The organism is Enterobacter cloacae complex sp. I2 (genome assembly GCF_014896205.1).
GTDB classification, from domain to species: domain Bacteria; phylum Pseudomonadota; class Gammaproteobacteria; order Enterobacterales; family Enterobacteriaceae; genus Enterobacter; species Enterobacter quasihormaechei.
Map to the genome: position 1 here is coordinate 1 of NZ_JADBRA010000022.1, position 57,671 is coordinate 57,671.

Below are 57,671 nucleotides of genomic sequence, written 5' to 3' on the forward strand. Positions count from 1 at the left end.
GCATGGTAGTGCCATTTTTTATTACGGATAAAAATAAGCTTCAGATAGCTTCTGCGGCAGAGAAATTTGACGTAAACATTGATGTAACCAATAAAACGTATTCGCTCTTTTATGAGATATGTGAAGGAGATGAAATTTATTATAATTTCACTCTCGTTCCGGAAAAAGACACTATCACTGCTAAATTTTTATTAGACGATCCATGGGGAGGGGTAAAAGGCTACCCTCTCAAAGAAGGTGTTTTTTAAAGTGAAAACAACTAAATAAAAAAAATCCACGCCAAAGCGTGGATTTTTTCCGTTCAAAACAAATCAAACGTTAAACAAGAAGTTCATCACGTCGCCATCTTTAACGATGTAGTCTTTCCCTTCCGCACGCATCTTGCCTGCTTCTTTCGCGCCTTGCTCACCCTTGTAGGTGATAAAGTCTTCAAACGCGATGGTCTGGGCACGAATGAAGCCCTTCTCGAAGTCTGTGTGGATCTTACCGGCCGCCTGTGGCGCAGTCGCACCCACTGGAATCGTCCACGCACGCACTTCTTTCACGCCCGCGGTAAAGTAGGTTTGCAGGTTCAGCAGCTCATAACCCGCGCGGATCACGCGGTTCAGGCCCGGCTCTTCCAGACCCAGCTCGGCCATGAACTCTTCACGGTCGGCGTCGTCCAGCTCGGCGATATCGGATTCAACGGCAGCGCAAACCGCTACAACCACAGAACCTTCAGCCGCGGCAATTTCACGCACTTTGTCCAGGTACGGGTTGTTTTCAAAGCCGTCTTCGTTAACGTTGGCGATGTACATGGTTGGCTTCAGCGTCAGGAAGCTCAGGTATTTGATCGCCGCCTTGTCTTCTTCAGTCAGGTTTTTCAGCGCGCGGAGCATGCCCGCGTTTTCCAGCTGTGGCAGACATTTTTCCAGTGCAGCCAGTTCCGCTTTCGCGTCCTTGTCGCCGCCTTTGGCTTTCTTCTGCACGCGGTGAATTGCGCGCTCGCAGGTGTCGAGGTCAGAGAGCGCCAGCTCGGTGTTGATGACGTCGATGTCGTCAGCCGGATCCACTTTATTGTTAACGTGGATGATGTTGTCGTTCTCGAAGCAGCGCACAACGTGGCCGATCGCTTCGGTTTCACGGATGTTGGTCAGGAACTGGTTGCCCAGACCTTCACCTTTGGATGCGCCTTTTACCAGACCCGCGATGTCCACGAACTCCATGGTGGTGGGCAGAATACGCTGCGGCTTCACGATTTCCGCGAGCTGGTCCAGACGCGGATCGGGCATAGGCACAACGCCGGTGTTCGGCTCGATGGTACAGAACGGGAAGTTCGCCGCTTCAATACCTGCTTTGGTGAGCGCGTTGAACAGGGTGGATTTGCCCACGTTTGGCAGACCGACGATACCGCATTTGAATCCCATTTCTAAATCACCTTAATCTCTTGATAATCAATCCGTTAACGATAACCGATTGAAGAAAAGTAAATAACTACGCCTATTATACACGTAACCCGCGCGCCGCGCGGTAAAAATGCCGCAGGGCCTTGTTTATTGCGCTTTGAAAGCGTGCAGTCGATTGGTGGCTTTCGTTAAGCCGTCCTGAAGCCAAATCTCGGTGCAGCGGGCCGCTTCGTCTACCGCTTCGTCAATCAGCTTTTGCTCAGAAACCGGTGGTTTACCGAGTACGAAACCGACAACTTTGTTTTTATCGCCCGGATGACCGATTCCCACGCGCAAACGGTGGAAATTGGGGTTATTGCCCAGTTTGCTGATGATATCTTTCAGACCGTTGTGGCCACCATGACCGCCACCCAGTTTGAACTTCGCCACGCCTGGCGGCAGATCCAGTTCGTCGTGGGCCACCAGAATTTCATCCGGATTGATGCGGTAGAACGTTGCCATGGCCGCCACGGCTTTCCCGCTCAGGTTCATAAAGGTGGTTGGCACCAGCAACCGCACGTCGGCACCCGCAAGATTGATGCGTGAGGTATACCCGTAAAACTTTGGTTCTTCACGCAGAGGCGCGCGCAGACGCTCCGCCAGCAGATCAACATACCAGGCGCCGGCATTATGGCGGGTAGCGGCATACTCTGCGCCCGGATTGGCGAGGCCGACAATCAGTTTAATCGTCACGATTTACTTCCTAATGGGTTCCAGATCTGGTGCGTAGTTTACTGTCTGGCGCGCCGCTTGACAAAGTTCCGCCTGCTGTACATCGAATTGCGAATAATTTCTTATTTGAACAATTAGAATTTCAAGCTGTTCAATGTCTTATTTGTAAATTTTTGTCTGGGAGTTATCTGTAAATGTGATCGCTCGCGCAACTCATATAAGAGGCGTTGTCTATACTTTACACACAAGGAGAAGGGGCTTTTCCCTGACAACCCAAAGTTCCGGAGGTGACATATGAAACGCAAAAACGCTTCGATGCTCGGTAACGTGCTAATGGGGTTGGGACTGTTCGTGATGGTCGCCGGTGTCGGTTATTCAATTTTAAACCAATTACCGCAGCTTGACCTCCCACAATACTTTGCGCATGGCGCGGTGCTGAGCATCTTCCTCGGTGCGGTATTGTGGCTCGCCGGGGCGCGCGTAAGCGGACATGAGGAAGTCTGCGATAAATACTGGTGGGTGCGCCATTACGATAAACGATGCCGCCGCGACCAGCATAAACCCAGCTAGTGTGCCAGCTTTACAAAAGAACGACTCCCTCTGGAGTCGTTCTTTTTTCAGGCTATTTATTCCAGGTCGGTGAGCGCCGCTTCGCGATTTGGGTAAAAGGCCAGTCGGCCAGGGATCGGCTGTACGCCAGCGCGCGCCATCGTGCGTAGTGGCTGAAACTCCAGGTTACTCACCCGCAGCTCGCAGCCTTCCGGCAGACGTTTCACAAAACGCTGGAAGGCATCGAGACCGCCGGCATCCAGCACAGGAACGGCATCCCACTTCAGTACCACAATCCGTTTACCCGCCACACGAGACTCCAGATCGCTGAACAACCCCTCTGCGGCAGCAAAGAACAGGGGGCCAATCACGCGCAGCACCAGCACATCGTCAGGCACCTCAACGTTAACCGGAGAGAGACGCGTCATTTGCGCGATGCGGCGCATAAACAGCAGCGAGGCCAGCACAATGCCGACGCTGATGGCGATAACCATGTCGAACAGCACGGTCAGCGACATACAGATCAGCATCACGATGATGTCGTCTTTCGGCGCACGGCGCAGCAGATTTACCACCTTATGCGCCTCACTCATGTTCCAGGCTACCATCAGCAGCAGGGCAGCCATGGCTGAGAGGGGAAGCCACGAAAGCAGCGGGGCCAGGATCAGCAGCGCCATGATCACCAGCAAAGAGTGGATGACCGCCGACACCGGCGATGTCGCCCCTGCGCGAACGTTCGCGGCGGAACGGGCGATCGCAGCCGTAGCCGTAATGCCGCCGAAGAACGGCGCAACGATGTTCCCTAAGCCCTGGCCGACCAGCTCGCTGTTAGCTTTATGCTTTGTCCCGGTCATGCCGTCGAGCACCACGGCGCAGAGCAGGGATTCAATCGCTCCCAGCATCGCCATGGAGAACGCGGCGGGCAGCAGGGCGCGAAGGGAATCCCAGCTCAGGGTGAAACTCGAACCTGGCATGTCCCACGGCAGAACCAGCTGCGGCAGCAGCTGCGGAATACCGTTACCCTGTGAACCGTCCGCCAGAATATAGTGGAACTGCGAGCCGATAGTGGCGACCTGTCCACCGAGCAGGTTGACGACGCCCATTACCGCGCAGCCCAGCAGCAGGGCGGGCAGATGCCCCGGGAGACGAATGCCAAGGCGAGGCCAGACGACAAGCGTCCCGAGGGTAACGATGCCAATGGCCGCATCGCCCAGGTTGGCCGTCGGCAGCGCCATAAACAGCGCGCCCACTTTCTGTAAATAGTGCTCCGGAACATGGGTCATTTGCAGACCAAGGAAATCCTTAATCTGCATGGTCCCGATGGTGATCCCAATCCCTGAGGTGAACCCCAGCGTCACGGAAAGAGGAATATATTCAATCAGGCGACCGAAACGGGCCAGACCGAACAGAATTAAAAAGACGCCGGACATCAGGGTGGCGACCAGCAGGCCTGCCAGACCAAACTGTTGGGAAACCGGATAAAGGATCACCACGAAGGCGGCGGTTGGGCCGGAAACGCTGAAGCGGGACCCGCCCGTCAGCGCAATCACAATCCCGGCGACCGCCGATGTGTAAAGACCGTACTGTGGCGCGACGCCGCTACCAATCGCCAGCGCCATCGCCAGCGGAATGGCAATAATACCGACGGTGATCCCGGCTATCAGGTCACGGATAAAGCGTGACGAGGTGTACTTTTCTTTCCAGCAGGCGTCGATGAGGGCGCTAAAGGGCAGAACATGTGAGGAGGTTACGTTTTTCACAATTATCTATCATCCGTGTGCGCATCATCTGTCATGTGAATGGCAGGTGAAGGAGGCATAAATCATACAAATGAAAATTATAAATAAAAAAACCCGCCGTAGCGGGTTTTTTGGCCGTGCTCGATCAGTGTTCGAACATTGCAGAGATGGATTCTTCGTTGCTGATACGACGAATCGCTTCGGCCAGCATCCCGGACAGGGTCAACGTACGCACGTTTGGCAGTGCCTTGATCTCGTCGCTCAGTGGGATGGTATCGCACACCACAACTTCATCAATGACGGAGTTACGGAGGTTGTTCACCGCATTGCCGGAGAAGATCGGGTGAGTTGCGTAAGCGAATACGCGTTTCGCACCGCGCTCTTTCAGCGCTTCTGCGGCTTTACACAGCGTACCGCCGGTATCGATCATGTCGTCTACCAACACGCAGTCGCGGCCAGCTACGTCACCGATGATGTGCATCACCTGAGAAACGTTGGCGCGCGGACGGCGTTTGTCGATGATCGCCATGTCGGTATCGTTCAGCAGCTTCGCGATAGCACGAGCACGTACCACGCCGCCGATGTCCGGAGAAACCACGATCGGGTTGTCCAGATTCAGTTGCAGCATATCTTCCAGCAGGATTGGGCTGCCGAATACGTTATCAACCGGAACGTCGAAGAAGCCCTGGATCTGCTCTGCGTGCAGGTCGACCGTCAGTACGCGGTCAACGCCGACGCTGGACAGGAAGTCCGCGACAACTTTAGCGGTGATTGGCACACGCGCGGAACGGACGCGACGGTCCTGGCGGGCATAGCCAAAGTAAGGAATAACAGCAGTGATACGGCCAGCAGAAGCGCGACGCAGCGCGTCGACCATAACAACCAATTCCATCAGGTTGTCGTTCGTTGGAGCACAGGTGGACTGGATGATGAAAATATCACCACCGCGTACATTTTCGTTAATTTGTACGCTGACTTCGCCGTCGCTAAAGCGACCTACAGCGGCGTCGCCGAGGGAAGTGTACAGGCGGTTGGCAATACGTTGTGCTAGTTCCGGGGTGGCGTTACCAGCAAAAAGCTTCATATCAGGCACGAGAAGAACCTCAGGCATGCGTCCAGTGGTGGATAGCGTTCGCCGCAAACTGCGGGGCCTAAGCAAACGCTATCCAGGCGGTGTATTAAAGAGCGTGATGCAACGTCTGGAACAGGGTGACGTTGTCACCGAAACTCAGTCTGCGCCAGAATGGCCTGCTGTAGGGGGGAGGTGTTCATCCCGCGTGCTACAAAACCATGCAGCCAATCCGGCGCTTGCTCAAGCACCTGACGGGCGGCGGATTCGGTGTCAAATTCAGCAAAGACACAGGCCCCTGTACCGGTCAGGCGCGACGGCGCGTATTCTAACAGCCAGGAAAGCACCGCATCAACCTCGCGAAAACGTTTTCTTGCGATATCCTCGCAATCGTTGCTGAATTCACAATTTAATAACGTATCTATTGACCGTACCGGGGTATTTCTTTTCAGGTCAGGATCTTTAAAGATGACCGGGGTAGGAATGCTCACCCCGGGATGAACAATCAGATACCATTTTTCCGGCGGATTAACCGGCGTGAGAATTTCACCCACGCCCTCGGCGAAGGCCGCGTGGCCGCTCACAAATACCGGTACATCTGCGCCCAACGTTAACCCTAACGCTGCCAGCTCGTCCGTTGTCAGACCGCAGCCCCACAGATGGTTAAGCGCCACCAAAACGGTCGCGGCATTTGACGAACCGCCACCAAGACCGCCGCCCATCGGCAGGCGTTTGTCGATACGGATATCCGCACCGCTTCCCGCAGGCAGGCGACCCGACGCCGACGCCGCTTTCATCAACAGGCGCGCGGCACGCACGATCAGGTTATCGTCGTGCGCCACGCCGTCGACCGGCGTCAGCAGGCAAATTTGCCCGTCCTGACGCGGTTCAATGAAAATCGTGTCGCCGTAATCAACAAACTGAAACAGCGTTTGCAGAGTATGATAGCCGTCAGCGCGCTGCCCGGTAATGTAGAGAAACAGGTTCAGTTTTGCAGGAGAGGGCCACTGGGTCATCATTTAACGATCCAGTTGTCCATTTTCAGCTTGATACGCTGGCTGCCCTGCGTCAGCTCCATGTTGGACGGCAGCGACGGTTGCGTCTTACTGTCATACGCGCTGTAGACCACTTTCCAGGTTTTACCGCCCTGGGTGTAGTTCACCTGGCTCAGACGGTATTGATCGTCGAGCGTATAGTCGGTCGCATCACCCGGCAGGCCAAGGATCCACTGGCGCAGGCTATTGAGCGGAATCGGCATCCCGGTTAATTTGCCAATCATCTCTTCGGCGTCGGTGGCCGTGTAGTGCTGGCCTTTATTGTCGGTGATCTGCGCCTCGCCAGGCTTCGCGTTAAGCTCCAGTTCGGTGCTGCCCAGCGGGTTCAGCAACAGCAGGCGATAGTTGTCCTGACCCGTTTGCTGCCAGAAGAAACGGGCGTAAACCTTTTGTTCGTCAGAGAGATAGGCAAACGCACCGCGGGTCTGGTACTGGCTTAACTTCAGCACGTCCTGCTGGTGCTGGCGCCACTGCGGTGAGTCGGGGCTTTTGCCGGGGCCTTTCGGCTGATGAACGGAACAGGCGGTCAGAACCAGGGCCGCCAGAGGCAGCAGGCGAATCATTCGGGTCATAATGATGACAAATCCTTGAGATACGTTGCAGTTATAAGTGTTAATGCTAGCGTTGAAGGGTGTCACCGTCTACGTTCAAATTATCTCAAAGCGTTGAGTAACCTATTACTCCGAAAGGGTGCGGTCTCTTTTATTGATCTCGCGCATCCTGTATGATGCGTCCTGCTAACCTTATTAACGCTGGTACTACTCCCGCTCAACATGACCCTATTAGCACTCGGTATTAACCACAAAACAGCCCCGGTTTCACTGCGAGAACGCGTTACGTTTTCGCCGGATACGCTCGACCTGGCGCTGGACAGCCTGCTTGCACAGCCGATGGTGCAGGGCGGCGTGGTGCTGTCGACGTGCAACCGTACCGAGCTGTATTTGAGCGTAGAAGAGCAGGACAACCTGCACGAGGCGCTGATCCGCTGGCTATGTGACTACCACAATCTCAACGAAGAAGAGCTGCGCAACAGCCTGTACTGGCATCAGGATAACGATGCGGTCAGCCATCTGATGCGCGTTGCCAGCGGTCTGGATTCGCTGGTGCTGGGCGAGCCGCAGATCCTCGGCCAGGTGAAAAAAGCCTTCGCGGATTCCCAGAAAGGGCATCTGAAAGCCAGCGAGCTGGAGCGTATGTTCCAGAAGTCATTCTCTGTGGCGAAGCGTGTGCGAACCGAAACCGACATTGGTGCCAGTGCGGTTTCGGTTGCTTTCGCGGCCTGTACCCTTGCCCGTCAAATCTTTGAATCGCTGTCGACCGTCACCGTACTGCTGGTGGGGGCGGGCGAAACCATCGAGCTGGTGGCGCGCCATCTGCGCGAACACAAAGTGAAAAAGATGATCATCGCCAACCGCACCCGCGAACGTGCGCAGGTGCTGGCAGATGAAGTGGGCGCTGAGGTGATTGCGCTGAGCGACATCGATGAACGTCTGAAAGAGGCGGACATTATTATCAGCTCGACCGCCAGTCCGCTGCCGATCATCGGGAAAGGGATGGTCGAGCGTGCGCTGAAATCCCGCCGCAATCAGCCTATGCTGCTGGTGGACATCGCCGTTCCGCGCGATGTCGAACCGGAAGTGGGCAAACTGGCCAATGCCTACCTCTACAGCGTGGACGACCTGCAAACCATCATTTCGCACAACCTTGCCCAGCGTAAAGCGGCGGCAGTGCAGGCGGAAACTATCGTTGAGCAGGAAACCAGTGAATTTATGGCCTGGCTGCGCGCCCAAAGCGTCAGCGAGACTATCCGCGAGTACCGCGGTCAGGCGGAGCAGGTGCGTGATGACCTGACGGCCAAAGCGCTGGCGGCCCTTGAACAGGGCGGCGACGCGCAGGCGATTATGCAGGATCTGGCCTGGAAACTGACCAACCGCCTGATCCATGCGCCAACCAAATCTCTTCAGCAGGCTGCCCGTGACGGGGACGATGAACGCCTGACTATTCTGCGCAACAGCCTCGGGCTGGAATAGCGCCCTATACCCATTTTCTATGACAAGGTGCATTTACGCCTATGAAGCCTTCTATCGTCGCTAAACTGGAAACTCTGCACGAGCGCCATGAAGAAGTCCAGGCGCTGCTCGGCGATGCCGGGACCATTGCCGACCAGGAACGTTTTCGCGCGCTGTCGCGTGAATACGCGCAGTTAAGTGATGTTTCAAAATGCTTTACCGACTGGCGACAGGTCCAGGAAGATATCGAAACCGCGCAGATGATGCTCGACGATCCTGAAATGCGCGAGATGGCGCAGGAAGAGTTACAGGACGCCAAAGCGCGTTCAGAAGAGATGGAGCAGCAGCTTCAGGTACTTCTCCTGCCGAAAGATCCGGACGATGAGCGTAACGCCTTTGTGGAAGTGCGCGCCGGTACCGGCGGCGACGAAGCGGCGCTGTTTGCCGGGGATCTGTTCCGTATGTACAGCCGTTATGCGGAATCACGCCGCTGGCGCGTGGAGATCATGAGCGCCAACGAAGGCGAGCATGGCGGCTACAAAGAGGTTATCGCCAAAATCAGCGGCGACGGCGTCTATGGTCGGCTGAAGTTTGAATCCGGCGGTCACCGCGTGCAGCGCGTGCCGGCGACCGAATCGCAGGGACGTATTCACACCTCAGCCTGCACGGTGGCGGTCATGCCCGAGCTGCCGGAAGCGGAACTGCCGGACATCAACCCGGCGGATCTGCGTATCGACACCTTCCGCTCGTCAGGGGCGGGCGGTCAGCACGTTAACACCACCGACTCCGCCATCCGTATTACTCACCTGCCGACCGGGATTGTGGTGGAGTGTCAGGACGAACGTTCCCAGCACAAAAACAAAGCCAAGGCGTTGTCCGTGCTGGGCGCGCGCATTCACGCGGCGGAAATGGCGAAACGCCAGCAGGCGGAAGCGTCAACCCGTCGTAACCTGCTGGGCAGCGGCGATCGCAGCGACCGTAACCGCACCTATAACTTCCCGCAGGGCCGCGTCACCGATCACCGCATTAACCTGACGCTCTACCGTCTGGATGAGGCGATGGAAGGGAAGCTCGATATGCTGATTGAGCCTATCGTGCAGGAATACCAGGCCGACCAGCTGGCGGCGCTGTCCGAGCAGGATTAATGGATTTTCAACGCTGGCTACGCCATGCCGCCAGCGCGCTTTCCGCGAGCGAAAGCCCGAAGCGCGACGCTGAAATCCTGCTGGAACACGTGACGGGCAAAGCCCGGACGTATTTGCTGGCCTTCGGTGAAACCGAACTGACCGCTGAACAGCTGGCGCAGCTGGAAGTGCTCCTTGACCGCCGTAAAACCGGCGAGCCGGTGGCGCATCTGGTGGGCGAACGTGAGTTCTGGTCGCTGCCGCTGTACGTCTCGGCGGCCACGCTGATCCCGCGCCCGGACACCGAGTGTCTGGTGGAGCAGGCGCTGGCGCGGCTGCCGGCGCAGGGCTGCCCTGTTCTCGACCTCGGTACCGGCACCGGCGCGATTGCGCTGGCGCTGGCCAGCGAGCGACCGGACTGCACCGTCACGGCGGTGGACGTGATGCCTGATGCGGTCACGCTGGCGCAGCGTAACGTTGCGCGCCTGGGGCTGAGCAATGTTTCCGTTCTGCAAAGCAGCTGGTTCGCCGCGCTTGAAGGCCGCATGTTTGACATGATTGTCAGTAATCCACCCTACATTGACGAAGACGATCCGCATCTCGCGCAGGGCGACGTTCGCTTTGAACCGCTGACGGCGCTGGTCGCTGCGAATCACGGACTTGCGGATCTCGATCACATTGTGACAACGTCACGGCAACATTTGCTTCCCGGTGGCTGGCTGCTGGTGGAACATGGGTGGACGCAGGGGGAGGCGGTGCGAGCGCTGTTTACGCGTGCCGGATACGCCGCGGTGGAAACCTGCCGGGATTACGGCGGCAACGAACGCCTCACGCTGGGGCAGTGGGCATGAAAGCAGTCGATACGCCATTTACTGATAAAGGCGCATGGCTGACTGAGACGCTGTTTGGCGTTATCATCTACATCGTTTTGGGTTTTATCGCGCGTAGGCGTTACCGTCCGCGCAGCCAGCACGCTTTTTGCTGGGTCTGGTGGTGCTGTACATCATCATTAAACTCGCCACCACAAGAATACCGTTACTGGGGTAAGTCATGAGGTCCTTAGCCGATTTCGAATTTAACAAAGTGCCGCTCTGCGATGGCATGATCCTGATTTCAGAGATGATCCGCGACGATTTCACGTCGCAGTACGTTTACGCTGAACTGGAAAATCTGGTCAGCCTGGCGCGCGAAGAGATCAATCAGGCACGTCCGCAGGACTGGCAATTAGAGAAGCTGATAGAGCTTTTCTACGGCGAATGGGGTTTCTGCGACACGCGAGGCGTATATCGCCTGTCTGACGCACTGTGGCTGGACCAGGTGTTGAAAAATCGTCAGGGCAGCGCCGTCGCGTTGGGCGCCATTTTACTGTGGGTTGCGCACCGGCTGGATATTCCGCTGGTGCCGGTCATTTTCCCGACGCAGATGATTTTGCGGGCGGAGTGGCTGGACGGGGAGATGTGGTTAATCAATCCGTTTAACGGCGACACGCTGGATGAACATACGCTGGACGTCTGGCTGAAGGGCAATATTAGCCCTATTGCTGAGCTCTTCAATGAAGATCTCGATGAAGCCGACAACGCTGAGGTGATCCGCAAGCTGCTGGATACGCTGAAGTCTGCGCTGATGGAAGAGCGTCAGATGGAGCTGGCCCTGCGCGCAAGCGAAGTGCTGTTGCAGTTCAATCCGGAAGATCCGTACGAAATCCGCGATCGCGGCCTGATTTATGCGCAGCTCGACTGTGAGCACGTGGCGCTGAATGATTTGAATTATTTCGTCGAGCAATGTCCGGAAGATCCGATCAGCGAAATGATTCGCGCGCAGATCAACGCGATCGCGCATAAACACATTACACTGCATTAATCTTAATTCCGATTCACACCTGAATAAGGCGATCCTATGAAACAAAAAGTGGTTAGCATTGGTGATATCAACGTGGCAAACGACCTGCCGTTCGTGCTGTTTGGCGGTATGAACGTGCTGGAATCCCGCGATCTCGCTATGCGCATCTGCGAACACTACGTGACCGTGACCCAAAAGCTGGGCATCCCGTACGTGTTTAAAGCCTCTTTTGACAAAGCCAACCGCTCCTCCATTCACTCCTACCGTGGCCCGGGCCTGGAAGAGGGGATGAAGATTTTCCAGGAGCTGAAACAGACGTTTGGCGTGAAAGTGATCACCGACGTGCACGAAGCCTCTCAGGCGCAGCCCGTGGCTGACGTAGTAGACGTGATTCAGCTTCCGGCGTTCCTGGCTCGCCAGACTGACCTGGTTGAAGCGATGGCGAAAACCGGTGCCGTGATTAACGTGAAGAAACCGCAGTTTGTGAGCCCAGGCCAGATGGGTAACATCGTCGACAAGTTTATCGAAGGCGGTAACGACCAGGTGATCCTGTGCGACCGTGGTTCAAACTTCGGTTACGACAACCTGGTTGTGGATATGCTGGGCTTCAGCGTGATGAAGAACGTCTCTAACCAGTCTCCGGTGATTTTCGACGTAACCCACTCTCTGCAATGCCGCGACCCGTTTGGTGCAGCGTCCGGCGGCCGTCGTGCGCAGGTGACCGAACTGGCACGCGCCGGGATGGCAACCGGCCTGGCGGGCCTGTTCATTGAAGCGCACCCGGATCCGGCTAACGCGAAATGCGACGGTCCATCCGCGCTGCCGCTGGATAAGCTGGAGCCGTTCCTGAAGCAGATCAAGGCGATTGACGATCTGGTGAAGAGCTTCGACGAGCTGGATACCAGCAACTAATAAAAAAACCCGCTTCGGCGGGTTTTTTTATAGGGCATATTGCCGGGTGGCGCTGCGCTTACCCGGCCTACAAAACCGTAGGCCCTGCAAGCGAAGCGCCGCTGGGCAAAAACACTACGCAAATATCGTCATCAGATACGCAATAAACAGCGCCATATGTGCCGCGCCGTTAAGCACATTGGTGCGACCGGTAGAGAAGGAGATCTGGCACAGCAGCAGCGACGCCACCATCACAATCATCTCTGGCGCCCCCAGCGCAAACTGCAATTCATTCCCCGTCATAAAGGCAATCAACGTTACCACCGGAACGGTAAGGGAGATGGTCGCCAGTACGGAGCCGAAGAACAGGTTCATCGCACGCTGCACCTGATTGTTCAGCACCGCTTTCAGCGCTCCCAGGCCTTCTGGCGACAGGATCAGCAGTGCTACCAGGAAACCGGTAAAGGCGACCGGCGCGTTCAGTTCGGTTAACAGCGTTTCCAGCGGGTTGGCGTTCATCTTGGTGACAGCGATAACCGCAATCAGATGCACGATCAGCCAAACCGTGTGCCACGCGCTGCTGTGGGCCGACGGCTTGCCGTGGTGCGGGTCATCGTCGTCGCTGTCATCTTCATGTTCGTAAACAAACAGGCTCTGGTGCGTTTTGGTCTGAATGAGCAGGAACACGCCATACATCGCCGCGGAAATCAGCGCGACCAGCAGCGCCTGGCCAGTGGAGAAGTTTGCACCCGGCAGCGCCATCGGGAATACCAGCACAATAATCGCCAGCGGGAACAGGGCAATCAGATACTGTTTAATGCCAAAAAGGTTCATGTACTGGGTGGCAAATTTACGGCCACCGAGTAAAAGCGAGAAACCGACCAGGCCGCCGGTGACAATCATGATGATGGAATAGAGCGTATCGCGCATTAACGTTGGCGCGGCGTCGCCGGTCGCCATCAATGCGGAAATTAAGCTGACTTCAAGAATAACAACCGAAAGACTTAATATTAATGAGCCGTACGGCTCTCCCAGACGGTGTGCTAAGACATCCGCATGGCGGACGACGCTAAATGCGCTGGTTAAAATACCTACCAGCGCCAGAATATTGATCCCGACCACCACTGGCAGTGACTGACTGCTTCCCCAGAAGAGCAGCACAGCCAGTGCCAGAACCGGGAAAATGAGAGACGTCTCCTTGTGGCGGGTCTTTACCGCCTCGTGTGTTGCTGTCATGTGCTTCTCCGTCAATGCAGGTGCTTGTAATTATAGATAGATTTTGAGGACATTAAACTAACAGAAATCTGTTAAATACCCTTTGTTTTTTACTTAATTTTACCCTTTGCTATGTTTTTTATGCTTGAGGGTTATAATACCTCATCTTCATAAAATAATAATTAAATAACAACACGTTGTGATTTTAAGTCGTTCATTTCTTCCTGTCGGCTGGCACCCTGGCGTATCCTCGTCCACACTTATCTTTTAGCCAAAAAGAGAGGTTAACGATGCCATACAAATCGAAAAGCGAATTACCGGATAACGTGCAACACGTATTGCCTGCCCACGCGCAGGATATCTACAAAGAAGCCTTTAACAGCGCCTGGGATCAGTACAAAGATAAAGAGGACCGCCGGGATGATGCCAGCCGTGAAGAGACGGCGCATAAGGTAGCCTGGGCCGCCGTAAAAAATGACTATGAAAAGGGAGACGATGATAAATGGCACAAAAAGAAATAGCCGCCAGCTAATACGCTGCCTTCGCTTTGACTTTTCAGGCGGTTGACCTGCCGTTGTATTGCATCTGGCCCGCGAATTGCTTATCGTTGCTCGGCTGCTGTTAAAATGAACAGCGCAGAATGCCGGGAAGGCGAACTACAGATGTCGCAAGGAAGCATGCAGTGGCGGAGGTGTAATGTGTTAACGCGTGATTTCTTGATGAAGGCAGATTGTAAAACGGCATTTGGTGCTATTGAGGAATCGCTTCTGTGGTCGGCTGAACAACGTGCGGCGTCGCTTGCGGCAACGCTGGCCTGCCGCCCGGATGATGGCCCGGTCTGGATTTTTGGCTATGGCTCGCTGATGTGGAACCCGGCGCTGGAGTATGTCGAATCGGCAACCGGCACGCTGCCGGGCTGGCATCGTGCGTTCTGTTTGCGCCTGACGGCCGGACGCGGCAGCGCCTGTCAGCCTGGCCGCATGCTTGCACTAAAAGAGGGCGGGCGCACCACGGGCGTGGCATACCGCCTGCCGGATGCTACCCTGGAAGACGAGCTGACGCTGCTGTGGAAGCGCGAGATGATTACCGGCTGCTATATGCCCAGCTGGTGCAGGCTGGAACTGGACGATGGCCGTACCGTAAACGCACTGGTGTTTATTATGGATCCGCGCCATCCACTCTATGAAGCCGACACCCGAACCCAGGTGATTGCCCCGCTGATTGCCGCCGCCAGCGGACCGCTGGGCACGAACGCCCAGTATCTTTTTTCGCTCGATCAGGAGCTGAAGCGTCTCGGTATGCAGGACGACTGTCTGAGCGAGCTGGTGGTGAAGGTGAAAACGCTATTGGAGGGCAACCCGCTCAGCAACACGCTGCGCCCCGGTTTTGCCTGAACACGACGCCCGGCTGAACGGGCGTCCACTGCTCGCCTTAAAAAGTTAACACCTTGTCCGCAGCCAGCGTCCACTCGGCAAGCTCAGGCAGCGTGCCGATCTCAACCCCATCAATCAGCGGTAGCCCGGTAATGCCGCGCCCGTCCGTGCAGGTTTTACACAGTTTGACTGGCACATCTTGCGCCGTGAGGATCTCCAGCATCTGCTGAATGTTGTAGCCTTCAGCCGGTTTCTGTCCTTTCAGCCCCGCAGTGACCGCATCCGACATCAAAAACAGCCGCAAATCGGTTTCGCTCTCTTTTTCGCGCAGGGCGATCGCCAGACGCAAGCTGTTGAAGAGGGATTCGCTGCCGTAGGCCGCCCCGTTGGCGACGATAACGATTTTTTGCATGTTGACTCCTGTTCTTTTAAAGGCACGAATATTGCTTGTCTCAGCGGAGATGACCGATCCGGGAGAGAGAAGATGACGACAATCACTGGCCGTTTGCCCGGCGCAACCGAATGGTTCCAGCGCGCAACATATCAGCGCAGGGAACAGCTCAGCAGACTTGCGCAGCTGGGAGAGCTGGTGAACAGCATTAGCCAGCTGGTGCATATGCTACAGTGTGAGCGCGGCGCGTCAAACGTCTGGCTTTGCTCGCAGGGCAAACTGTATGCCCCGGAATGCAAAGCCAGCCGGGGGCTGGTGGATGAAAACCTGGCGGTATTGCTTACCCTGCTGAATGGCCAGGCGTCGATGCCGGGAAGTGCCGTCTGTGAACGCATCGCCGTTGCGCTGCAATGTCTGGAGACGCTGCCGGCCCTTCGCGAGGGCGTGACGCAGCAAAGTATTACCGCTCCTCAGGCGATGGAGCACTATAGCCGGATGCTTCGCCATCTGCTCAGTATCGTCCCGCAGCTCAATGACAGCATTGACGATCCGCACATTGCGGGCCGTTTCGTCGCGCTTTTTAGCCTGATGCAGGGCAAAGAGCTGGTGGGGCAGGAGCGCGCGCTGGGGGCAATTGGTTTTACCCTGGGGTTTTTTGATGATGAAACCCGCCAGAGGCTGGTGGACCGGATCGACGGGCAGCAGGCCTGCTTCGATATCTTTCTTTCTCACAGCCGCGCCGGGGTGCAGGAGGCGTTTGCCCAGAACTGCCTGCCGGGCCTGGAAACCGAGCAGCTGAGACGCGTGGCCTGTACCCGCCAGCCCGGTGCTAACGGTGGTAACGTCGCGCTGACGTGGTTTACCTTACAGACAAGCCGCCTTGAGCATCTGCGCACGCTCGAGGAGGGGATGATCGCCGATCTCATGCTGACGGTGGAGGAACGTCTTCGCAGCGAGGACGGCCGCGGCCTGTTAAGCGATCCCGATGAACCTCTCGCGCCTTACCCGGATAAACCTCTGCTTACGCTGGTGCGCCAGCAGGCGCGCGAGATAGAACAGCTTTCCCGCCAGCTTGCCTCGCTGCGCGATACGCTGGAAGAGCGGAAGACCATCGACAAAGCCAAAAGCGTACTGATTGCCCACCAGAATATGAGCGAAGAGCAGGCGTGGACTGCCCTGCGAAAAATGGCGATGGATAAAAACCAGCGCATGGTGGATATCGCCCGTGCGCTGCTCACCGTCAAGAACCTCTGGCCAGTCATCCCTAAGGAGTAGTTGCACGATAGGTGGGCATTTTCTGCCTGTTTAGAGTGCGCCAAATCACCTTCAGGCGAAGTAAGGCCTGAAAAACAAGGGATTAAAAGCTGGCATTATCTTTGCATTAACAGATTAACCATTTCTGACGATGCGCCAACGGCGGTGCATGCGTCTTCGGGATAAAGGCGTCCAGCGGTGCTTCAGCACCGTCGGGCGCTTTTTTTTTGCTTTTTTTCAGGAGCGATTATGGCGGATTTGTCGAGACGGCGGCTATTGCAGGCCAGCCTACTGGCGAGTGGCGCGATGCTGTTGCCGGGTGTCATGCAGGCCGCGAGGGCGGCGGGGTCAGATAAGCCAGAGCAGGATACCGTGCGTATCGGGTTTATTCCCCTGACCGACTGCGCGCCAGTGGTTATCGCGGCCCTGAAGGGGTTCGATAAAAAGCATGGCATTACCATTGTGCCGACCAAAGAGGCGAGCTGGGCGGCGGTGCGCGACAAGCTGGTGGCGGGCGAACTGGACGCCGCGCACATTCTTTACGGTCTGCTGTACGGGCTGGAGCTGGGGATCGCGGGCAAGCCACAGCAGATGGCGAACCTGATGACCCTCAATCAGAACGGCCAGGCCATCACGCTTTCAGGCGATCTGGCGGAGAAGGGCGTTCGTGACCTCGACGAGCTGAAAAAGCTGATCGGCCAGCAGGCGCCGGGAACCTACACCTTCGCGCATACCTTCCCGACGGGGACCCACGCCATGTGGCTCTACTACTGGCTGGCCAGCGCGGGCATCAATCCCTTTGACGACGTCCGCACCGTGGTGGTGCCGCCACCGCAGATGGTAATGAACATGCGCATCGGCAACATGGTCGGGTTTTGCGTCGGCGAGCCGTGGAACGCGCGGGCGATTAACGACCGCATCGGCTTTACCGCCGCCACGTCGCAGTCCATCTGGGCCGATCACCCGGAAAAAATCCTCGGCACCCGCCGCGACTGGGTGGCGAAAAATCCGCACACCGCGCGGGCGCTGGTGAGCGCCGTAATGGAAGCCGCGCGCTGGATCGACGCGTCGGCGGAAAACAAACGTGAAACCGCGCAGATCCTCTCTCGCCGCGCCTGGCTGAACTGCAAGGAACAGTACCTCACCGGACGCATGCTCGGCGAGTACGACAACGGCCTGGGCCAGCGCTGGCAGGATGCGCACCCGATCCGCTTCTTCAACGAAGGGGCCGTGAGCTACCCGTACCTCTCCGACGGGATGTGGTTCTTAACCCAGTTCCGCCGCTGGGGCTTGCTTAACGCCGCGCCGGACTATGCGGGTATCGCACAGCGCATTAACCAGACCGCGGTCTGGCAGGATGCCGCTACCGCCGTGGGCGGCATGTCCACACCGTCATCACCGTATCGCAGCAGCACCCTGATGGACGGCACCGTCTGGAACGGCACCGATCCGGAAGGATACGCCAACCGCTTCGCCATTCACCGTAAAGGGGCCTGAGTATGCCGCATCTGCAAAACAGGAAACCACAAGAGACGTCAGAGAGCGGGGAAGTGATTGTCCTGCCTCCGTTACAGGTTCGCCGCCGCACGCCCGCCTTTGCGCGCCGGATGAACGATTTTTTACAGCGCGTCATCCCGGCGCTGCTCGGTCTCGGGCTGCTGGTGATGCTCTGGCAGCTGGCAGCGATAAGCAGTAAAGGCTTTCCGACGCCGCTCAGCACGCTTGATTCGGCCATAACCCTGTTCGCCGATCCGTTTTATCGTGACGGGCCAAACGATATGGGCATCGGCTGGAACGTGCTTGCGTCGTTGCAGCGCGTCGCCATCGGTTTTGGCCTGGCGGCGCTGGCGGGCATTCCGCTGGGCTTTTTGATTGGCCGCTTCACCTTTTTCTCACGCATGTTTAACCCGCTGATCGCGCTCCTGCGCCCGGTCAGCCCGCTGGCCTGGCTGCCCATCGGCCTGCTGCTGTTCCAGAAGGCGGAGCCGGCATCGAGCTGGACCATTTTTATCTGCTCCATCTGGCCAATGGTCATAAACACCGCCGAAGGGGTGCGCCGCATTCCGCAGGACTACCTGAACGTGGCCCGCGTGCTGCAACTCTCCGAGTGGACCATCCTGCGCCGCATTCTTTTTCCTGCCGTGCTGCCTGCGGTGCTGACCGGGGTACGCCTCTCCATCGGCATTGCCTGGCTGGTGATTGTCGCCGCCGAGATGCTCACCGGGGGCCTGGGCATTGGCTTCTGGATCTGGAATGAGTGGAACAACCTCAACGTTGAAAACATTCTCATCGCCATCGTCATCATTGGCGTGGTCGGGTTGCTGCTGGAGCAAGGGCTGATGCTGATCGCCCGTCGCTTTAGCTGGCAGGAAAAATAAGGAGCAAAGATGAAACCGTTAATTCAGGTCCAGGCCGTGAGCCAGCGTTTTTCCACTGCCAGCGGCGAGTTTCTGGCGCTGCAAAACGTCTCTTTCGATATCCACGAGGGCGAAACCGTCAGTCTGATTGGTCACTCCGGCTGCGGCAAGTCGACGCTGTTAAACCTGATCGCCGGGATCGCGCTGCCTACGGAAGGCGGACTGATTTGCGACAACCGCGAAATCGCCGGGCCGGGGCCCGAGCGCGCGGTGGTGTTCCAGAACCATTCGCTGCTGCCGTGGTTAACCTGCTTCGACAACGTGGCGCTGGCGGTGGATCAGGTGTTCCGTCACACCATGAGTAAGGGCGAGCGCAAAGAGTGGATTGAGCACAACCTCGACCGCGTGCAGATGGGCCATGCGCTGCATAAGCGCCCCGGAGAGATCTCCGGCGGCATGAAGCAGCGCGTGGGGATTGCCCGGGCGCTGGCGATGAAACCCAAAGTGCTGCTGATGGATGAGCCGTTTGGCGCGCTGGATGCCCTGACGCGAGCCCATTTGCAGGACTCGGTAATGCAGATCCAGCAGGCGCTGAACACCACCATTGTGCTCATCACCCACGACGTGGACGAGGCGGTACTGCTTTCTGACCGGGTGCTGATGATGACCAACGGCCCGGCGGCCACCGTGGGCGAGATCCTGCGCGTCGATCTGCCGCGCCCACGTAACCGGGTGCAGCTGGCGGACGACGGCCGCTATCACCACATGCGTCAGCAAATTCTCCATTTCCTCTACGAAAAACAGCCGAAAGCGGCATAACGAGGAGGCACGATGCGACTGGTCATTATCGGTAATGGTATGGCGGCAACCCGGCTGATTGCTTCGCTGACCGAGCGTGCTCCCGGTCGCGTTGCGATTACGGTAATCGGTGACGAGCCGCAGCACGCCTATAACCGCATCCAGCTCTCACCGGTTCTCGGCGGAGAAAAGCAGGCGGAGCACCTCTGTCTGCACGATGAAGGCTGGTATACGGCACGAGGCGTGACGGTGCTGCGAGGAGAAACGGCGCTCGGCGTTGACCTGAACGCGCATGAAGTGCGTACCACCGCCCGCACGCTGAGCTGGGATGCGCTGGTGTTTGCCACCGGGTCGACACCTGTTGTGCCGCCGATCCCCGGCGGCGACGCACCGCACGTGTTTACCTTTCGCACCCTGGCAGAGACCTGCGCCATTCAGAACATCTCCGGACCGGCAGTCGTGTTGGGCGGCGGGGTGCTCGGCGTGGAGGCGGCGGCCGCGCTGGCCCTTTCAGGTGACAACGTCACGCTCGTGCATCGCGGCCCGTGGCTGATGGAGCAGCAGCTTGACCAGCAGGCGAGCGTGCTGCTGGAAGAGGCGCTGGCGGAGCGGGGCGTGCGCTGTGAACTCGCCTCCGGCATCGCGGCGATCAACGCGAATAGCGTGACGCTGCTCAGCGGACGCCGTGTCGACGCCGCGCGCGTGGTGCTGGCGACCGGCGTGCAGCCCAACGTCGCGCTGGCGCGGGCCAGCGGCATCCGCTGCGTGCGCGGCATTGTGGTGGATCAGCAGATGCAAACCTCCGTGCCGAATATCTACGCCATTGGCGAGTGCTGCGAAATTGACGGCCAGACGTTTGGCCTGGTCGCCCCCTGTCTGGCGCAGGCGGACATCCTCGCCGCGCGCCTCGCCGGTGACGTAACCGCGCCCTTTACCCTGACTGACAACGGCGTGCGTCTTAAGGTGACCGGCGTGGAGCTGTTTAGCCTCGGTCGCGCCACGGCGCGCGCGGACGATGTGGTCTGGAGCTCATGGGATCCGCTGACCCGCCACTATCGTCGTTTACTGATCCATCGCGGGGCGCTGGCTGGCGTGCTGCTGATGGGCGACTGCCGCAGCTCGGCGACATTTACCGATTTACTGGCAACGGCTGCGCCCGCACACGCGGACTGGCTGTTCGATCGTTTCACAACGCAACCGCAGGTTGCAGGACAGAACGCTATGACAAAACCTACTCTGGTGGTGGTTGGGCACGGTATGGTCGGCCATCATTTCCTCGAAGACTGCGTTAACCGCAATCTGCATCAGCAGTATCAGATCGTTGTCTTTGGCGAAGAGCGCTATGCCGCCTACGACCGCGTGCATCTGTCGGAGTATTTTGGTGGACGCAGCGCGGACTCGCTCTCGCTGGTGGAGGGAGATTTCTTTGCCGACAACGGCATTGAGCTGCGCCTGTCGCAGCAGATCGTCGCTGTCGATCGTGAAGCGCACGTGCTGCGTACCGTCAGCGGCCATGAGATCCACTGGGACAAGCTGGTGCTGGCCACAGGCTCGTACCCCTTCGTGCCGCCGGTACCGGGCAACGATCTGCCGGGCTGCTTTGTCTACCGTACCCTTGACGACCTGGACAATATCGCGGCCCACGCGGCGGGCTCGCGCCGCGGCGTGGTGATTGGCGGCGGCCTGCTCGGGCTGGAGGCCGCGAATGCCCTCAAACAGCTCGGGCTGGAAACCCACGTGGTGGAGTTCGCGCCGAATCTGATGGCGGTGCAGCTCGACAATGACGGCGCGGCGATGCTGCGCAGGAAAATCGAGGCGCTGGGCGTGGGCGTTCACACCAGTAAAGCCACCACGGAAATTGCTTCGACGCCCGACGGGCTGGTGCTGCGCTTTGCCGACGGTGAACATCTCGAAACGGACATGGTGGTCTTCTCTGCCGGCATTCGTCCGCAGGACGCGCTGGCGCGCAGCGGCGGGCTGGCTATCGGTGAGCGCGGCGGGATTTGCATTGACGACGCCTGCCGGACCTCCGATCCGAACGTGTTTGCCATCGGTGAATGCGCGCTGTGGGAGGAGAAAATCTTTGGTCTGGTGGCCCCGGGCTACCAGATGGCGCGCGTGGCCGCCGCCGTGCTGGCGGGTGAGGAGAAACGCTTCACCGGTGCGGATATGAGCACCAAGCTCAAGCTGCTCGGCGTGGACGTGGCGTCGTTTGGGGATGCCCACGGGCGCACGCCGGGGGCGCTAAGCTACCAGTGGACGCATGGGCCACAGCAAATCTACAAAAAAATCGTGGTCAGCCACGACAGCAAAACTCTGCTAGGCGGCGTGCTGGTGGGCGATGCCAGCGAATACGCCACGCTGGTGCAGATGATGCTCAACGGCATCAGTCTGCCAAAAGCGCCGGAAACGCTGATCTTACCGGCTTCGTCAGGCAGCGCGCCGAAAGCGCTGGGCGTGGCGGCGTTGCCGGAAAGCGCGCAGATCTGTTCGTGTCATAACGTCAGCAAAGGCGATATTTGTCAGGCGGTGGGCGCGGGGGCAACGGATCTCGGCGCCATTAAGCAGTGCACCAGAGCGGCGACCGGCTGCGGTGGCTGTAGCGCGCTGGTGAAGCAGGTGATGGAGTTCCAGCTTGCGGAGCAGGGCGTGGAGGTGAAAAAGGACATCTGCGAACACTTCCCGTACTCGCGCCAGGAGATTTACCACCTCGTGCGCGTCAACCATATCCGAACCTTCGACCAGCTTATCAGCCGCTACGGTCAGGGGCACGGGTGCGAGATCTGTAAGCCGCTGGTGGGGTCCGTGCTGGCCTCCTGCTGGAACGAGTATCTGCTCAAACCGGCGCACCTGCCGTTGCAGGATACCAACGACCGATACTTCGCCAATATCCAGAAGGACGGAACGTACTCCATCGTGCCGCGCATGCCTGCGGGTGAAGTGACCGCCGACGGGCTGATCGCCATCGGCCAGATAGCGAAACGCTATAGCCTTTACAGCAAAATCACCGGCGGGCAGCGTATTGACCTGTTTGGCGCCACGCTCGAACAGTTGCCGGAGATCTGGCAGGCGCTGGTTGAGGCAGGGTTTGAAACCGGGCACGCCTATGGAAAATCCCTGCGCACGGTGAAATCCTGCGTCGGGTCGACCTGGTGCCGCTACGGCGTTCAGGACTCTACCGGCCTCGCGGTCAGGCTGGAGCACCGCTACAAGGGGCTGCGCGCGCCGCACAAAATTAAAATGGCGGTTTCCGGCTGTACCCGCGAGTGCGCAGAGGCGCAGAGCAAGGACGTGGGGGTGATTGCCACGGATAAAGGCTGGAACCTCTACCTGTGCGGCAACGGCGGGATGAAGCCGCGCCACGCGGATCTTTTCGCCAGCGATCTGGACGACGAAACGCTGATCCGCACCGTCGACCGCTTCCTGATGTTCTATATCCGCACGGCAGATCGCCTGCAACGCACCAGTACCTGGATGGACAACCTGGAAGGCGGGCTCGACTATCTGCGTGAGGTGATCCTGAACGACAGCCTCGGGATCGCCCACGAGCTGGAGCAGGAGATGGCCCGGGTGGTTGAGACGTACCAGTGTGAATGGCAAACCACCCTTAACGATCCTGACCGCCTGGCGCTGTTCCGCACCGCGGTGAACCACCCTGTCGTGGAGGAAAGCAAGCGCTGGCAGGAAATTTGCGGCATTGACGATATCCCGGAGCAGGCGGGCATCGGCGCGCATCTTGGGCGCAAGCCGATTGCGCTGTTCCGCTTTGGTCAAACCGTTTATGCCCTCGACGATCGGGAACCGGGCAGCCGCGCGAACGTGCTTTCGCGCGGCATCCTCGGCGATGCGGCGGGCGAACCGGTCGTTGTCTCTCCGCTCTACAAGCAGCGCATTCGCCTGCGCGACGGCTGCCAGGTGGAGAGCGGCGAACCCGCGGTGCGCGCCTGGCCGGTAAAAATTGAAAACGGCAAGGTGTGGGTTGGCAATGAAGAGCTGGTGATGCGCGCGGAGGCCTCATGACGGAAACCCGGACAACGTGCCCTTACTGCGGCGTGGGCTGCGGGGTGGTCGCCAGCGTAGACGGCGAAAAGGTAAGCATCCGGGGAGATGAAACCCATCCTGCGAATTTTGGGCGGCTGTGCGTGAAGGGATCCGCCCTCGGAGAAACGACGGGGTTGCAGGGACGCCTGCTGCGCCCGATGGTCGACGGCCTGGAGGTCGACTGGCCCGATGCGCTGGGCGAAGCGGGCGAGCGGCTGCGGAACATCATCAGCGAATGGGGCCCGCAGGCGGTGGCGTTTTACGCCTCCGGTCAGCTGTTGACCGAGGATTACTATGCCGCCAACAAGCTGATGAAAGGATTTATCGGGGCGGCGAACATTGATACCAACTCGCGGTTATGTATGTCATCGGCGGTGGCGGGCTACAAACGCGCCTTCGGTGAAGACGTGGTGCCGTGCAGCTACGAAGATGTGGAAAACAGCGATCTGGTGGTGCTGGTCGGGTCCAACGCGGCCTGGACGCATCCGGTGCTGTATCAGCGTCTGGTGCAGGCAAAACACAACAATCCGCAGATGAAAGTGGTGGTGATTGACCCGCGTAAAACCGCCACCTGCGATGTCGCAGACCTGCATCTGGCGCTGAAACCCGGCAGCGACGCCGGGCTGTTTGTGGGGTTGCTCAACCTGATTCAGGGGAGCGGTGAGTGGACTATCCCTCGTGTGGCGGCGTTTTGCGACCTGACGCCAGACGAGATTGGCACCTTCTACGACTGGTTTGTCACCGCGCCCCGCGCGATCACGCTCTACACCATGGGGATCAACCAGTCCTCCAGCGGCAGCGACAAGTGTAACGCCATTATTAACGTGCATCTTGCCAGCGGGAAGTTCAACCGTCCGGGCTGCGGCCCGTTTTCGCTGACCGGACAGCCAAACGCCATGGGCGGGCGGGAAGTGGGCGGGCTGGCGAATCAGCTGGCGGCACACATGAATTTTGAGCCGGACGATCTCGCGCGCGTGGCCCGCTTCTGGGGCACCGAGCGGCTGGCGCAGACCCCGGGCCTGATGGCGGTGGAACTGTTTGACGCCATTGCCCGCGGCGAGGTGAAGGCGGTGTGGATCATGGGCACCAACCCCGCCGTGTCGCTGCCGGACAGCCACGCGGTGTGCCAGGCGCTGGCGGCCTGTCCGCTGGTTATTGTTTCTGAGGTGATGCAGGAGACGGACACCAGCCGGTTTGCCCATATACGTTTTCCCGCCCTGGGGTGGGGCGAGAAAAACGGCACGGTGACGAACTCTGAACGCCGCATCTCCCGCCAGCGCGCCTTTCTGCCTGCGCCCGGTGAGGCCAAACCGGACTGGTGGATCGTCGCCCGGATCGCAGAGCAACTCGGCTATGGCGAGGCCTTTGCCTGGGAACATCCTCAGGAGATCTTTTGTGAACACGCGGCGCTGACGGCGTATGAAAATAACGGCGAACGGGCCCTGAACCTGCACGAGCTGGCGTCGTTGACGCGAGAGGCGTGGGACGATCTGGCGCCGTACCAGTGGCGCGCCGGTGATTTCCCGCAAAGAACGATTGTTCCGGTTGAGCCCTCAACGCATGGCGCCTGCGTTAACGAACTGTACCCGTTAATACTGAACAGCGGGCGCATCCGCGATCAGTGGCACACCATGACGCGCACGGGGTATGTTCCGCGCCTGATGCAGCATATCGACGAGCCCTTTGTTGAGATAAGCGCAGCCGATGCGGCGCGCGCGACCCTGGCGGACGGCCAGCTGGCACGCATAAGCTCCCCGCGCGGAGTGATGGTTGCCAGAGTACGTATTTCCCCCGGGCAGCGTGCGGGCGAGCTGTTTGCGCCGATGCACTGGAACGCGCAGTTTGCCCGGCAGGGGAAGGTCAATGCGCTGGTGGAGGGACGGGTGGATGCCTGTTCCGGCCAGCCTGAGAGTAAACAAACGGCGGTAAGGATCATGCCCTGGCTCCCCGCCTGGCAGGGAGAACTGTATGCCCGCGAACTGCCGGCGTTGCCGCCGTCGGTCTGCTGGTGGCGTAAAGCCTCACGTCTGACGGTAGCGGGTGATCGGCCTCTGCTGTCGTGGATTATGGCGTATGCCAGCGCCCGGGGCTGGCAGCTACAGGTGGCTCAGACGGGGGAACGCAGTAGCGTACTGGCCTGGCATCTCGGCGAATTGATGCTTGGCTACTGGGAGGGCCATACGCTGCCGGCGCTGGCGCATGCGTTTATTGAAGAAGCCTTTGCTTCTGCGCCCGTACAAATCGCTGAACGCCATGCGCTGCTGCACGGACAACGGCCGGGTGAAGGTGCCGATCCCGGTCGAATTATCTGTAGCTGCTTCAGCGTGGGTGAAAACACGATACGCCAGGCGATAGCCGGAGGCTGTGATTCTGCGACAGCGCTGGGAGTGAAGTTGCGCTGCGGGACTAACTGCGGCTCCTGCGTGCCGGAGCTGAAAGGGCTGTTGGGATAATGGCGTCGGGTGGCGGCTACGCCTTACCCGACCTACACATTCGTACCGGCCCGTAGGTCGGGTAAGGCGTAGCCGCCACCCGACAAATCTTTTCAGGATATTCCTGAAATTTATGTTAAGGCTGGTTTTCAGGGCTTATGGCGTTAACATATAAGTGTTTGTTCAAAAACACAGGTTCTTATTGACGACGTTGAAGGCTGTATCGTCCCGCATCCGTTTTTTGCTGTTACTCCCCCTTATTTCGGCTGGAGCCGTTCACGGTGCGCCGAAATCCTTCGTGCAGCAGGCGCAAAACCCATTTGATAACAACGGCGATAGTCTGCCGGATCTGGGTATGGCGCAACCGACGAGCGAGGGCGAAAAGCATCTGGCTGAAATGGCAAAAGCCTTCGGTGAAGCCAGTATGACCGATAACGGCCTGACCGCCGGGCAGCAGGCGCGAGAGTTCGCGTTTGGCAAGGTGCGGGATGCCGTGAGCGGGGAAGTTAACGAGCAGATTGAATCCTGGCTTTCGCCCTGGGGGAATGCCAGCGTCAACGTGCTGGTGGATGACGAAGGGAACTTCAACGGCAGCAGCGGCAGCTGGTTTATCCCCTGGAACGATAACAACCGTTATCTGAGCTGGAGCCAGCTGGGCCTGACGCAGCAGACGGATGGGCTGGTGAGCAACGTGGGGATTGGTCAGCGCTGGGTGGCCGGAAAGTGGCTGCTTGGCTACAACACCTTTTACGACAACCTGCTTGAAGACAACCTGCAACGCGCCGGATTGGGCGCAGAGGCGTGGGGAGAAAACCTGCGCCTGTCGGCCAATTACTACCAGCCGTTTGCCGGCTGGCAGCCGGGTTCCGACATTCGGGAGCAGCGCATGGCGCGCGGGTACGACGTAACGGCGAAAGCTTGGCTACCCTGGTTTCATCATCTGAACACCAGCGTCAGCTTTGAACAGTATTTCGGCGATAACGTCGATCTGTTTAACAGCGGTACGGGGTATCACAACCCGGTCGCGGTCAACCTGGGGCTGAACTATACCCCCGTTCCACTGGTCACCCTGACGGCTGCCCATAAGCAGGGGGAGAGCGGGGTTAGCCAGAATAACCTCGGGCTAAAGCTCAACTATCGTTTTGGCGTGCCGCTGGCGAAACAGCTTTCCGCCGGGGAAGTGGCGGCGACGCGCTCGCTGCGGGGAAGCCGCTATGATTCACCTGAGCGCGATAATCTGCCCGTCATGGAGTTTCGTCAGCGAAAAACCCTCTCGGTCTACCTGGCTACGCCGCCGTGGGATCTTAAGCCGGGCGAAACCATCATGCTGAAGCTGCAAATTCGCAGCACCCACGGTATCCGTCAGATCCACTGGCTGGGTGATACCCAGGCGCTCAGCCTGACCTCACCGGCAAACAGCAACAGCAGCGATGGCTGGAGCGTGATTATGCCCGCCTGGAACGACGCGGAAGGGGCGAAAAACGAATGGCGGCTTGTGGCCGTGGTGGAAGATAAGGATGGGCAGCGTGTCTCCTCCAATGAGATCACGCTTTCCGTGGTGCAACCGCTCGTCGCAATGCCTGACGACGATCCACGGTGGAAGTTGCTGCCGGACGACTAAGTTAAAAAATGCGTTCCTGATGCACCCAGACGGCAGCTTCGACGCGGGATTTTAGCTTCATTTTCTTCAGCATGTGTTTGACATGCACCTTGACCGTACTTTCAGTGATGTCCAGACGGCGGGCGATCATTTTGTTAGGCAGACCCTGGGCAATCAGCTTCAGAATGTCGCGCTCGCGCGGGGTCAGCTGGCTGACGTCACGATCGGACGTAGCGCGGTTCGCACGCAGGCTGGCGGCCAGCACCGGCGTTAACGCTTCGCTCAGCACCATCTCGCCTGCGGCAGCCTGTTGCAGCGCCTTGAGCAGATCTTCCGGCTCCATATCCTTCAGCAGATAGCCGTCTGCTCCCCGCTTGAGGGCGGTGACCACGTCTTCCTCGTGGTTGGAGACGCTGAAGACCACCACCCGGCCAGAAAGGGATTTCTCCCGCAGCTTGTCGAGGGTTTCCAGGCCATTCATGCCCGGCATGTTGAGATCGAGCAAGATCAAATCAGGATCGAGCGATTCGGCAAGTTCAATCCCCTGTTCACCATTGCTGGCTTCACCGACGACGGTGATATCCGGCGCCATACTGACAAGCTGTTTAACGCCAGTGCGCAGCATCGGATGATCGTCAATCAACAGGATCGATGCCGGTTCCTGATTAGTCATGGTTTTCTCCTTGAGCAGTTATAAGGGACTTTTCGGGTATAAAGGTGACCACGACTTCGGTGCCACCTGACTCTCCCCGGCGAACCTGGCAATCACCGCGCAGGCTTTGCGCGCGGTCTCGCATGATAATTAAACCATAATGGTTCGTTCGTTCGGCATTTTCCGGCACGCCGCGACCGTTATCCTGAACCCTGAGCTTCACCTGATTATCCTGGCAACTGACGGTGACCGTAACGGCCGTTGCCTCGGCATGCTTGAGCACGTTGCTCAGGGCTTCACGGGCAATTTGCAGCACATGGATCGCCTGGTGAGAAGGGACAAAACGCGGCGGCAGCTGGTAATCCAGCTTCACCGGGAAGCCCAGCCGGGCGCTAAATTCCTGGCAGCTGGATTCCAGCGCCGGGCGCAGCCCCGGCTCGGTGAGCTGCAAACGGAAGGTGGTCAGCAGCTCGCGAAGCTGAACCCATGAAGTGTTAAGCTCGTTGCGGATCTGGCTGAGCAGCTGTTTGTTGCTTTCGGGCATGCCTTCGTCCTGCATTTGCAGGCAGCTCACCTGCATCTTCATGCAGGAGAGGGACTGGGCGATGGAGTCGTGCAACTCGCGGGCGATGGTGGCGCGCTCCTCCATAACAATCAGCTGCTGCTGTTTCTCCTGGTGGCGATCGAGCGCGAGGGTGGCCGTGAGCTGCTCAACCAGGGTATCCACAAGCTGCTGCTGGTCGTGGCTGAGGTGACGCCCGGCTGGCAGGGTTGCCAGCAGAATACCGTACTGGGTATGGCTGTCCATCAGCCGCCACTTGAGGGTCGTGCCGCTGGTGGTCAGCGGAGGCAAGCCGCGCGGGCACAGATGACACCCTTTATCGTCGCAGGAGATGTCCGACTGACAGGTAAATTCCTGGTGGTTTTCTTCGTCTTCAACGTCGTAAACCCGTAGCTCAAGATCGCGGAGCAGGGTCAGGTTTTGCAGGCCGTTCAGTACCGGCGAGAGACGCTCGCAAAGCGGCACCTGCATATGCAGGCGACGGTTCGCCTGCCACAGGAAAGAGAGGATCTCGTTTTTCTGCTCAAGCCCGGCGGTTTTCTCCTGGACGCGTTTTTCCAGTACCGCATAGCTTTCCGAGAGTTCAGCCGACATGGTATTGAGCGCCTCGCCGAGCATCGCCATTTCGTTGCGCCCGCTGATGTGCGTGCGTTGGGTGAAATCGCGTTGAGTGACGGCGCGGGCCATCGCCAGAAGCTGTTTCCAGGGGTTCAGCAGCCGCGCGCGCAGCCAGATAACCGTGAAAATCAGCAGCAAACCCATAAACAGCGCCATCGCACGATGAACCATCACCACACGGTCAATGCGTAACTCTGTCGTGCGATCGAAAGAGCTGACAAGATGGTCGATGCGTGACACAAACCCGGCGACATCCTGCGCGACCGTTTCCCGATTTTCCGCCCGCTTTAGCCCGGGCGCCAGCTGGGTGTGCCAGTAGCCCTGAAGCGCCTTAAGCTGAGATTGTTGGCCGTCACGAATAGCGGCTCTTTCCAGTTCAGGGCTGAATGCGGTACGCTCCATTTCGTCGATAAGCGGCTGGTCAGCCTGCGTCAGGGGAACCGACGCCAGCAGCCGGTAACTCTGCATGCGTAGCGAGCCTGCCTCGTTGATGGCATGCGCATTACCCTGTACGCCCTGTACCAGCCAGCCAGAAATAGCCATGCCGGTCACACCGATAGCGGTGGACAGCAGAACGATAAGCGCCAGCTGGTTAACCAGCGTTAGCGGAGATAAACATCTTTTTAACATAGAGTTGACGGGCTCCTGACGTGACCTGCTTGCAGGAATGGCGCTATTCTGGTGCATACCCCGGAGTATACCCATACCAATAAAGGATTACCTCTAAATTGCCGGAGGGGTAATGGTTAGTGGGTGGACGAAGCAGGGATGCGTCAGCACCGTGAAAAACCACACCTTTTTTACGTTTTGCATCTACTCACTAAGAGTGATGGCTTTTTTTTCACCGCGAAACCTCCCACTTTTCCTTTGATTTATATCAACTTACCGCCGCTCTAAAGCCCTAATGTTTGCAGCATCATTCGAGAATCAGAGGTGTCTATGAGTCACTCTTCCGCTCCCGAAAGGGAAACTGGTGCCGTAATTACAGACTGGCGTCCAGAGGATCCGGCGTTCTGGCAACAGCGCGGCCACCGTGTAGCAAGTCGTAATCTGTGGATTTCCGTTCCATGTCTGTTACTGGCGTTTTGCGTCTGGATGTTGTTCAGTGCGGTTGCGGTTAACCTGCCTAAAGTGGGCTTTACCTTTACCACCGATCAGCTGTTTATGCTGACCGCGTTGCCGTCGCTTTCAGGTGCGCTGCTGCGCGTGCCTTACGCATTTATGGTGCCTGTCTTCGGCGGTCGTCGCTGGACGGCTTTCAGTACCGGGATCATGATCGTCCCGTGCGTGTGGCTCGGTTTTGCGGTGCAGGATACCTCCACGCCGTTTAGCGTGTTCGTGATTATCTCTCTGCTGTGCGGTTTTGCGGGTGCGAACTTTGCGTCCAGCATGGCGAACATCAGCTTCTTCTTCCCGAAAGCGAAGCAGGGCGGTGCGCTGGGCATTAACGGCGGTCTGGGTAACATGGGCGTTAGCGTGATGCAGCTGCTTGCGCCGCTGGCGATCTCCGTCTCCATCTTTGCCGCCTTTGGTGGCGGTGGCGTGACGCAGCCTGACGGTTCAATGCTGTTCCTGCAAAACGCAGCCTGGATCTGGGTGCCGTTCCTGGTGGTCTTTACGCTGGCGGCGTGGTTCTTCATGAACGATCTGTCCGCGTCCAAAGCTTCCCTGAGCGAGCAGCTGCCGGTGCTGAAACGCGGCCACCTGTGGGTGATGGCGCTGCTGTATCTGGCAACCTTTGGCTCGTTCATCGGTTTCTCTGCGGGCTTTGCCATGCTGTCGAAAACCCAGTTCCCGGACGTGCAGATCCTTCAGTTTGCCTTCTTCGGTCCGTTTATTGGCGCGCTGGCACGTTCGCTGGGCGGGATGATCTCCGACCGTCTGGGTGGGACCCGCGTTACGCTGGTGAACTTTGTTGTGATGGCTATCTTCTGTGCGCTGCTGTTCCTGACGCTGCCTGTTGATGGTCAGGGCGGTAACTTCTTTGCCTTCTTCGGCGTCTTCATGGTGCTGTTCCTGACGGCCGGGCTGGGCAGTGCGTCTACCTTCCAGATGATCTCTGTCATCTTCCGCAAGCTGACCATGGACCGCGTGAAAGCGCAGGGTGGGAGCGACGAGCAGGCGATGCGTGAAGCCGCCACCGATACCGCTGCGGCACTTGGGTTTATCTCTGCAATTGGCGCGATTGGTGGCTTCTTTATTCCAAAAGCGTTTGGTATCTCACTGGATCTGACCGGCTCTCCGGCGGGTGCGATGAAAGTCTTCCTCGTCTTCTATATCGCCTGCGTGGCCATCACGTGGCTGGTATACGGCCGTAATACCAAGAAAAACAAGTAAGCTTGATTATCCGTTTGCGCGGCCTCAGTGCCGCGCTTTTTTTTATACTTAATTAGTTACAACATACTAAAAAGTCTATTCACCTTCACTCTCAGGTAACACTGTGATCGCCATCGCTTTACAGGTGTTTCTACCCCTTAATACCTAAGATGTTAAATTTTGCTTCGTCTTTTGTACGATAAATAAAAAACATCCATATAAATCAAGAATATAAAAAATAATTACAGCTACCGCTTTGGTGGTATTTGATCTAATACCCCCCGTGACAGACCCCCTTCGCCTTGATCGTTATCAATTCTCACCATCTTTCATAGCGTTACCTTCGCTGCAAATCAGCAATGTCGATTTAGAGAGCCACAGGCTCCACACAGGAGATACCCGATGAGCAAATTTTTGGACCGGTTTCGCTACTTCAAACAGAAGGGTGAAACTTTTGCCGATGGGCACGGCCAGGTTCTGGATACCAACCGGGACTGGGAAGACGGTTACCGTCAACGCTGGCAGCATGACAAAGTTGTCCGTTCTACCCACGGCGTAAACTGCACTGGCTCATGTAGCTGGAAGATTTTCGTAAAAAACGGTCTGGTGACCTGGGAAATGCAGCAGACCGACTATCCGCGTACCCGTCCGGATATGCCGAACCATGAACCGCGCGGCTGCCCGCGTGGGGCCAGCTACTCCTGGTATCTCTACAGCGCCAACCGTCTGAAATATCCGCTGATGCGTAAACGCCTGATGAAAATGTGGCGTGAAGCGAAAGTGCAGCACAGCGATCCGGTTGATGCGTGGGCCTCTATCATTGAAGATGCCGACAAAGCGAAAAGCTTCAAGCAGGCGCGCGGCCGCGGTGGTTTCGTTCGCTCTTCCTGGAAGGAGGTGAACGAGCTGATTGCCGCCTCTAACGTCTATACCGTGAAAACCTACGGTCCTGACCGCGTGGCGGGCTTCTCGCCAATCCCGGCGATGTCGATGGTCTCTTACGCTTCCGGCGCGCGCTACCTGTCGCTTATCGGCGGGACCTGCCTGAGCTTCTACGACTGGTACTGTGACCTGCCACCTGCGTCACCGCAGACCTGGGGTGAGCAGACCGACGTGCCGGAATCCGCCGACTGGTACAACTCCAGCTACATCATCGCCTGGGGCTCTAACGTGCCGCAGACCCGTACCCCGGATGCGCACTTCTTCACCGAAGTACGTTACAAAGGGACGAAAACCGTCGCGGTAACGCCGGACTACGCGGAAATCGCCAAGCTGTGCGACCTGTGGCTGGCACCGAAACAGGGTACCGATGCCGCAATGGCGCTGGCGATGGGCCACGTCATGCTGCGTGAGTTCCACCTCGACAAGCCAAGCCAGTACTTCACCGATTACGTCCGTCGCTACACCGACATGCCTATGCTGGTGATGCTCGAAGAGCGCGACGGCTACTACGCGGCGGGCCGTATGCTGCGTGCTGCGGATCTGGTGGACGCGCTGGGGCAGGAAAACAACCCAGAGTGGAAAACGGTCGCCTGCAACAGCAACGGCGAGCTGGTGGCACCTAACGGTTCTATCGGCTTCCGCTGGGGCGAGAAAGGCAAATGGAACCTGGAGCAGCGTAACGGCACCACCGGCGAAGAGACGGAACTGCGCCTCAGCATGCTGGGCAGCCAGGACGAGATCGCCGATGTCGGCTTCCCGTACTTTGGCGGTGAAGGTTCCGAGCACTTCAACAAGGTTGAACTGCAAAACGTCCTGATGCACAAACTGCCGGTTAAGCGCCTGCAACTGGCGGACGGCTCTACCGCGCTGGTCACGACGGTCTACGACCTGACCATGGCGAACTACGGCCTGGAGCGCGGTCTGAACGACGAAAACTGCGCAACCAGCTACGACGACGTGAAGGCATATACCCCGGCCTGGGCGGAGCAGATCACCGGCGTGCCACGCGCGCAAATCACCCGTATCGCGCGTGAATTTGCGGAAAACGCCGACAAAACTCACGGTCGTTCGATGATCATCGTGGGTGCCGGTCTGAACCACTGGTATCACCTCGATATGAACTATCGCGGCCTGATAAACATGCTGATCTTCTGCGGCTGCGTCGGTCAGAGCGGCGGCGGCTGGGCGCACTACGTGGGCCAGGAAAAACTGCGTCCGCAGACCGGCTGGCAGCCGCTGGCGTTTGCCCTTGACTGGCAGCGCCCGGCACGTCACATGAACAGCACCTCCTACTTCTATAACCACTCCAGCCAGTGGCGCTACGAGACGGTTACCGCGCAGGAACTGCTGTCGCCGATGGCGGATAAATCCCGCTACAGCGGCCACCTGATTGATTTCAACGTGCGCGCTGAACGCATGGGCTGGCTGCCGTCGGCGCCGCAGCTGGGCACTAACCCGCTGCGCATTGCACAAGAGGCGAAGAAAGCGGGCATGTCGCCGGTGGATTACACCGTGAAATCGCTCAAGGAAGGCTCAATTCGTTTCGCGGCAGAACAGCCTGAGAACGGCAAAAACCATCCGCGCAACCTGTTCATCTGGCGCTCCAACCTGCTGGGCTCGTCCGGTAAAGGCCACGAGTACATGCTGAAATACCTGCTGGGCACCGAGAACGGTATTCAGGGTAAAGACCTCGGCAAGCAGGGCGGCGTGAAGCCAGAAGAAGTGGAATGGAAAGACAACGGTCTGGACGGCAAGCTGGATCTGGTGGTGACGCTGGACTTCCGTCTGTCCAGCACCTGCCTGTACTCCGATATCGTGCTGCCAACCGCCACCTGGTACGAAAAAGACGACATGAATACCTCGGACATGCATCCGTTTATTCATCCGCTGTCTGCCGCCGTTGACCCGGCGTGGGAATCGAAAAGCGACTGGGATATCTACAAAGACATCGCGAAGAAATTCTCCGAAGTCTGCGTAGGTCACCTGGGCAAAGAGACCGACGTGGTGACGCTGCCAATCCAGCACGACTCCGCTGCCGAACTGGCGCAGCCGCTTGACGTGAAGGACTGGAAAAAAGGCGAGTGCGACCTGATCCCGGGCGTGACCGCGCCGCACATCATTCCGGTTGAACGTGATTACCCGGCAACCTACGAGCGCTTTACCTCTATCGGACCGCTGATGGAGAAAATCGGTAACGGCGGCAAAGGCATCGCCTGGAACACCCAGAGCGAAATGGACCTGCTGCGTAAGCTCAATTACACCAAAGCAGACGGCCCGGCCAAAGGCCAGCCAATGCTGAACACGGCAATTGATGCGGCGGAGATGATCCTGACCCTGGCACCGGAAACCAACGGCCACGTGGCGGTGAAAGCGTGGGCGGCCCTGAGTGAATTTACCGGTCGTGACCACACGCATCTGGCGAAGAATAAAGAGGAAGAGAAAATTCGCTTCCGCGATATTCAGGCCCAGCCGCGAAAAATTATCTCCAGCCCGACCTGGTCTGGTCTGGAAGATGAGCATGTGTCCTATAACGCTGGCTATACCAACGTTCACGAGCTGATCCCCTGGCGCACGCTTTCTGGTCGTCAGTCTCTGTATCAGGACCACCAGTGGATGCGCGACTTCGGTGAAAGCCTGCTGGTGTACCGTCCGCCAATCGACACCCGCTCTGTGAAAGCGGTAATGGGCGCGAAATCGAACGGTAACCCTGAGAAGGCGCTGAACTTCCTGACGCCGCACCAGAAGTGGGGTATCCACTCCACCTACAGCGACAACCTGCTGATGCTGACGCTGTCGCGCGGCGGTCCGATTGTCTGGATGAGCGAAGCGGACGCCAAAGATCTGGGTATCGAAGATAACGACTGGATCGAAGTGTTCAACAGTAACGGTGCCCTGACGGCACGAGCCGTGGTAAGCCAGCGCGTGCCGGCCGGGATGACCATGATGTATCACGCGCAGGAACGTATCGTTAACCTGCCGGGTTCAGAGATCACCGAGCAGCGCGGCGGTATTCACAACTCCGTGACCCGTATTACGCCGAAGCCGACCCATATGATCGGTGGCTATGCGCAGCTGGCCTACGGCTTTAACTACTACGGCACCGTAGGATCGAACCGCGATGAGTTCGTGGTGGTACGTAAGATGAAGAATATTAACTGGTTAGACGGCGAAGGTAATGACCAGGTACAGGAGAGCGTAAAATGAAAATTCGTTCACAAGTCGGCATGGTGCTGAATCTGGATAAATGCATCGGCTGTCATACCTGCTCGGTCACCTGTAAAAACGTCTGGACCAGCCGTGAAGGTATGGAGTACGCCTGGTTTAACAACGTGGAAAGCAAGCCGGGCACCGGCTTCCCGACCGACTGGGAAAACCAGGAGAAGTGGAAGGGCGGCTGGATCCGTAAAATCAACGGCAAACTGCAACCGCGCATGGGTAACCGTGCGATGCTGCTCGGTAAAATCTTTGCTAACCCGCATCTGCCGGGCATCGACGATTACTACGAGCCGTTTGATTACGACTATCAGAACCTGCACAACGCGCCGGAAAGCAAACACCAGCCGATCGCCCGTCCTCGCTCGCTGATCACCGGTAAGCGCATGGACAAAATTACCAGCGGTCCAAACTGGGAAGAAATTCTGGGCGGCGAGTTCGAAAAACGCGCGAAGGACCAGAACTTCGAGAACATGCAGAAGGCGATGTACGGCCAGTTCGAAAACACCTTCATGATGTATCTGCCGCGCCTGTGCGAACACTGCCTGAACCCGGCGTGCGTCGCGACCTGCCCGAGCGGCGCCATCTACAAGCGTGAAGAAGACGGCATCGTGCTGATCGACCAGGACAAGTGCCGCGGCTGGCGCATGTGCATCACCGGCTGCCCGTACAAAAAAATCTACTTCAACTGGAAGAGCGGTAAGTCAGAGAAGTGCATCTTCTGCTATCCGCGTATCGAAGCCGGTATGCCGACCGTCTGCTCCGAGAGCTGCGTAGGTCGTATTCGTTACCTCGGCGTGCTGCTGTACGACGCGGACGCGATTGAAAATGCCGCAAGCACCGAGAACGAAAAAGACCTCTATCAGCGTCAGCTGGACGTCTTCCTCGATCCGAACGATCCGAAGGTGATTGAGCAGGCGCTGAAAGACGGCGTACCGCAGAGCGTGATCGACGCCGCGCAGCAGTCTCCGGTGTACAAAATGGCGATGGACTGGAAGCTGGCCCTGCCGCTGCACCCGGAATACCGCACGCTGCCGATGGTCTGGTACGTGCCGCCTCTGTCGCCAATTCAGTCTGCGGCGGACGCGGGTGAGCTGGGCAGCAACGGTATTCTGCCGGACGTGGAAAGCCTGCGTATCCCGGTTCAGTACCTGGCCAACCTGCTGACCGCCGGAGATACCCAGCCGGTGCTGCTGGCGCTGAAACGTATGCTGGCAATGCGTCACTTCAAACGTGCGGAAACCGTTGACGGCGTTAACGATACCCGCGCGCTGGAAGAGGTCGGCCTGACCGAAGCGCAGGCGCAGGAGATGTACCGCTATCTGGCAATCGCTAACTACGAAGATCGTTTCGTGGTGCCAAGCAGCCACCGCGAGCTGGCTCGCGAGGCCTTCCCGGAGAAAAGCGGGTGTGGCTTTACCTTTGGCGACGGTTGCCACGGGTCAGACAGTAAATTCAACCTGTTCAACAGCCGCCGCATTGACGCGATGGATGTGACCAGCAAAACGGAGCCGCACCAATGATTGAACTCGTCATTGTTTCGCGTCTGCTCGAGTACCCTGATGCTGCGCTTGCGCAGCATCAACAGGAACTCTTTGATGCACTCGCGTCATCTGAAAACCTGGATAAAGAGGATGCCCAGAAGCTGGGCGTTTTCCTCCGCGACCTGCTGGCGCGCGATCTTCTCGACGCGCAGGCGGACTACAGCCAGCTGTTTGACCGTGGTCGTGCGACGTCTCTGCTGCTGTTTGAACACGTTCATGGTGAATCCCGCGACCGTGGTCAGGCGATGGTGGATCTGATGGCCCAGTACGAACAGCACGGCCTGCAACTCGACAGCCGCGAGCTGCCGGATCACCTGCCGCTGTACCTGGAGTATCTGGCGCAGCTGCCGAAAGAAGAGGCCCTGGGGGGGTTGCAGGACATCGCTCCCATCCTGGCGCTGCTCGGCGCGCGTCTACAGCAGCGTGAGAGCCGCTATGCCGTACTGTTCGATCTGCTGGTAAAGCTGGCGAACGCCTCGGTCGACAGTGAAAAAGTGGCGGAAAAAATCGCGGATGAAGCTCGCGACGATACCCCACAAGCGCTGGACGCCGTCTGGGAAGAAGAGCAGGTGAAATTCTTTGCTGACCAGAACTGTGGCGAGTCTGAAATCTCTGCGCATCAGCGTCGTTTTGCCGGAGCGGTGGCTCCGCAATATTTGAATATCTCTAACGGAGGACAGCACTAATGCACTTCCTGAATATGTTCTTCTTTGACATTTACCCGTATATCGCGGGCACCGTGTTCCTGGTGGGAAGCTGGCTGCGTTATGACTATGGCCAGTACACCTGGCGTGCTGCCTCCAGCCAGATGCTGGATCGTAAGGGGATGAACCTGGCGTCAAACCTGTTCCACATCGGGATTTTGGGGATTTTCGCCGGTCACTTCCTGGGGATGCTGACGCCGCACTGGATGTACGAAGCGTGGCTGCCGATTGAAGTGAAGCAGAAGATGGCGATGATCGCCGGGGGGGCCTGCGGCGTGATGACCCTGGTGGGTGGTCTGCTGCTGCTGAAACGTCGTCTGTTCAGCCCACGCGTGCGGGCTACCACCACAGGCGCGGACATCCTGATCCTCTCCCTGCTGATGGTGCAATGCGCGCTGGGTCTGCTGACTATTCCATTCTCTGCGCAGCATATGGATGGCAGTGAAATGATGAAGCTGGTGGGTTGGGCGCAGTCCGTCGTGACCTTCCACGGCGGTGCATCTGAGCATCTGGACGGCGTGGCGTTTATCTTCCGCGTTCACCTGGTGCTGGGTATGACCCTGTTTGTGCTGTTCCCGTTCTCCCGTCTGGTGCATATCTGGAGTGCGCCGGTAGAGTACCTGACGCGCAAATATCAGGTAGTGCGTGCGCGTCGCTGATTCGTTGTTTTGAAAGAACCCCGCTTTTGCGGGGTTTTTTTTGGCCTGGTGCCTGGGTTTAGCGCGGATGTCGCGGTCGGATGCCGGGTGGCGGCTGCGCCTTACCCGGCCTACGAATATAGTTGTAGCCCCGGTAAGCGAAGCGCTACCGGGGAAAACAGGCAGGGACGGATTACTCCCGGCATCGGAAAACATGGCGCATTGTGCTTTTGGAGAGTGCTGAAGGATCTGGAAAGTGATGGTGGTGGGGGAAGGATTCGAACCTTCGAAGTCGATGACGGCAGATTTACAGTCTGCTCCCTTTGGCCGCTCGGGAACCCCACCACGGGGTAATGCTTTTTACTGGCCTGCTTCCTGTTGGAAGCGGGGCGCATCATATCAAATGAGACGCCCCTGTAAAGCATTCCTTTAGGTAAATGACGCTGTTTGCCTGCTTTTTATCCGTAAAGGCGTAAAGCTAATCAATTCATTTTACAAAGGATTAAAGAATAATCGTTCTGTTGCCGTACACGAAGACGCGCTGGGCAAGAACCTGATACAGCGCACGGCTCAACACGTTCTTCTCAACGTCACGGCCCGCTCGCATCATATCTTCTGCCGTGTAGGTGTGATCCACGTGAATCACGTCCTGCATGATGATTGGACCTTCGTCCAGATTATCATTCACGTAGTGGGCGGTCGCACCAATGATCTTCACCCCACGCTCGTAAGCCTGGTGATATGGCCGCGCGCCAATGAAGGCTGGCAGGAACGAATGGTGAATGTTGATGATTTTGTTCGGGAAGCGTGCCACGAAGGACGGCGTCAGGACGCGCATGTATTTTGCCAGCACAACGTAGTCCGGGTTATGCGCCTCGATGGCCTGCGCCATGAGGTTGTCGTGTTCTTCACGGGTATGGCCTTCATGGCTGACCAGCTCGAACGGAATGTCGAAGCGCTCAACCAGAGTACGCAGCGTTTCATGGTTGCCGATGACGGCAGCAATTTCGACGTCCAGGCCACCGTAGTTGGCTTTCATCAGCAGATCGCCCAGGCAGTGCGCCTCTTTGGTGACCAGAATCACGATGCGGCGACGACCCGCCGGGTTCAGTTCGCGCACCGAGCCTTCCGGCAGGGCGCTGTCCAGATCGGCAAGCAGGGTGGTGTCGTTGAAAATGCCTTCCAGCTCGGTACGCATAAAGAAGCGACCGGTACGGTGGTCAACGAACTCGTTGTTCTGCACGATATTCAGTTCATGTTTGTAGCAAATGTTGGTGATTCGTGCGATCAGCCCTTTTTGATCGGGACAGATGGTGCGCAGAACTTTACGTTGTAGTGATTGCATCGCCGGGAAATCCTGTTTATGTATTTGCGAAGTCTGAGTTGTCAGGCATTACTGCCGCAACACTTTTTAAATTTTTTTCCTGAACCACAGGGGCAGGGATCGTTACGACCGAACTGCGGACGTGTGCCGTCAATATAATACCATTGCCCGCTGTCCTTTAAGAACCGGGAGCGTTCAATGATGGCGCCATGTCTGTTTTGTTCACTAAAGCGGGCGACAAAACTGACAAAGCCTTCGTTGGCATCGCGGCCGGGAGCGGCATCAAAGACGGTGAGGCCCAGCCAGACGGTGTTGGCAAATCCGGCTTCAATCTCTTGACGAAAATCGGCCGCATGGCAGGACGGATGCCAGGTTTTAATCAGGTAGTCTGCGTTTTTGATCACAAAAGCAGTATACCGTGAGCGCATAAGGTGTGACGGGTCTGGTGCAACCTGCTCGCCAGAAAGATATCGCTGGCAACATAGGCTATACTCCAGAGCGCTACCACAGGGGCAGAGTTGAGACACAATTCTTTTCCTGGAACAAAAAATAAGGCGTTAAACGCTTAAGGTAGCAATATGTTAACTGAGCAGTTACGTTGACGCTATGTCGGGAATCCAGGGGAAGTAAAACAGGGCTAATGAGAAAGGTAAAAATTGGACTGGCGTTGGGCTCAGGTGCCGCCCGGGGCTGGTCACATATTGGCGTTATTAATGCTTTAAAGCAGATGGGAATTGACGTTGATATTGTTGCAGGGTGTTCGATAGGGTCGCTGGTCGGATCCGCGTACGCCTGCGGTAAGCTTCCGGAGCTTGAAAGCTGGGTGCGCTCCTTCAGTTACTGGGATGTGCTGCGCCTGATGGATCTCTCCTGGCAACGTGGTGGCCTGCTGCGCGGCGAACGCGTGTTCAATCAGTTTCGTAAGATAATGCCTCTCGCTGACTTCAGTCACTGCCAAATGCCTTTTGGTGCCGTTGCAACCAACCTCAGTACGGGCAGGGAGTTATGGCTCACCGAAGGGGATATCCATCTCGCCGTACGTGCCTCCTGTAGTATACCTGGGTTAATGGCGCCTGTGCCTCATAACGGCTACTGGCTCGTTGACGGTGGCGTAGTGAATCCTGTCCCTATCTCACTGACGCGGGCCTTGGGCGCGGATATCGTCATCGCCGTGGATTTACAACACGACGCTCACCTTATGCAGCAGGATTTGATGTCTGTTAATCTTCACAGCAATGATGCCGAAGAAGAGAAACTTGCCTGGCATGCGCGTTTACGCGGCAGAATAGGGCGCCTGACTGCGCGTCGTGCGGTGACCGCACCGAACGCCGTTGAAATCATGACGACTTCGATACAAATTCTCGAGAATCGCCTGAAGCGAAACCGTATGGCGGGCGATCCTCCGGATATTCTTATTCAACCCTATTGTCCGCAAATCTCTACACTTGATTTCCACCGGGCTGAGGCCGCCATAGCAGCGGGCTCGTTAGCCGTCGAAAAGAAAATAGATGAACTGTTGCCTTTTGTGCGTACAGCACGTTAAGCACTTTTTTGATTACTTCAGCAAAATCTGACAGGCGATAGTACTAATAGCATGCCACTATTGAGTAACTGTCAGCCAGGGGAGGAACCATGACACAGCCATTGGCCGGAAAACACATTTTGATAGTTGAAGACGAGCCCGTTTTCCGATCGCTACTGGATTCGTGGTTATCCTCGCTGGGTGCAACCACGTCCCTTGCCGAAGATGGCGTCGAGGCGCTGGAAAAGATGGCCAGCATTGCGCCTGACCTGATGATCTGCGATCTCGAGATGCCGCGGATGAACGGCTTAATGCTGGTGGAAAAGCTGCGTAATGAAGGTTACCAGACACCGATACTCGTGATTTCGGCCACCGAAAATATGGCCGACATTGCCAGGGCATTGCGTTTGGGGGTGCAGGATATCCTGCTCAAACCGGTCAAAGATTTAAACCGACTGCGTGAAACGGTATTGGCCTGCCTGTATCCCAATATGTTTAATTCCCGCGTTGAAGAAGAGGAGCGTCTTTTTCAGGACTGGGATGCCTTAGTCAGTAATCCGCTCGCGGCGGCAAAGCTGCTTCAGGAACTCCAGCCGCCGGTGCAGCAAAATATTTCTCATTGCAGAGTAAATTATCGCCAGCTGGTAGCGGCTGACCAGCCTGGACTGGTGCTGGATATTGCGCCGTTATCGGATGCCGACCTCGCCTTTTATTGCCTGGATGTTACCCGAGCGGGAGATAACGGCGTTTTGGCGGCCTTATTACTGCGAGCGCTCTTTAATGGATTGCTACAGGAACAATTATCCCATCAGGGACAACGGCTTCCTGAGTTAGGCAGTTTGCTAAAACAGGTGAACCAACTTTTTCGCCAGGCCAATTTACCGGGGCAGTTCCCGCTTCTGGTTGGCTATTATCACAGCGGATTGAATAACCTTATTCTGGTGTCCGCGGGTTTAAATGCCACACTGAATACTGGAGAACACCATATTCAGGTGAGTAACGGCGTGCCGTTAGGCACGCTGGGTAATACTTACCTTAATCAAATTAGCCACCGCTGCACCTCATGGCAGTGCCAAATTTGGGGGGCAGGAGGGCGGTTACGCTTAATGTTGTCCACAGAGTAAGCAGTCAGATTTTATTTTTCAGATTGCTTTACCTGTGTTTTTGCTGGCGGTGCTACTATCGCGGCAAGTTTCATGCGTATTTGTCTTAATTGATCGGCAACGCGTTCTTTTCAGACCCGTATTAGTGGCTGAGACTGTATACTCAACGCGTTATTCAATGCATAAAAGTTCAAAACTTGAACAGTTCAGGAGAATTTCAATGGCTGCCCTAAATTCGAAAGTCAGAAAGGCCGTTATCCCGGTGGCGGGATTGGGTACCAGGATGTTGCCAGCAACGAAGGCAATCCCAAAAGAGATGCTGCCTCTGGTTGATAAGCCATTAATCCAGTATGTCGTGAATGAATGTATTGCAGCAGGCATCACCGAAATTGTGCTGGTTACGCATTCATCTAAAAACTCTATCGAAAACCATTTTGATACCAGTTTCGAACTTGAAGCGATGCTGGAAAAACGCGTTAAGCGCCAGCTGCTGGAGGAAGTGCAGTCTATTTGCCCTCCGCACGTTACCATTATGCAGGTTCGTCAGGGCCTGGCGAAAGGTCTGGGACACGCAGTACTGTGTGCACACCCGGTAGTGGGTGATGAGCCGGTCGCGGTTATTCTGCCGGACGTAATTCTTGATGAGTACGAGTCCGATCTTTCCCAGGAAAACCTGGCAGAGATGATTAAACGCTTTGATGAAACCGGCAGCAGCCAGATTATGGTTGAGCCAGTTGACGACGTGACCGCTTACGGTGTGGTTGACTGCAAAGGCGTTGCTCTGAAGCCTGGCGAAAGCGTACCGATGGTTGGCGTTGTTGAAAAACCTAAAGCTGACGTCGCGCCGTCTAACCTCGCTGTCGTGGGTCGTTACGTACTGAGCGCTGAAATCTGGGCGCTGCTGGCGAAAACGCCTCCAGGTGCGGGCGATGAGATCCAGCTGACGGATGCTATCGATATGCTGATCGAGAAAGAGACCGTAGAAGCCTACCATATGAAAGGTAAGAGCCATGACTGCGGGAATAAACTCGGTTATATGCAGGCCTTCGTAGAATATGGTATTCGCCATAACAGCCTGGGTGAAGAATTTAAAGCCTGGCTCAAAGGCAGCATGGGTATTAAGTAATTAACCCACAGGCTGCTGAACAAGACCGGTGTGGCGATGCCCACCGGTTTTTTTATGCCTGTCGCCTGGTAATTGTCGGCGGATTGTCAAGGACGTTAAATAGTGAATCTCGCAATATGACAGAATGTAAGGAGATGTTCGGGCGAATATTACGGGCATAAAAAATCCCGCACCAGGCGGGATTTATCAGAATCTTTCCAGATTAATCCTTGATCAGGAAGTCATCCAGTTGTTTACCTTGTTCGTCCATCGCTTTCTTGATTACAGCAGGAGTACGACCCTGGCCAGTCCAGGTTTTCTCTTCGCCGTTCTCATCGATGTAGCTATATTTAGCTGGACGTGCTGCACGTTTTGCTTTGGTGCCGGTTTTAGCCGCAGCCATGCTGTTCAGCAATTCGTTTGGATCGATACCATCGGCAATCAGCATTTCGCGGTACTGTTGCAGTTTACGTGTACGTTCTTCGATTTCAGCCGCAGCTGCGCTTTCTTCTTCACGACGTTCGTTAACGACAACTTCTAATTTTTCGAGCATTTCTTCAAGCGTCTCAAGGGTACATTCTCTTGCCTGCGCACGAAGAGTACGGATGTTGTTCAGAATTTTAAGTGCTTCGCTCATTGTAGTAATCTCAAACTTATAATGGGGGTGGGTTTGTTGTCCTAATAATAGAGCGTTAATTTCACTTGTGCAATAGGTGGGAATGTAAGGAATTCAAAAAATACAAAATAAACGACGCTATTATTAATTACGCTAACTTAAATTTCATTGTTTGCTCGGTCTGTGAGATATCGTTTCAAACGGCAAAAGCTTGTCATTTGCATGTTTGTTTTGTGACTTTTACCTCAGGAATTATAGTTGCGGTTGATAAATATCAGCCTTTTGTATTACCCCCGCTAAGCGTAGCGAAGGCCAGAATAGTTAATAAATAGTGAATTTTAATGAACGGAGAAGCCACTATAAAAAGAAGTGTTATCTCTGGTACCGGGCTCGCCTTATTGTCCGTGCTTAATGCCTTTACTACCTGTTTTAACGCATTATTTTGCGCTATCCACAAAGGGTTTATTGACGCGGAAGAGCCTTGCGCGCGCAGCCCACGGCTGATGACGGTACAAAATATGGTACAATGATTCATCGGGAATATTACACATTGATTAGGGTTCTTTGGCCAATGGCACAACTTTATTTCTACTATTCGGCAATGAATGCAGGGAAATCGACGGCGTTACTGCAATCCTCATACAATTATCAGGAGCGGGGGATGCGTACCGTTGTTTATACCGCCGAAATCGACGATCGCTTCGGGGCGGGGAAGGTAAGCTCAAGAATAGGCCTTTCGTCGCCTGCAAGGCTGTTTAACCCTGAAACGGACCTGCTGGAGGACATTCGTGCTGAGCACGCCTCAAAGCCTGTCCATTGCGTCCTGGTAGACGAAAGCCAGTTCCTGACCCGTGAGCAGGTCCATGCGCTTTCTGAGGTCGTGGATGAGCTGGATATTCCCGTTCTTTGCTATGGTTTACGCACCGATTTTCGCGGTGAGCTATTTGCCGGCAGCCAATATTTACTTGCCTGGTCGGATAAACTGGTGGAGCTAAAAACGATCTGCTTTTGTGGCCGTAAGGCGAGTATGGTTCTTCGCCTTGATCAGTCCGGTAAACCTTATGCTGATGGCGAGCAGGTGGTAATAGGGGGCAATGAACGCTATGTCTCAGTCTGCCGCAAGCATTATAAAGAGGCGCTGGTTGTAGGCTCGCTGACGGCGTTACAGGGCGACAGTCGAAAGTAACAGGAATTTTTTACTCTTTTTCAGATATAAAAAAACCCGCCATCGGCGGGTTTTTTGTCACACTGTCAATTAAGCGTTTTTCTTCGCTTTCTTGTCAGCCTTTACCACTGCGGGGATGTCAGCTTTCACAGCAGCGACATCGCTTTCAGTGAAGTTACGACCGTAATAAGTATCCAGCAGGATCTGTTTCAGTTCGGAAATCAGTGGGTAGCGTGGGTTAGCACCGGTACACTGGTCATCGAATGCATCTTCAGACAGCTTATCTACGTGAGCGAGGAAGTCAGCTTCCTGAACGCCCGCTTCGCGGATAGATTTAGGAATACCCAGTTCAGCCTTCAGGCTTTCCAGCCATGCCAGCAGTTTCTCGATCTTCGCGGCAGTACGGTCGCCCGGTGCGCTCAGACCCAGGTGGTCTGCGATTTCAGCGTAGCGACGACGAGCCTGTGGACGGTCGTACTGGCTGAATGCAGTCTGCTTGGTTGGGTTGTCGTTGGCGTTATAGCGGATAACGTTGCTGATCAACAGGGCGTTAGCCAGACCGTGAGGAATGTGGAACTGTGAACCCAGCTTGTGCGCCATGGAGTGACACACGCCCAGGAAGGCGTTAGCAAACGCGATGCCCGCGATGGTTGCAGCACTGTGTACACGTTCACGCGCAACAGGGTTTTTTGAACCTTCGTTGTAAGAGGCTGGCAGGTTTTCTTTCAGCAGTTTCAGCGCCTGCAAGGCCTGACCGTCAGAGAACTCGGAAGCCAGTACGGAAACGTAAGCTTCCAGAGCGTGAGTCACCGCATCCAGACCACCGAACGCACAAAGTGATTTCGGCATATCCATCACCAGGTTGGCGTCAACGATAGCCATATCTGGCGTCAGCGCGTAGTCGGCCAGTGGGTATTTCTGACCCGTTGCGTCATCCGTCACAACCGCAAATGGCGTGACTTCTGAACCGGTACCGGAAGTGGTGGTGACGGCGATCATTTTCGCTTTCACGCCCATTTTCGGGAACTTGTAGATACGTTTACGGATATCCATAAAGCGCAGCGCCAGTTCTTCGAAGTGAGTTTCCGGATGCTCGTACATGACCCACATGATTTTCGCGGCGTCCATTGGGGAACCGCCACCCAGTGCGATGATCACATCGGGTTTGAAGGAGTTCGCCAGTTCAGCACCTTTACGGACAACGCTCAGGGTTGGGTCAGCTTCAACTTCAAAGAAGACTTCAGTTTCGACGCCAGACGCTTTCAGAACAGAGGTGATCTGGTCTGCATAGCCATTGTTGAACAGGAAACGGTCAGTCACGATGAGCGCACGCTTGTGGCCATCAGTAATCACTTCATCCAGCGCGATTGGCAGAGAGCCACGACGGAAGTAGATAGATTTCGGAAGTTTGTGCCACAACATGTTTTCAGCTCGCTTAGCAACGGTTTTCTTGTTGATCAGGTGTTTTGGACCAACGTTTTCAGAGATGGAGTTACCACCCCAGGAACCACAACCCAGAGTCAGGGAAGGTGCGAGTTTGAAGTTGTACAGGTCACCGATACCACCCTGAGAAGCAGGGGTGTTAATCAGGATACGTGCCGTTTTCATCTTCTGACCGAAGTGTGCAACACGCTCAGGCTGGTTATCCTGGTCGGTGTACAGGCAAGAGGTGTGACCGATACCGCCCATGGCAACCAGTTTCTCTGCTTTTTCTACCGCGTCATCGAAATCTTTCGCACGGTACATGGCCAGCGTCGGAGACAGTTTTTCGTGAGCAAACGGCTCGCTTTCATCAACGACGTTAACTTCACCAATCAGGATCTTGGTGGAAGCAGGAACGCTAAAGCCGGCGAGTTCGGCAATTTTATAGGCTGGCTGACCCACGATAGCGGCGTTCAGCGCGCCATTTTTCAGAATCACGTCCTGAACGGCTTTCAGCTCTTTACCCTGCAACAGGTAGCCGCCGTGGCTGGCGAAACGTTCACGAACGGCGTCGTATACAGAATCAACAACGACAACGGACTGTTCAGATGCACAGATAACGCCGTTATCGAAGGTTTTAGACATCAGCACAGACGCGACGGCGCGTTTGATGTCAGCGGTTTCGTCAATAACAACCGGGGTGTTACCTGCGCCTACGCCAATAGCCGGTTTACCGGAGCTGTAAGCGGCTTTAACCATGCCAGGACCACCGGTCGCCAGGATCAGGTTAATGTCCGGGTGATGCATCAGGGCGTTGGACAGCTCGACAGAAGGTTGGTCGATCCAGCCGATCAGATCTTTTGGTGCGCCCGCCGCAATAGCCGCCTGGAGCACGATATCGGCTGCTTTGTTAGTGGCGTCTTTCGCACGTGGATGCGGGGAGAAAATGATTGCGTTACGTGTCTTCAGGCTGATAAGAGATTTGAAGATGGCGGTAGAGGTTGGGTTAGTGGTTGGAACGATACCGCAAATGATGCCGATCGGTTCTGCTATGGTGATGGTGCCGAAAGTATCGTCTTCTGACAGCACGCCGCAGGTTTTCTCATCTTTATAGGCGTTGTAGATATACTCTGAAGCAAAGTGGTTTTTAATCACTTTATCTTCAACGATACCCATGCCGGATTCGGCAACGGCCATTTTAGCGAGAGGGATTCGAGCATCAGCAGCAGCCAGAGCGGCCGCGCGGAAGATTTTATCAACCTGTTCTTGGGTGAAATTGGCATATTCACGCTGGGCTTTTTTAACGCGCTCGACGAGGGCGTTCAGTTCAGCGATATTGGTAACAGCCATAATGCTCTCCTGATAATGTTTAAACTCTTTTAGTAAACCAGCGCTCGATACGTCTGACAGTATAGTCAGTGCCGATCCCACTTGCGTAACACACAGTAAAACAAAGGATTACGCACTGCTTATGCTCACTAATTTACTAAAAGAGCCTTACCTTAGCATCATACCTTTTTGATAGGTGATCTCCCTGGCGGCGTAACCAAGATTACTCACTTCTGAGTACGAAAATTATGATCAGGATCAATTTTGTCCTAAGCTGATACCTTTCAGCAGGGTTATTTCGTGCTAATTTTTCCAGTGTTAAATAATTAAGTAACTATTGGAAGTGGCGCTATCATTGATTATACAAACGTTTAACATCATGAATTGATAACGTTTTAGAACAGATTTCTGGTGAAGTGTGCGGCTAAAAAGCGTATCTTCAGCGCGGATTTATCATGACACGCTATTTCTCCCTGGCCATGCTCAATTGCGGAGCTTAATGTGATTCAAACGCTCTTTGATTTCCCTACATATTTTAAGTTTTTTATCGGTTTGTTTGCGCTGGTCAACCCGGTAGGGATCATCCCTGTCTTCATTAGTATGACCAGCTATCAAACGGCCGCCGCAAGAAACAAAACCAACCTGACGGCAAACCTGTCGGTGGCTATCATCTTGCTGACCTCTCTTTATCTGGGGGACGCCATCCTTCAGGTCTTCGGCATCTCGATTGATTCGTTCCGAATAGCGGGTGGGATCCTGGTGGTGACGATTGCCATGTCGATGATCAGCGGTAAGCTGGGGGAGGATAAACAGAACAAGCAGGAGAAATCAGAGACCGCAATCCGCGAAAGCATCGGCGTTGTGCCGCTGGCATTGCCGCTGATGGCAGGCCCGGGGGCAATCAGCTCAACCATCGTCTGGGGAACGCGCTATCACAGCCTGATGCATCTGATCGGCTTTTCTGTCGCCATTGCGCTTTTCGCGCTGTGCTGTTGGGGCGTTTTTCGCATGGCGCCATGGCTGGTACGCTTGCTGGGACAAACGGGCATCAACGTGATCACCCGTATCATGGGCCTGCTGTTAATGGCATTGGGCATCGAATTTATCGTTACCGGTATAAAAAGCATATTCCCTGGATTATTACATTGACTTTCATTTGAAAGAGCGGAGCCGACGGCTCCGTTTTTTTTTTACGTGATTATCAGCAAATCATATAAATAAAGTTGAATTACGGTCCAGCCATAATAAGTTCTACTAATAACGCTCTCTTGTTGTTTTTCAAGAGGTTGTTTATTTTCAGCTTCCCCCTCTGCGCATAAATCCTTCGAACCCTCTGTTATTTTACTCACATGATACTCTGGGGCTTGCTGACAGATAACCGAAATGATATTAGTAATTTCGAGGCTGACCCAGACGAATGTGCTAAATAATAATCAATTGTTAAATTTTCGTGAAAAATCGTTCGGATTGGTCATGGCATTACGCTCTCAGCGATGCAATCTTGTAATGCTTTGATTTCAAAGGTTTTTACTTTGTATTGGTGGGGTTGAAGATTTATGGCTTAGATGAGCCATCCACCGTAAAAGAGAAATGCTTAACAAATTTGCAAAATGTATTGGCGAGAGTTGGCACCATTTGGTACTTTCCGGCCTTATATTTTGCAGCATTAATCAAGTTGATGAGAACTATTTTCATATAGACCTCACGAAAGATATCCAATGCATCTCTCTGACAGGGGAGAGGTGTAAAGAATCGACGCAAGATCGCCGTACGAGCGGTCAGTAATAATGAAGTCGGTGATAGCAAGAAGTAAAAAAAGAACCTGACAGTAGCAAAAAAAACTCCTGCGCTGTACAGGCCCCGACAGGGGATTACACAACTGGCGAAGGCCAGTCATTATAATGAGTGGAGTATCAACACAATGTCCATCATCACAAAAAAAAGTCTGGTAGCGGCGGGGATTTTAACTGCGCTAATCGCGGGCAACGCTGCAATGGCTGCGGACGTTCCTGCCGGTGTTCAGCTGGCTGAGAAGCAAACGCTGGTGCGTAATAACGGTGCGGAAGTGCAGTCTCTCGATCCGCACAAAATTGAAGGTGTTCCAGAGTCTAACGTTAACCGCGATCTGTTTGAAGGTCTGTTGGTGACGGACGTAGACGGCCACCCGGCACCGGGCGTGGCGGAAAAATGGGACAATAAAGATTTTAAAGTCTGGACCTTCCATCTGCGTAAAGATGCCAAATGGTCCGACGGTACGCCGGTTACCGCCGAAGATTTCGTTTACAGCTGGCAGCGTCTGGCGGATCCGAATACCGCCTCCCCGTATGCGAGTTACCTTCAGTATGGTCATATTGCCAATATTGATGACATCATCACGGGCAAAAAGCCTGTTACCGATCTGGGCGTAAAAGCCATTGATGCCAACACCTTCGAAGTGACGTTGAGCGAGCCTGTTCCGTACTTCTATAAGCTGCTGGTTCACCCGTCTGTTTCCCCGGTACCAAAATCCGCTGTAGAAAAATTTGGTGAAAAATGGACGCAGCCTGCGAATATCGTGACCAACGGTGCGTACAAGCTGAAAAGCTGGGTCGTTAACGAACGTATGGTACTGGAGCGCAACCCGCAGTATTGGGATAACGCGAAGACCGTAATCAATCAGGTCACCTACCTGCCAATTTCTTCAGAAGTGACGGACGTCAACCGCTACCGCAGCGGTGAAATCGACATGACCTATAACAACATGCCGATTGAACTGTTCCAGAAGTTGAAAAAAGAGATCCCGAAAGAAGTGCACGTCGATCCTTATCTGTGCACCTACTACTACGAAATTAACAACCAGAAAGCACCGTTCACCGACGTGCGCGTGCGTACCGCGCTGAAGCTGGCTCTGGATCGCGATATTATCGTTAATAAAGTGAAGAATCAGGGCGACCTGCCAGCTTACAGCTACACCCCGCCTTATACCGACGGTATGAAACTGGTTGAGCCTGAGTGGTTCAAATGGTCCCAAGAAAAACGTAACGAAGAAGCGAAAAAACTGCTGGCTGAAGCCGGATACACCGCTGATAAGCCGCTGACGTTTAACCTGCTGTACAACACCTCGGATCTGCATAAAAAACTGGCTATCGCCGTGGCGTCAATCTGGAAGAAAAACCTGGGCGTGAACGTGAAGCTGGAAAACCAGGAATGGAAAACCTTCCTCGATACGCGCCACCAGGGAACGTTTGACGTGGCGCGCGCCGGCTGGTGTGCGGACTATAACGAACCGACCTCCTTCCTGAACACCATGCTTAGCGACAGCTCAAACAACACGGCACACTATAAGAGCCCGGCGTTTGATAAGCTGATTGGCGAGACCCTGAAAGTGGCAGATGACGCCCAGCGCGCCGATCTGTACGCGAAATCAGAACAACAGCTCGATAAAGACTCTGCGATCGTGCCGGTTTACTACTACGTCAACGCCCGCCTGGTGAAACCGTGGGTAGGGGGTTATACCGGTAAAGACCCGTTGGATAATATTTCCGTTAAGAATCTTTATATTATCAAGCATTAATGGCAATACGTGGGGCGAGCGAGCTTGCCCCACTGTGTCTACTTTGTAACATTCATCAGGCACACGCCAGAAGGTACGGGCAATGTTGAAATTTATCCTGCGTCGCTGTCTTGAAGCGATTCCAACGTTATTTATTCTAATTACAATTTCCTTCTTCATGATGCGCCTTGCGCCGGGCAGTCCATTCACCGGTGAACGTACGCTGCCGCCAGAAGTCATGGCCAACATCGAAGCGAAATACCATTTAAACGATCCCATTACCACGCAGTACTTCAATTATCTGAAGCAACTTGCACACGGTGATTTTGGACCGTCATTCAAATATAAAGACTATTCCGTTAACGACCTGGTGGCGTCCAGCTTCCCGGTATCGGCTAAATTAGGGGCTGCTGCATTTATCCTGGCCGTTGTTCTCGGGGTCACTGCGGGCGTTATCGCCGCGCTAAAACAAAATACCCGATGGGATTATACCGTCATGGGGGTCGCAATGACCGGGGTGGTTATCCCCAGCTTCGTTGTCGCGCCGTTGCTGGTCATGATATTCGCTATCACCCTGAAATGGCTGCCCGGTGGCGGCTGGAACGGCGGGGCGCTGAAGTTCATGATACTGCCGATGGTGGCATTATCTCTGGCGTACATTGCCAGCATCGCGCGTATTACCCGCGGTTCAATGATTGAAGTTCTGCACTCGAACTTCATCCGTACCGCCCGTGCGAAAGGGCTGCCGATGCGCCGGATTATTTTCCGTCATGCGCTCAAGCCTGCACTGTTACCGGTGCTCTCCTACATGGGGCCTGCTTTCGTCGGCATTATCACCGGTTCAATGGTTATTGAAACCATTTATGGCCTGCCGGGCATCGGACAGCTGTTTGTTAACGGGGCGCTTAACCGTGACTACTCGCTGGTGCTGAGCCTTACGATCCTCGTTGGCGCGCTGACCATTCTGTTTAATGCCGTTGTCGATGTGCTGTATGCCGTTATCGACCCGAAAATCCGTTACTAACTGGAGCACGCCATGATGTTGAGTAAGAAAAACAGCGAGGCGCTGGAAAACTTCAGTGAAAAGCTGGAGGTTGAAGGTCGTAGCCTTTGGCAGGACGCCCGCCGTCGTTTTATGCATAACCGCGCCGCCGTTGCCAGCCTGGTCGTGCTGGTGCTTATCGCGCTGTTCGTCACCCTGGCGCCAATGCTGTCGCAGTTCACCTATTTCGATACGGACTGGGGCATGATGTCCAGCGCGCCGGATATGGAATCCGGGCACTATTTTGGTACCGATTCATCTGGCCGTGACCTGCTGGTGCGCGTGGCGATCGGTGGCCGCATTTCCCTGATGGTCGGCATCGCGGCGGCGCTGGTGGCGGTAATCGTCGGCACGCTTTACGGTTCGCTTTCCGGTTACCTTGGCGGGAAAGTGGATTCCGTAATGATGCGTCTGCTTGAAATCCTGAACTCCTTCCCGTTCATGTTCTTCGTTATTCTGCTGGTGACCTTCTTTGGTCAAAATATCCTGCTGATCTTCGTGGCCATCGGGATGGTCTCCTGGCTGGACATGGCGCGTATTGTGCGCGGCCAGACGCTGAGCCTTAAACGTAAAGAGTTTATCGAAGCGGCACAGGTTGGTGGGGTTTCTACCGCCAATATCGTGGTGCGTCATATCGTTCCTAACGTGCTGGGCGTGGTCGTGGTGTACGCCTCCCTGCTGGTGCCAAGTATGATCCTGTTTGAATCCTTCCTGAGCTTCCTGGGATTAGGTACACAAGAGCCGCTGAGCAGCTGGGGCGCGTTGTTAAGCGATGGCGCAAACTCCATGGAAGTATCACCGTGGTTACTGCTGTATCCGGCGGGCTTCCTGGTGGTCACTCTGTTCTGTTTCAACTTTATCGGCGATGGCCTGCGTGATGCCCTCGACCCGAAAGACCGTTAAGGAGCGCCGTCATGACCATTATTGAAACGGCAACCGCGCCACAGGCGCAACAGCGGTCCAGTGCACTGCTGGACGTAAAAGACCTCCGTGTGACGTTTAAAACCCCCGACGGCGATGTGACTGCCGTTAACGATCTCAACTTCGACCTGCGTGCCGGTGAAACGCTGGGCATTGTGGGCGAATCCGGGTCCGGTAAATCCCAGACCGCATTTGCGCTGATGGGCCTGCTGGCGTCAAACGGTGCGATCGGCGGTTCGGCGAAATTCAACGGGAAAGAGATCCTGAATTTGCCGGAGCATGAGCTGAACAAGCTGCGCGCCGAGCAAATTTCAATGATTTTCCAGGATCCGATGACCTCCCTGAACCCCTATATGCGTGTGGGCGAGCAGCTGATGGAAGTGCTGATGCTCCACAAGGGCCTGGGCAAAGCCGAAGCGTTTGAAGAGTCTGTCAAAATGCTGGATGCGGTGAAAATGCCTGAAGCACGCAAGCGCATGCGCATGTACCCGCACGAATTCTCCGGCGGCATGCGTCAGCGCGTCATGATCGCGATGGCGTTGCTTTGTCGGCCAAAACTGCTGATCGCCGATGAACCGACCACCGCCCTGGACGTGACCGTACAGGCGCAGATCATGACGCTCCTGAACGAGCTTAAGCGTGAGTTCAACACCGCGATAATCATGATCACCCACGATTTGGGCGTCGTTGCCGGGATCTGCGACAAAGTATTAGTCATGTATGCAGGCCGCACGATGGAATACGGTAATGCACGCGATGTCTTCTACCAGCCCGCCCATCCGTACTCTATTGGCCTGCTGAATGCCGTACCGCGCCTTGATGCGGAAGGGGAGTCCCTGCTGACCATCCCGGGCAACCCGCCAAACCTGCTGCGTCTGCCGAAAGGTTGTCCGTTCCAGCCGCGTTGTCCGCACGCGATGGAAATTTGTAACAGCGCACCGCCGCTGGAAGCGTTTGCCCCAGGCCGTCTGCGCGCCTGCTTTAAGCCGCAGGAGGAGCTGGTATGAACGCAATCGACGAAAAAAGAAATGTGCTGCTCGAAATCGCTGACCTGAAGGTCCATTTCGATATCAAAGACGGCAAACAGTGGTTCTGGCAGCCTGCCAAAACCCTGAAAGCGGTGGATGGCGTTACGCTGCGCCTGTACGAAGGGGAAACCCTGGGCGTGGTGGGCGAATCCGGCTGCGGCAAATCGACGTTTGCGCGTGCGATCATCGGCCTGGTGAAAGCCACCGACGGCAAAGTGGCCTGGCTGGGCAAAGATCTGCTGGGGATGAAGCCGGATGAGTGGCGCGACGTGCGCAGCGATATCCAGATGATTTTCCAGGATCCGCTGGCGTCCCTGAACCCGCGCATGACCATCGGTGAAATCATTGCCGAGCCGCTGCGTACCTATCATCCGAAGATGCCGCGTCAGGAAGTGCGCGACCGCGTGAAAGCGATGATGCTCAAGGTGGGTCTGTTGCCTAACCTCATCAACCGCTATCCGCACGAGTTTTCCGGCGGTCAGTGTCAGCGTATTGGCATCGCACGAGCGTTGATCCTTGAGCCGAAACTGATTATCTGCGATGAGCCGGTTTCGGCGCTGGACGTTTCTATTCAGGCTCAGGTTGTTAACCTGCTCCAGAAACTGCAACGGGAAATGGGGCTATCGCTGATCTTCATCGCCCACGATCTGGCGGTGGTAAAACACATTTCAGACCGTGTGCTGGTAATGTATCTGGGGCACGCCGTGGAGCTGGGCACCTATGATGAGGTGTACCACAATCCGCTGCACCCTTACACCAAAGCGCTGATGTCTGCGGTTCCCGTTCCGGATCCCGATCTGGAAAAGAATAAAACCATTCAGCTTCTGGAAGGCGAACTGCCTTCGCCAATTAACCCGCCTTCAGGTTGCGTATTCCGTACGCGGTGCCCCATCGCCGGGCCGGAATGTGCAAAAACGCGTCCGGTTCTGGAAGGCAGTTTCCGACATGCGGTTTCCTGCCTGAAAGTAGACCCGTTATAATCGCAAGGGCTGACATGATGTCAGCCCTTATTTTCGAGGTTAATGTGTCGCGATTATTCACGTCGGCCCGTCAGCGGCTGTATCATTTCTTATTTGATCCTCAAACGGTTTCCGGTCGCCGCTTCGAAGGACTGTGCGGTTTATTTGCGCTGATTAGCGTCATTATTATCTTTATCGAATCCGGCGCCGGCACGCAGTACCACATGACGTATGAGGAGTGGCACGTATTTGTCTGGCTGGAATTAATCGTCACGCTGGTGTTTACCGCAGAATATGTGCTCAGGGTCATTAGCTGGCCAAATCCGGCAAAATACGTTTTTAGCCTTTGGGGGTTTATTGATTTAGCCACCATTCTGCCGCTGTACGTCATGTGGCTGTGGCCGGAAATAAGCCTGAACTATGTGTTTGCCTGGCGCGCAATGCGGGCAATTCGCGTGTTGCGCATACTGAAGCTGCTGCGCTTTATGCCGTCGCTGCGGGTGTTTTGGGTCGCGATTGTCAGCGCCCGCCACCAGCTTATTCTCTTCTATTCGTTTATTGCCATCGTGATGATCGTGTTTGGCTCCCTGATGTATTTAATCGAAGGGCCGAAGTACGGGTTTACCACGCTTAATGCTTCCGTTTACTGGGCCATCGTCACGGTAACGACCGTGGGCTACGGGGATATCACGCCGCATACGCCGCTCGGAAGAATCGTGGCATCCGTTCTGATCCTGATCGGCTATTCGGTGATAGCGATCCCGACGGGGCTAATTACCACCCACATGAGCAGCGCGTTTCAGGGCAGCAAACGGCAGCGTAAATGCACGCGGTGTCAGCAGGGGAATCATGAACCCGGCGCGCGGTTTTGTCACCGCTGTGGAAATGCCTTACCGGATTAATTAAAAAAGGCTGCGATGGCAGCCTTTTTTATTATTCGCGCCAGAGAATATGGCACAGCTTGTGGTCTTTTTCGCGGCACAGCAGCACGCGCGCAAAGATGTCGTTAATTTCGCCGCCGTCTTCGTCCGCCAGCCCAATCACCACTTCGGCAAAGAAATCCGGGTTGAGGTCAAAATCGACGTGTTCGGCCCAGTCTTCAGACGGATCGAACAGCTCGGCGCCGCCACGCTCTTCAAATTGCAGGTTGAAAAGAATCACGTCAGCCGGGTCGAGATTATCGACCGCCAGTTCGAGAAAAATATCGTAGGCCTGCTCGAGCGTTTCGTCTTCGGTCAGGCGATTGTTCAGATCCATTTCCATGATGACTACCTGTTAAACATCGTTGGGCACGTTTTACAGCAACGGACTAAAGAAGTAAAACAGTCGTTCGGCAATTCGCTGCCACAGCGGACGTTTCGCCCACAGCCTGGCGTCCAGCAGGCGTGAACGAGAAATATAATCGTCCTGAACCGCCGCCAGATCGCCGCCAAACCCGGCGTCATCGATGACCAGCGTAATTTCAAAATTCAGCCACAGGCTCCGCATATCCAGGTTGACGGTGCCCACCAGGCTGAGCTCTCCGTCCACCAGCACGCTCTTGGTGTGCAGCAGCCCGCCCTCGAACTGATAGATTTTCACG

47 protein-coding genes, 1 tRNA gene and 2 pseudogenes (1 of these 50 running past the window's edge) are annotated in these 57,671 nt (G+C 55.9%); 33 read left to right on the forward strand and 17 right to left on the reverse strand.

All coding sequences use genetic code 11. From position 1 onward, the window contains the following. Positions 1-248, forward strand: a pseudogene (locus IM300_RS18135) (hypothetical protein); the annotation flags it as partial. Between the two features lie 63 nt (positions 249-311). Here IM300_RS18135 and ychF read toward each other — a convergent pair. Both ychF and pth read right to left on the reverse strand, forming a co-directional pair. Then, a complete protein-coding gene (gene ychF / locus IM300_RS18140) occupies positions 312-1,406 on the reverse strand; it encodes a redox-regulated ATPase YchF (protein WP_010432886.1) in 1,095 nt (364 codons plus the stop codon). A 126-nt stretch (positions 1,407-1,532) separates the two neighbouring features. Continuing rightward, positions 1,533-2,117, reverse strand: coding sequence for an aminoacyl-tRNA hydrolase (gene pth / locus IM300_RS18145; protein ID WP_006810922.1), 585 nt, complete (start codon positions 2,115-2,117; stop codon positions 1,533-1,535). Positions 2,118-2,390: 273 nt separating this feature from the next. On the opposite strand from pth, the gene ychH reads away from it, so the two are divergent. Beyond that, on the forward strand, positions 2,391-2,666 hold the full coding sequence (ychH, locus tag IM300_RS18150) for a stress-induced protein YchH (protein ID WP_063865908.1): 276 nt from the start codon (positions 2,391-2,393) through the stop codon (positions 2,664-2,666). Positions 2,667-2,722: 56 nt separating this feature from the next. Here the strand turns inward: ychH and dauA are convergent, their stop codons facing one another. From dauA to lolB, 4 genes are all read right to left on the reverse strand, one after another. Next, positions 2,723-4,405: a C4-dicarboxylic acid transporter DauA gene (gene dauA / locus IM300_RS18155; RefSeq protein WP_193037696.1), complete on the reverse strand. Its 1,683-nt coding sequence runs from the start codon at positions 4,403-4,405 to the stop codon at positions 2,723-2,725. Between the two features lie 124 nt (positions 4,406-4,529). Continuing rightward, positions 4,530-5,477 (reverse strand): ribose-phosphate diphosphokinase, encoded by a 948-nt coding sequence (gene prs, locus IM300_RS18160; RefSeq protein WP_003856663.1) that lies wholly within the window; start codon positions 5,475-5,477, stop codon positions 4,530-4,532. Between the two features lie 125 nt (positions 5,478-5,602). Beyond that, entirely contained in the window at positions 5,603-6,472 is an 870-nt protein-coding gene (gene ispE / locus IM300_RS18165) for a 4-(cytidine 5'-diphospho)-2-C-methyl-D-erythritol kinase (RefSeq protein ID WP_193037699.1), read from the reverse strand. Further along, positions 6,469-7,080 carry a lipoprotein insertase outer membrane protein LolB gene (gene lolB / locus IM300_RS18170; protein ID WP_003856665.1) on the reverse strand — a complete coding sequence of 204 codons (612 nt, stop codon included), beginning with the start codon at positions 7,078-7,080 and terminating at the stop codon, positions 6,469-6,471. Before lolB ends, ispE begins: the two co-directional genes overlap by 4 nt. 201 nt (positions 7,081-7,281) lie before the next feature. Here lolB and hemA point away from each other — a divergent pair, with 201 nt between their 5' ends. From hemA to kdsA, 6 genes and pseudogenes are all read left to right on the forward strand, one after another. Beyond that, positions 7,282-8,538 (forward strand): glutamyl-tRNA reductase, encoded by a 1,257-nt coding sequence (hemA, locus tag IM300_RS18175; RefSeq protein ID WP_063452225.1) that lies wholly within the window; start codon positions 7,282-7,284, stop codon positions 8,536-8,538. Between the two features lie 41 nt (positions 8,539-8,579). Beyond that, positions 8,580-9,662 (forward strand): peptide chain release factor 1, encoded by a 1,083-nt coding sequence (prfA, locus tag IM300_RS18180; protein ID WP_193037701.1) that lies wholly within the window; start codon positions 8,580-8,582, stop codon positions 9,660-9,662. Next, positions 9,662-10,492 carry a peptide chain release factor N(5)-glutamine methyltransferase gene (gene prmC, locus IM300_RS18185; RefSeq protein WP_193037703.1) on the forward strand — a complete coding sequence of 277 codons (831 nt, stop codon included), beginning with the start codon at positions 9,662-9,664 and terminating at the stop codon, positions 10,490-10,492. The genes prfA and prmC overlap by 1 nt, the downstream gene beginning before the upstream one ends. A gap of 14 nt (positions 10,493-10,506) precedes the next feature. After that, positions 10,507-10,688 (forward strand): annotated as a pseudogene (locus IM300_RS18190) (SirB2 family protein); the annotation flags it as partial. 3 nt (positions 10,689-10,691) lie between these two features. Further along, positions 10,692-11,501 carry an invasion regulator SirB1 gene (gene sirB1 / locus IM300_RS18195; RefSeq protein ID WP_022648376.1) on the forward strand — a complete coding sequence of 270 codons (810 nt, stop codon included), beginning with the start codon at positions 10,692-10,694 and terminating at the stop codon, positions 11,499-11,501. 36 nt (positions 11,502-11,537) lie between these two features. Beyond that, a complete protein-coding gene (kdsA, locus tag IM300_RS18200) occupies positions 11,538-12,392 on the forward strand; it encodes a 3-deoxy-8-phosphooctulonate synthase (protein ID WP_003856671.1) in 855 nt (284 codons plus the stop codon). Between the two features lie 114 nt (positions 12,393-12,506). Here kdsA and chaA read toward each other — a convergent pair whose 3' ends face one another. After that, positions 12,507-13,607 (reverse strand): sodium-potassium/proton antiporter ChaA, encoded by a 1,101-nt coding sequence (gene chaA / locus IM300_RS18205; protein WP_024907071.1) that lies wholly within the window; start codon positions 13,605-13,607, stop codon positions 12,507-12,509. A 269-nt stretch (positions 13,608-13,876) separates the two neighbouring features. Between chaA and chaB the strand changes: the two genes are divergently transcribed. Together chaB and IM300_RS18215 are read left to right on the forward strand one after the other, a co-directional pair. Continuing rightward, complete coding sequence (gene chaB, locus IM300_RS18210; RefSeq protein ID WP_063865900.1) at positions 13,877-14,107, forward strand: putative cation transport regulator ChaB; 231 nt, start codon at positions 13,877-13,879, stop codon at positions 14,105-14,107. A 177-nt stretch (positions 14,108-14,284) separates the two neighbouring features. Then, positions 14,285-14,980 (forward strand): gamma-glutamylcyclotransferase, encoded by a 696-nt coding sequence (locus IM300_RS18215; protein WP_063452227.1) that lies wholly within the window; start codon positions 14,285-14,287, stop codon positions 14,978-14,980. Positions 14,981-15,017: 37 nt separating this feature from the next. Here IM300_RS18215 and IM300_RS18220 read toward each other — a convergent pair whose 3' ends face one another. Continuing rightward, positions 15,018-15,371 (reverse strand): DsrE/DsrF/TusD sulfur relay family protein, encoded by a 354-nt coding sequence (locus IM300_RS18220; protein WP_063452228.1) that lies wholly within the window; start codon positions 15,369-15,371, stop codon positions 15,018-15,020. Between the two features lie 72 nt (positions 15,372-15,443). Between IM300_RS18220 and nasR the strand changes: the two genes are divergently transcribed. The 7 genes from nasR (at position 15,444) to IM300_RS18255 (ending at position 27,853) form a co-directional block, all read left to right on the forward strand. Beyond that, positions 15,444-16,625, forward strand: coding sequence for a nitrate regulatory protein NasR (gene nasR, locus IM300_RS18225; protein ID WP_107535496.1), 1,182 nt, complete (start codon positions 15,444-15,446; stop codon positions 16,623-16,625). A gap of 228 nt (positions 16,626-16,853) precedes the next feature. Continuing rightward, entirely contained in the window at positions 16,854-18,101 is a 1,248-nt protein-coding gene (locus tag IM300_RS18230; protein ID WP_107535495.1) for a CmpA/NrtA family ABC transporter substrate-binding protein, read from the forward strand. 2 nt (positions 18,102-18,103) lie between these two features. Continuing rightward, a complete protein-coding gene (ntrB, locus tag IM300_RS18235; RefSeq protein ID WP_107535494.1) occupies positions 18,104-18,982 on the forward strand; it encodes a nitrate ABC transporter permease in 879 nt (292 codons plus the stop codon). A gap of 9 nt (positions 18,983-18,991) precedes the next feature. Continuing rightward, complete coding sequence (locus IM300_RS18240) at positions 18,992-19,780, forward strand: ABC transporter ATP-binding protein (protein WP_107535493.1); 789 nt, start codon at positions 18,992-18,994, stop codon at positions 19,778-19,780. Between the two features lie 12 nt (positions 19,781-19,792). Then, a complete protein-coding gene (gene nirB, locus IM300_RS18245) occupies positions 19,793-23,779 on the forward strand; it encodes a nitrite reductase large subunit NirB (RefSeq protein ID WP_193037705.1) in 3,987 nt (1,328 codons plus the stop codon). Then, positions 23,776-26,253, forward strand: a complete 2,478-nt coding sequence (locus IM300_RS18250) for a nitrate reductase (protein WP_193037707.1) — start codon at positions 23,776-23,778, stop codon at positions 26,251-26,253. The genes nirB and IM300_RS18250 overlap by 4 nt, the downstream gene beginning before the upstream one ends. Before the next feature lie 181 nt (positions 26,254-26,434). Beyond that, entirely contained in the window at positions 26,435-27,853 is a 1,419-nt protein-coding gene (locus IM300_RS18255; RefSeq protein WP_193037709.1) for a YchO/YchP family invasin, read from the forward strand. A gap of 1 nt (position 27,854) precedes the next feature. Here the strand turns inward: IM300_RS18255 and narL are convergent, their stop codons facing one another. Together narL and narX are read right to left on the reverse strand one after the other, a co-directional pair. Next, positions 27,855-28,505, reverse strand: a complete 651-nt coding sequence (gene narL / locus IM300_RS18260) for a two-component system response regulator NarL (protein ID WP_003856701.1) — start codon at positions 28,503-28,505, stop codon at positions 27,855-27,857. Next, on the reverse strand, positions 28,498-30,294 hold the full coding sequence (gene narX, locus IM300_RS18265; protein WP_107535489.1) for a nitrate/nitrite two-component system sensor histidine kinase NarX: 1,797 nt from the start codon (positions 30,292-30,294) through the stop codon (positions 28,498-28,500). Before narX ends, narL begins: the two co-directional genes overlap by 8 nt. Before the next feature lie 309 nt (positions 30,295-30,603). On the opposite strand from narX, the gene IM300_RS18270 reads away from it, so the two are divergent. The 5 genes from IM300_RS18270 to narI all read left to right on the forward strand — a co-directional run bounded on the left by IM300_RS18270 (position 30,604) and on the right by narI (position 39,042). After that, positions 30,604-32,001, forward strand: a complete 1,398-nt coding sequence (locus tag IM300_RS18270; RefSeq protein WP_063452236.1) for a NarK family nitrate/nitrite MFS transporter — start codon at positions 30,604-30,606, stop codon at positions 31,999-32,001. Positions 32,002-32,382: 381 nt separating this feature from the next. Continuing rightward, positions 32,383-36,126 carry a nitrate reductase subunit alpha gene (locus IM300_RS18275; protein ID WP_193037711.1) on the forward strand — a complete coding sequence of 1,248 codons (3,744 nt, stop codon included), beginning with the start codon at positions 32,383-32,385 and terminating at the stop codon, positions 36,124-36,126. Further along, on the forward strand, positions 36,123-37,658 hold the full coding sequence (gene narH / locus IM300_RS18280) for a nitrate reductase subunit beta (RefSeq protein WP_063452238.1): 1,536 nt from the start codon (positions 36,123-36,125) through the stop codon (positions 37,656-37,658). Before IM300_RS18275 ends, narH begins: the two co-directional genes overlap by 4 nt. Next, on the forward strand, positions 37,655-38,365 hold the full coding sequence (narJ, locus tag IM300_RS18285) for a nitrate reductase molybdenum cofactor assembly chaperone (RefSeq protein WP_063866535.1): 711 nt from the start codon (positions 37,655-37,657) through the stop codon (positions 38,363-38,365). Before narH ends, narJ begins: the two co-directional genes overlap by 4 nt. After that, positions 38,365-39,042 (forward strand): respiratory nitrate reductase subunit gamma, encoded by a 678-nt coding sequence (gene narI / locus IM300_RS18290; protein ID WP_063452240.1) that lies wholly within the window; start codon positions 38,365-38,367, stop codon positions 39,040-39,042. The genes narJ and narI overlap by 1 nt, the downstream gene beginning before the upstream one ends. A 239-nt stretch (positions 39,043-39,281) precedes the next feature. Here the strand turns inward: narI and IM300_RS18295 are convergent. The 3 genes from IM300_RS18295 to IM300_RS18305 form a co-directional block, all read right to left on the reverse strand. Beyond that, positions 39,282-39,366 (reverse strand) — tRNA-Tyr (locus IM300_RS18295). 157 nt (positions 39,367-39,523) lie between these two features. After that, complete coding sequence (gene purU / locus IM300_RS18300; protein ID WP_063452241.1) at positions 39,524-40,366, reverse strand: formyltetrahydrofolate deformylase; 843 nt, start codon at positions 40,364-40,366, stop codon at positions 39,524-39,526. A gap of 41 nt (positions 40,367-40,407) precedes the next feature. Further along, complete coding sequence (locus IM300_RS18305) at positions 40,408-40,872, reverse strand: YchJ family protein (protein ID WP_193037713.1); 465 nt, start codon at positions 40,870-40,872, stop codon at positions 40,408-40,410. Positions 40,873-40,985: 113 nt separating this feature from the next. On the opposite strand from IM300_RS18305, the gene rssA reads away from it, so the two are divergent. The 3 genes from rssA (at position 40,986) to galU (ending at position 44,096) form a co-directional block, all read left to right on the forward strand. Next, a complete protein-coding gene (rssA, locus tag IM300_RS18310; protein WP_063866537.1) occupies positions 40,986-41,888 on the forward strand; it encodes a patatin-like phospholipase RssA in 903 nt (300 codons plus the stop codon). An 89-nt stretch (positions 41,889-41,977) separates the two neighbouring features. Then, a complete protein-coding gene (gene rssB, locus IM300_RS18315) occupies positions 41,978-42,991 on the forward strand; it encodes a two-component system response regulator RssB (protein WP_063866538.1) in 1,014 nt (337 codons plus the stop codon). Positions 42,992-43,190: 199 nt separating this feature from the next. Then, complete coding sequence (galU, locus tag IM300_RS18320) at positions 43,191-44,096, forward strand: UTP--glucose-1-phosphate uridylyltransferase GalU (protein WP_063452245.1); 906 nt, start codon at positions 43,191-43,193, stop codon at positions 44,094-44,096. A gap of 202 nt (positions 44,097-44,298) precedes the next feature. Here the strand turns inward: galU and hns are convergent, their stop codons facing one another. After that, a complete protein-coding gene (gene hns / locus IM300_RS18325) occupies positions 44,299-44,712 on the reverse strand; it encodes a histone-like nucleoid-structuring protein H-NS (protein WP_003856724.1) in 414 nt (137 codons plus the stop codon). A 550-nt stretch (positions 44,713-45,262) separates the two neighbouring features. Here hns and tdk point away from each other — a divergent pair. Further along, positions 45,263-45,877, forward strand: a complete 615-nt coding sequence (gene tdk / locus IM300_RS18330; protein WP_063452325.1) for a thymidine kinase — start codon at positions 45,263-45,265, stop codon at positions 45,875-45,877. Positions 45,878-45,946: 69 nt separating this feature from the next. On the opposite strand, the gene adhE is transcribed toward tdk, so the two are convergent. Then, complete coding sequence (gene adhE / locus IM300_RS18335; protein WP_063452246.1) at positions 45,947-48,628, reverse strand: bifunctional acetaldehyde-CoA/alcohol dehydrogenase; 2,682 nt, start codon at positions 48,626-48,628, stop codon at positions 45,947-45,949. 480 nt (positions 48,629-49,108) lie between these two features. Here adhE and IM300_RS18340 point away from each other — a divergent pair, with 480 nt between their 5' ends. From IM300_RS18340 to IM300_RS18370, 7 genes are all read left to right on the forward strand, one after another. Then, entirely contained in the window at positions 49,109-49,756 is a 648-nt protein-coding gene (locus IM300_RS18340) for a YchE family NAAT transporter (protein ID WP_063452247.1), read from the forward strand. 772 nt (positions 49,757-50,528) lie between these two features. Then, on the forward strand, positions 50,529-52,160 hold the full coding sequence (gene oppA, locus IM300_RS18345) for an oligopeptide ABC transporter substrate-binding protein OppA (RefSeq protein WP_193037715.1): 1,632 nt from the start codon (positions 50,529-50,531) through the stop codon (positions 52,158-52,160). A gap of 82 nt (positions 52,161-52,242) precedes the next feature. After that, positions 52,243-53,163 (forward strand): oligopeptide ABC transporter permease OppB, encoded by a 921-nt coding sequence (gene oppB, locus IM300_RS18350; protein ID WP_063452249.1) that lies wholly within the window; start codon positions 52,243-52,245, stop codon positions 53,161-53,163. Between the two features lie 12 nt (positions 53,164-53,175). Next, on the forward strand, positions 53,176-54,084 hold the full coding sequence (gene oppC, locus IM300_RS18355) for an oligopeptide ABC transporter permease OppC (RefSeq protein ID WP_003856740.1): 909 nt from the start codon (positions 53,176-53,178) through the stop codon (positions 54,082-54,084). An 11-nt stretch (positions 54,085-54,095) separates the two neighbouring features. Then, positions 54,096-55,109, forward strand: coding sequence for an ABC transporter ATP-binding protein (locus IM300_RS18360; RefSeq protein ID WP_193037717.1), 1,014 nt, complete (start codon positions 54,096-54,098; stop codon positions 55,107-55,109). Further along, positions 55,106-56,110, forward strand: a complete 1,005-nt coding sequence (gene oppF, locus IM300_RS18365) for a murein tripeptide/oligopeptide ABC transporter ATP-binding protein OppF (protein WP_003856743.1) — start codon at positions 55,106-55,108, stop codon at positions 56,108-56,110. The genes IM300_RS18360 and oppF overlap by 4 nt, the downstream gene beginning before the upstream one ends. A gap of 14 nt (positions 56,111-56,124) precedes the next feature. Further along, a complete protein-coding gene (locus IM300_RS18370) occupies positions 56,125-56,991 on the forward strand; it encodes an ion transporter (protein ID WP_193037719.1) in 867 nt (288 codons plus the stop codon). Between the two features lie 31 nt (positions 56,992-57,022). Here the strand turns inward: IM300_RS18370 and IM300_RS18375 are convergent, their stop codons facing one another. Further along, a complete protein-coding gene (locus tag IM300_RS18375; RefSeq protein WP_006810881.1) occupies positions 57,023-57,352 on the reverse strand; it encodes an HI1450 family dsDNA-mimic protein in 330 nt (109 codons plus the stop codon). A gap of 33 nt (positions 57,353-57,385) precedes the next feature. After that, positions 57,386-57,671: the 3' end of a cardiolipin synthase gene (gene cls / locus IM300_RS18380; RefSeq protein ID WP_063452252.1), read on the reverse strand. It continues 1,175 nt past the right edge of the window; 286 of the gene's 1,461 nt are visible here — the last part of the coding sequence; the start codon falls outside the window, past its right edge; the stop codon is at positions 57,386-57,388.

Coding starts and splice junctions, on each gene's coding strand:
- ychF (WP_010432886.1), bottom strand. CDS start 1,406: ATGGGATTCAAATGCGGTATCGTCGGTCTGCCAAACGTGGGCAAATCC.
- ychH (WP_063865908.1), top strand. CDS start 2,391: ATGAAACGCAAAAACGCTTCGATGCTCGGTAACGTGCTAATGGGGTTG.
- ispE (WP_193037699.1), bottom strand. CDS start 6,472: ATGATGACCCAGTGGCCCTCTCCTGCAAAACTGAACCTGTTTCTCTAC.
- lolB (WP_003856665.1), bottom strand. CDS start 7,080: ATGACCCGAATGATTCGCCTGCTGCCTCTGGCGGCCCTGGTTCTGACC.
- hemA (WP_063452225.1), top strand. CDS start 7,282: ATGACCCTATTAGCACTCGGTATTAACCACAAAACAGCCCCGGTTTCA.
- prfA (WP_193037701.1), top strand. CDS start 8,580: ATGAAGCCTTCTATCGTCGCTAAACTGGAAACTCTGCACGAGCGCCAT.
- prmC (WP_193037703.1), top strand. CDS start 9,662: ATGGATTTTCAACGCTGGCTACGCCATGCCGCCAGCGCGCTTTCCGCG.
- sirB1 (WP_022648376.1), top strand. CDS start 10,692: ATGAGGTCCTTAGCCGATTTCGAATTTAACAAAGTGCCGCTCTGCGAT.
- kdsA (WP_003856671.1), top strand. CDS start 11,538: ATGAAACAAAAAGTGGTTAGCATTGGTGATATCAACGTGGCAAACGAC.
- chaA (WP_024907071.1), bottom strand. CDS start 13,607: ATGACAGCAACACACGAGGCGGTAAAGACCCGCCACAAGGAGACGTCT.
- chaB (WP_063865900.1), top strand. CDS start 13,877: ATGCCATACAAATCGAAAAGCGAATTACCGGATAACGTGCAACACGTA.
- IM300_RS18220 (WP_063452228.1), bottom strand. CDS start 15,371: ATGCAAAAAATCGTTATCGTCGCCAACGGGGCGGCCTACGGCAGCGAA.
- nasR (WP_107535496.1), top strand. CDS start 15,444: ATGACGACAATCACTGGCCGTTTGCCCGGCGCAACCGAATGGTTCCAG.
- IM300_RS18230 (WP_107535495.1), top strand. CDS start 16,854: ATGGCGGATTTGTCGAGACGGCGGCTATTGCAGGCCAGCCTACTGGCG.
- ntrB (WP_107535494.1), top strand. CDS start 18,104: ATGCCGCATCTGCAAAACAGGAAACCACAAGAGACGTCAGAGAGCGGG.
- IM300_RS18240 (WP_107535493.1), top strand. CDS start 18,992: ATGAAACCGTTAATTCAGGTCCAGGCCGTGAGCCAGCGTTTTTCCACT.
- nirB (WP_193037705.1), top strand. CDS start 19,793: ATGCGACTGGTCATTATCGGTAATGGTATGGCGGCAACCCGGCTGATT.
- IM300_RS18250 (WP_193037707.1), top strand. CDS start 23,776: ATGACGGAAACCCGGACAACGTGCCCTTACTGCGGCGTGGGCTGCGGG.
- narL (WP_003856701.1), bottom strand. CDS start 28,505: ATGACTAATCAGGAACCGGCATCGATCCTGTTGATTGACGATCATCCG.
- narX (WP_107535489.1), bottom strand. CDS start 30,294: ATGTTAAAAAGATGTTTATCTCCGCTAACGCTGGTTAACCAGCTGGCG.
- IM300_RS18270 (WP_063452236.1), top strand. CDS start 30,604: ATGAGTCACTCTTCCGCTCCCGAAAGGGAAACTGGTGCCGTAATTACA.
- IM300_RS18275 (WP_193037711.1), top strand. CDS start 32,383: ATGAGCAAATTTTTGGACCGGTTTCGCTACTTCAAACAGAAGGGTGAA.
- narH (WP_063452238.1), top strand. CDS start 36,123: ATGAAAATTCGTTCACAAGTCGGCATGGTGCTGAATCTGGATAAATGC.
- narJ (WP_063866535.1), top strand. CDS start 37,655: ATGATTGAACTCGTCATTGTTTCGCGTCTGCTCGAGTACCCTGATGCT.
- narI (WP_063452240.1), top strand. CDS start 38,365: ATGCACTTCCTGAATATGTTCTTCTTTGACATTTACCCGTATATCGCG.
- purU (WP_063452241.1), bottom strand. CDS start 40,366: ATGCAATCACTACAACGTAAAGTTCTGCGCACCATCTGTCCCGATCAA.
- rssA (WP_063866537.1), top strand. CDS start 40,986: ATGAGAAAGGTAAAAATTGGACTGGCGTTGGGCTCAGGTGCCGCCCGG.
- rssB (WP_063866538.1), top strand. CDS start 41,978: ATGACACAGCCATTGGCCGGAAAACACATTTTGATAGTTGAAGACGAG.
- galU (WP_063452245.1), top strand. CDS start 43,191: ATGGCTGCCCTAAATTCGAAAGTCAGAAAGGCCGTTATCCCGGTGGCG.
- hns (WP_003856724.1), bottom strand. CDS start 44,712: ATGAGCGAAGCACTTAAAATTCTGAACAACATCCGTACTCTTCGTGCG.
- tdk (WP_063452325.1), top strand. CDS start 45,263: ATGGCACAACTTTATTTCTACTATTCGGCAATGAATGCAGGGAAATCG.
- adhE (WP_063452246.1), bottom strand. CDS start 48,628: ATGGCTGTTACCAATATCGCTGAACTGAACGCCCTCGTCGAGCGCGTT.
- oppA (WP_193037715.1), top strand. CDS start 50,529: ATGTCCATCATCACAAAAAAAAGTCTGGTAGCGGCGGGGATTTTAACT.
- oppB (WP_063452249.1), top strand. CDS start 52,243: ATGTTGAAATTTATCCTGCGTCGCTGTCTTGAAGCGATTCCAACGTTA.
- oppC (WP_003856740.1), top strand. CDS start 53,176: ATGATGTTGAGTAAGAAAAACAGCGAGGCGCTGGAAAACTTCAGTGAA.
- IM300_RS18360 (WP_193037717.1), top strand. CDS start 54,096: ATGACCATTATTGAAACGGCAACCGCGCCACAGGCGCAACAGCGGTCC.
- oppF (WP_003856743.1), top strand. CDS start 55,106: ATGAACGCAATCGACGAAAAAAGAAATGTGCTGCTCGAAATCGCTGAC.
- IM300_RS18370 (WP_193037719.1), top strand. CDS start 56,125: ATGATGTCAGCCCTTATTTTCGAGGTTAATGTGTCGCGATTATTCACG.
- IM300_RS18375 (WP_006810881.1), bottom strand. CDS start 57,352: ATGGAAATGGATCTGAACAATCGCCTGACCGAAGACGAAACGCTCGAG.